The 57,671-nt window shown below is 42.7% G+C and carries 46 protein-coding genes (1 of these 46 running past the window's edge); 22 read left to right on the plus strand and 24 right to left on the minus strand.

What is annotated here, in order from left to right; genetic code table 11:
- Window positions 1-809 (minus strand): M14 family zinc carboxypeptidase (locus ACO067_RS00005; RefSeq protein ID WP_421868861.1); only part of this gene is annotated, 809 nt, incomplete at its 3' end.
- Window positions 810-1,038: 229 nt separating this feature from the next.
- On the opposite strand from ACO067_RS00005, the gene ACO067_RS00010 reads away from it, so the two are divergent.
- Window positions 1,039-2,241: a DUF763 domain-containing protein gene (locus ACO067_RS00010; protein ID WP_421868863.1), complete on the plus strand. Its 1,203-nt coding sequence runs from the start codon at window positions 1,039-1,041 to the stop codon at window positions 2,239-2,241.
- Here ACO067_RS00010 and msrA read toward each other — a convergent pair.
- On the minus strand, window positions 2,238-2,771 hold the full coding sequence (gene msrA, locus ACO067_RS00015) for a peptide-methionine (S)-S-oxide reductase MsrA (RefSeq protein WP_421868866.1): 534 nt from the start codon (window positions 2,769-2,771) through the stop codon (window positions 2,238-2,240). The two genes, ACO067_RS00010 and msrA, sit on opposite strands and share 4 nt — an antisense overlap.
- 196 nt (window positions 2,772-2,967) lie before the next feature.
- Here msrA and ACO067_RS00020 point away from each other — a divergent pair, with 196 nt between their 5' ends.
- From ACO067_RS00020 to ACO067_RS00035, 4 genes are all read left to right on the plus strand, one after another.
- Window positions 2,968-4,059, plus strand: a complete 1,092-nt coding sequence (locus ACO067_RS00020) for a BamA/TamA family outer membrane protein (RefSeq protein WP_421868869.1) — start codon at window positions 2,968-2,970, stop codon at window positions 4,057-4,059.
- Window positions 4,056-5,414, plus strand: coding sequence for an MATE family efflux transporter (locus ACO067_RS00025; RefSeq protein ID WP_421868872.1), 1,359 nt, complete (start codon window positions 4,056-4,058; stop codon window positions 5,412-5,414). The genes ACO067_RS00020 and ACO067_RS00025 overlap by 4 nt, the downstream gene beginning before the upstream one ends.
- Window positions 5,415-5,494: 80 nt before the next feature.
- Window positions 5,495-5,944, plus strand: coding sequence for an SRPBCC family protein (locus tag ACO067_RS00030; RefSeq protein ID WP_421868875.1), 450 nt, complete (start codon window positions 5,495-5,497; stop codon window positions 5,942-5,944).
- Between the two features lie 84 nt (window positions 5,945-6,028).
- Complete coding sequence (locus ACO067_RS00035) at window positions 6,029-9,199, plus strand: two-component regulator propeller domain-containing protein (RefSeq protein ID WP_421868878.1); 3,171 nt, start codon at window positions 6,029-6,031, stop codon at window positions 9,197-9,199.
- A gap of 73 nt (window positions 9,200-9,272) precedes the next feature.
- On the opposite strand, the gene ACO067_RS00040 is transcribed toward ACO067_RS00035, so the two are convergent.
- From ACO067_RS00040 to ACO067_RS00055, 4 genes are all read right to left on the minus strand, one after another.
- Entirely contained in the window at window positions 9,273-9,980 is a 708-nt protein-coding gene (locus ACO067_RS00040) for a tetratricopeptide repeat protein (protein ID WP_421868880.1), read from the minus strand.
- Window positions 9,981-10,024: 44 nt separating this feature from the next.
- Complete coding sequence (locus ACO067_RS00045; RefSeq protein ID WP_421868883.1) at window positions 10,025-11,458, minus strand: CCA tRNA nucleotidyltransferase; 1,434 nt, start codon at window positions 11,456-11,458, stop codon at window positions 10,025-10,027.
- Between the two features lie 93 nt (window positions 11,459-11,551).
- A complete protein-coding gene (locus ACO067_RS00050; protein WP_421868885.1) occupies window positions 11,552-12,577 on the minus strand; it encodes a type IX secretion system membrane protein PorP/SprF in 1,026 nt (341 codons plus the stop codon).
- On the minus strand, window positions 12,574-16,365 hold the full coding sequence (locus ACO067_RS00055) for a PKD domain-containing protein (protein ID WP_421868887.1): 3,792 nt from the start codon (window positions 16,363-16,365) through the stop codon (window positions 12,574-12,576). The genes ACO067_RS00050 and ACO067_RS00055 overlap by 4 nt, the downstream gene beginning before the upstream one ends.
- Before the next feature lie 251 nt (window positions 16,366-16,616).
- On the opposite strand from ACO067_RS00055, the gene ligA reads away from it, so the two are divergent.
- Genes ligA through dapA form a run of 3 tightly spaced genes read left to right on the plus strand, consistent with a single transcriptional unit; the run spans window position 16,617 to window position 20,051 of the window.
- Window positions 16,617-18,668, plus strand: coding sequence for an NAD-dependent DNA ligase LigA (gene ligA / locus ACO067_RS00060; RefSeq protein ID WP_421868890.1), 2,052 nt, complete (start codon window positions 16,617-16,619; stop codon window positions 18,666-18,668).
- Between the two features lie 2 nt (window positions 18,669-18,670).
- Window positions 18,671-19,192, plus strand: a complete 522-nt coding sequence (locus ACO067_RS00065) for a DUF6913 domain-containing protein (RefSeq protein ID WP_421868893.1) — start codon at window positions 18,671-18,673, stop codon at window positions 19,190-19,192.
- Complete coding sequence (gene dapA, locus ACO067_RS00070; RefSeq protein ID WP_421868896.1) at window positions 19,173-20,051, plus strand: 4-hydroxy-tetrahydrodipicolinate synthase; 879 nt, start codon at window positions 19,173-19,175, stop codon at window positions 20,049-20,051. The genes ACO067_RS00065 and dapA overlap by 20 nt, the downstream gene beginning before the upstream one ends.
- 5 nt (window positions 20,052-20,056) lie before the next feature.
- Here dapA and ACO067_RS00075 read toward each other — a convergent pair whose 3' ends face one another.
- The 3 genes from ACO067_RS00075 to ACO067_RS00085 form a co-directional block, all read right to left on the minus strand.
- On the minus strand, window positions 20,057-20,542 hold the full coding sequence (locus ACO067_RS00075) for a nuclear transport factor 2 family protein (RefSeq protein ID WP_421868899.1): 486 nt from the start codon (window positions 20,540-20,542) through the stop codon (window positions 20,057-20,059).
- Between the two features lie 77 nt (window positions 20,543-20,619).
- On the minus strand, window positions 20,620-20,796 hold the full coding sequence (locus ACO067_RS00080) for a histone H1 (RefSeq protein ID WP_421868902.1): 177 nt from the start codon (window positions 20,794-20,796) through the stop codon (window positions 20,620-20,622).
- Window positions 20,797-20,895: 99 nt separating this feature from the next.
- The gene (locus tag ACO067_RS00085; RefSeq protein WP_421868904.1) at window positions 20,896-22,149 is read right to left on the minus strand and encodes an aminotransferase class I/II-fold pyridoxal phosphate-dependent enzyme; all 1,254 of its coding nucleotides are present in this window, start codon (window positions 22,147-22,149) and stop codon (window positions 20,896-20,898) included.
- Window positions 22,150-22,440: 291 nt separating this feature from the next.
- On the opposite strand from ACO067_RS00085, the gene accC reads away from it, so the two are divergent.
- Genes accC through ACO067_RS00100 form a run of 3 tightly spaced genes read left to right on the plus strand, consistent with a single transcriptional unit; the run spans window position 22,441 to window position 25,797 of the window.
- Window positions 22,441-23,943 (plus strand): acetyl-CoA carboxylase biotin carboxylase subunit, encoded by a 1,503-nt coding sequence (gene accC, locus ACO067_RS00090; RefSeq protein WP_421868906.1) that lies wholly within the window; start codon window positions 22,441-22,443, stop codon window positions 23,941-23,943.
- A complete protein-coding gene (locus ACO067_RS00095) occupies window positions 23,943-25,247 on the plus strand; it encodes a DUF1015 domain-containing protein (RefSeq protein WP_421868910.1) in 1,305 nt (434 codons plus the stop codon). Before accC ends, ACO067_RS00095 begins: the two co-directional genes overlap by 1 nt.
- Window positions 25,210-25,797, plus strand: coding sequence for a Maf family nucleotide pyrophosphatase (locus ACO067_RS00100; RefSeq protein WP_421868912.1), 588 nt, complete (start codon window positions 25,210-25,212; stop codon window positions 25,795-25,797). Before ACO067_RS00095 ends, ACO067_RS00100 begins: the two co-directional genes overlap by 38 nt.
- Here ACO067_RS00100 and ACO067_RS00105 read toward each other — a convergent pair.
- The 6 genes from ACO067_RS00105 to thyA all read right to left on the minus strand — a co-directional run bounded on the left by ACO067_RS00105 (window position 25,779) and on the right by thyA (window position 31,831).
- Window positions 25,779-26,474: an outer membrane beta-barrel protein gene (locus tag ACO067_RS00105; protein WP_421868914.1), complete on the minus strand. Its 696-nt coding sequence runs from the start codon at window positions 26,472-26,474 to the stop codon at window positions 25,779-25,781. The genes ACO067_RS00100 and ACO067_RS00105 overlap by 19 nt on opposite strands.
- A gap of 137 nt (window positions 26,475-26,611) precedes the next feature.
- Window positions 26,612-27,256: a hypothetical protein gene (locus tag ACO067_RS00110; protein ID WP_421868917.1), complete on the minus strand. Its 645-nt coding sequence runs from the start codon at window positions 27,254-27,256 to the stop codon at window positions 26,612-26,614.
- 46 nt (window positions 27,257-27,302) lie between these two features.
- On the minus strand, window positions 27,303-28,694 hold the full coding sequence (locus tag ACO067_RS00115; RefSeq protein ID WP_421868920.1) for an efflux RND transporter periplasmic adaptor subunit: 1,392 nt from the start codon (window positions 28,692-28,694) through the stop codon (window positions 27,303-27,305).
- Between the two features lie 4 nt (window positions 28,695-28,698).
- Window positions 28,699-30,168 (minus strand): TolC family protein, encoded by a 1,470-nt coding sequence (locus ACO067_RS00120; RefSeq protein ID WP_421868923.1) that lies wholly within the window; start codon window positions 30,166-30,168, stop codon window positions 28,699-28,701.
- Window positions 30,169-30,176: 8 nt separating this feature from the next.
- Entirely contained in the window at window positions 30,177-30,857 is a 681-nt protein-coding gene (sdaAB, locus tag ACO067_RS00125; RefSeq protein WP_421868926.1) for an L-serine ammonia-lyase, iron-sulfur-dependent subunit beta, read from the minus strand.
- A 68-nt stretch (window positions 30,858-30,925) separates the two neighbouring features.
- Entirely contained in the window at window positions 30,926-31,831 is a 906-nt protein-coding gene (gene thyA, locus ACO067_RS00130) for a thymidylate synthase (protein WP_421868929.1), read from the minus strand.
- Between the two features lie 196 nt (window positions 31,832-32,027).
- Here thyA and ACO067_RS00135 point away from each other — a divergent pair, with 196 nt between their 5' ends.
- Entirely contained in the window at window positions 32,028-34,199 is a 2,172-nt protein-coding gene (locus tag ACO067_RS00135) for an efflux RND transporter permease subunit (protein WP_421868932.1), read from the plus strand.
- Between the two features lie 18 nt (window positions 34,200-34,217).
- Window positions 34,218-34,676, plus strand: a complete 459-nt coding sequence (locus tag ACO067_RS00140) for a peroxiredoxin (RefSeq protein ID WP_421868935.1) — start codon at window positions 34,218-34,220, stop codon at window positions 34,674-34,676.
- On the opposite strand, the gene ACO067_RS00145 is transcribed toward ACO067_RS00140, so the two are convergent.
- Entirely contained in the window at window positions 34,673-35,377 is a 705-nt protein-coding gene (locus ACO067_RS00145; RefSeq protein WP_421868938.1) for a lysophospholipid acyltransferase family protein, read from the minus strand. The genes ACO067_RS00140 and ACO067_RS00145 overlap by 4 nt on opposite strands.
- Window positions 35,378-35,510: 133 nt before the next feature.
- On the opposite strand from ACO067_RS00145, the gene ACO067_RS00150 reads away from it, so the two are divergent.
- A complete protein-coding gene (locus ACO067_RS00150) occupies window positions 35,511-38,816 on the plus strand; it encodes a leucine--tRNA ligase (RefSeq protein WP_421868941.1) in 3,306 nt (1,101 codons plus the stop codon).
- 151 nt (window positions 38,817-38,967) lie between these two features.
- Here the strand turns inward: ACO067_RS00150 and ACO067_RS00155 are convergent, their stop codons facing one another.
- A complete protein-coding gene (locus ACO067_RS00155; protein WP_421868944.1) occupies window positions 38,968-39,546 on the minus strand; it encodes a hypothetical protein in 579 nt (192 codons plus the stop codon).
- 243 nt (window positions 39,547-39,789) lie between these two features.
- Here ACO067_RS00155 and ACO067_RS00160 point away from each other — a divergent pair, with 243 nt between their 5' ends.
- The 3 genes from ACO067_RS00160 to ACO067_RS00170 all read left to right on the plus strand — a co-directional run bounded on the left by ACO067_RS00160 (window position 39,790) and on the right by ACO067_RS00170 (window position 41,662).
- The gene (locus ACO067_RS00160) at window positions 39,790-40,479 is read left to right on the plus strand and encodes a M24 family metallopeptidase (RefSeq protein WP_421868947.1); all 690 of its coding nucleotides are present in this window, start codon (window positions 39,790-39,792) and stop codon (window positions 40,477-40,479) included.
- Entirely contained in the window at window positions 40,479-41,144 is a 666-nt protein-coding gene (locus ACO067_RS00165; RefSeq protein ID WP_421868950.1) for a DNA alkylation repair protein, read from the plus strand. Before ACO067_RS00160 ends, ACO067_RS00165 begins: the two co-directional genes overlap by 1 nt.
- A gap of 68 nt (window positions 41,145-41,212) precedes the next feature.
- The gene (locus ACO067_RS00170; protein ID WP_421868954.1) at window positions 41,213-41,662 is read left to right on the plus strand and encodes an LEA type 2 family protein; all 450 of its coding nucleotides are present in this window, start codon (window positions 41,213-41,215) and stop codon (window positions 41,660-41,662) included.
- A 229-nt stretch (window positions 41,663-41,891) separates the two neighbouring features.
- On the opposite strand, the gene ACO067_RS00175 is transcribed toward ACO067_RS00170, so the two are convergent.
- The 6 genes from ACO067_RS00175 to ACO067_RS00200 form a co-directional block, all read right to left on the minus strand.
- On the minus strand, window positions 41,892-42,773 hold the full coding sequence (locus ACO067_RS00175) for a hypothetical protein (RefSeq protein WP_421868957.1): 882 nt from the start codon (window positions 42,771-42,773) through the stop codon (window positions 41,892-41,894).
- Window positions 42,774-42,866: 93 nt separating this feature from the next.
- A complete protein-coding gene (locus ACO067_RS00180; protein WP_421868960.1) occupies window positions 42,867-43,592 on the minus strand; it encodes an SGNH/GDSL hydrolase family protein in 726 nt (241 codons plus the stop codon).
- 2 nt (window positions 43,593-43,594) lie between these two features.
- A complete protein-coding gene (locus ACO067_RS00185) occupies window positions 43,595-43,951 on the minus strand; it encodes an MmcQ/YjbR family DNA-binding protein (RefSeq protein WP_421868963.1) in 357 nt (118 codons plus the stop codon).
- Between the two features lie 7 nt (window positions 43,952-43,958).
- Entirely contained in the window at window positions 43,959-44,168 is a 210-nt protein-coding gene (locus ACO067_RS00190) for a DUF6728 family protein (RefSeq protein ID WP_421868966.1), read from the minus strand.
- A 6-nt stretch (window positions 44,169-44,174) separates the two neighbouring features.
- Entirely contained in the window at window positions 44,175-46,166 is a 1,992-nt protein-coding gene (ispG, locus tag ACO067_RS00195) for a (E)-4-hydroxy-3-methylbut-2-enyl-diphosphate synthase (protein ID WP_421868969.1), read from the minus strand.
- A 74-nt stretch (window positions 46,167-46,240) separates the two neighbouring features.
- Window positions 46,241-46,957, minus strand: coding sequence for an SDR family oxidoreductase (locus ACO067_RS00200; protein ID WP_421868971.1), 717 nt, complete (start codon window positions 46,955-46,957; stop codon window positions 46,241-46,243).
- 146 nt (window positions 46,958-47,103) lie between these two features.
- Here ACO067_RS00200 and ACO067_RS00205 point away from each other — a divergent pair, with 146 nt between their 5' ends.
- The 5 genes from ACO067_RS00205 to ACO067_RS00225 all read left to right on the plus strand — a co-directional run bounded on the left by ACO067_RS00205 (window position 47,104) and on the right by ACO067_RS00225 (window position 54,432).
- Window positions 47,104-47,835 carry an MlaE family ABC transporter permease gene (locus ACO067_RS00205; RefSeq protein WP_421868974.1) on the plus strand — a complete coding sequence of 244 codons (732 nt, stop codon included), beginning with the start codon at window positions 47,104-47,106 and terminating at the stop codon, window positions 47,833-47,835.
- Window positions 47,832-48,575 carry an ABC transporter ATP-binding protein gene (locus tag ACO067_RS00210; RefSeq protein WP_421868978.1) on the plus strand — a complete coding sequence of 248 codons (744 nt, stop codon included), beginning with the start codon at window positions 47,832-47,834 and terminating at the stop codon, window positions 48,573-48,575. The genes ACO067_RS00205 and ACO067_RS00210 overlap by 4 nt, the downstream gene beginning before the upstream one ends.
- 193 nt (window positions 48,576-48,768) lie before the next feature.
- The gene (locus ACO067_RS00215) at window positions 48,769-49,761 is read left to right on the plus strand and encodes a TolB family protein (protein WP_421868982.1); all 993 of its coding nucleotides are present in this window, start codon (window positions 48,769-48,771) and stop codon (window positions 49,759-49,761) included.
- A gap of 150 nt (window positions 49,762-49,911) precedes the next feature.
- Complete coding sequence (locus ACO067_RS00220) at window positions 49,912-53,445, plus strand: ABC transporter permease (protein WP_421868985.1); 3,534 nt, start codon at window positions 49,912-49,914, stop codon at window positions 53,443-53,445.
- Between the two features lie 225 nt (window positions 53,446-53,670).
- A complete protein-coding gene (locus ACO067_RS00225; protein WP_421868988.1) occupies window positions 53,671-54,432 on the plus strand; it encodes a hypothetical protein in 762 nt (253 codons plus the stop codon).
- 167 nt (window positions 54,433-54,599) lie between these two features.
- Here ACO067_RS00225 and ACO067_RS00230 read toward each other — a convergent pair whose 3' ends face one another.
- On the minus strand, window positions 54,600-57,671 hold the 3' portion of the coding sequence (locus ACO067_RS00230) for a hypothetical protein (RefSeq protein WP_421868991.1). It continues 390 nt past the right edge of the window; only the last 3,072 of its 3,462 coding nucleotides appear in the window; the start codon falls outside the window, past its right edge; it ends in the stop codon at window positions 54,600-54,602.

Here is a 57,671-nt window from a genome sequence, read left to right on the forward strand (position 1 = left end):
CCGGATCCACCTTGCTCATAGGTCATCCCAATACTCCCATTGTAGGTTGGATAGGTATCTCCATAACTTGGGTAAAGAAGATCGAATCGTTGTTTGGTGAAGTAAAACCAATTATTCTCATCAAAGTACTTGGCGTGATTTTTACCAATTTGTGTTTGAAAGTCTACCTGCCAGTCGGTAATCACCTCATGCAAAGGCTCAGCAGCCGGAGCAAAATAATAAGGCGAGTTTACACCTTGCTCATGAAAATCAACATGTACATGAGGCAACCACTTATTGAACTTTGCGATACGCTGTTGGGTCTCAATCTGCGTTTGCCAGGCCCAGTCACGATTCAAATCAAACAAGTAGTGATTGGCTCTGCCTCCAGGCCAGTCTTCATGATGTTCCCAGCTATTGGGATCTGGATTGTATGGAGAGTTCTTATGCTCCCAGTAAAAATTCACGTATCGTTCTCTACCATCAGGGTTGATGCAGGGATCAATGATCACCACTGTATTTTCTAACCAATCAGCTTTACCTCCATCTCGGACCAATTCATAAATAGTAGCCATAGAAGCTTCGGTGGACACCGACTCGTTTCCGTGTACATTATAACTGAGCCAAACCACGCTTACTTTATTTGCAGGAGCTCCACTTTCCAACCCGGTTCTTTTTAAATTATCCAATCTGATATCTTCCAATTTGGCCAGGTTTGCAGGAGAAGAAATGTAAGCCAAATACAATGGCCGCATCTCATAAGTGCTACCATACTGTTCCAACTGCACCTTGTCTGACGAAGCAGCTACATGTTTGAAATAATCAACCAAACCTGATGGTGCCGGGAAAAGGCCTCACCCAGTTCATATCCCAAAAACTCCTCAGGTGATTTCAGTTGTGCAGAACTTGTACACACAATTACGTTGGTAGCGAATAATAAAAGTAGTCCTCTAAGCATATAGTAATAGGTTTCTTGAAAGCTCTAAGTTAAATCAAAGCATGGCATATATTGAAGCTAATTTATTTAGTATTTAATGCTAATTATTTTAGCTTTACTCTATGAAGCGATCCGGACATGCAGATTTGCCACTGCATAATGGCAAAGTACCCAGGTGGCTAGCTCAGCGAATGAGTAAACTTGGTAAAGCCATCATCGAAGCACTATTGATCGAATATGGAAAGCAAGAGGTGATAAAACGAATGAGTGATCCTGCTTGGTTTCAATCACTTGGCTGTGTGCTTGGTATGGACTGGCATTCGTCTGGTATTACCACCTCTGTCATGGGAGCACTCAAATCTTCATTGAATCCAGTGGCTCATGAGTTGGGGATTTATATATGTGGTGGTCGTGGCAAGCACAGCCGCAACACACCAGACGAACTTTTACATATTGCGCATAAAACTGGTTTGAACGGTAATGACCTGGTGAGATCCAGCAGACTGGCAGCCAAGGTTGACAATACTGCTATTCAGGATGGTTTTCAGATTTATCTACACTCATTCGTTTTATCTGATGAAGGAGACTGGGCAGTTATCCAGCAAGGCATGAACGGAGCAAGTGGTTATGCCAGAAGGTATCACTGGCACAGCCTGGGACTGAAGAGTTTCACTGAGGAGCCTCATCAGTTTATCTATGGTCAAAATCAAGGTGAAATACTGAACCTGACTCATCCTGATGCTGAAGTGACTAAAAAATCGATACTGGAAATAACAACCGAAGCACCAGACAAAATGCTTCAAGAAATCAAACAGATTCGTCTACCAGCCCACCACGACGTACGCCAAAAAGATGTGGACATTAAAAGATTGGGGACCATCCTGGCTCTAGCTCAAGAGCTTCCCGCTGGCAGTTTTGAAGAATTATTATTACTACAAGGTTTGGGCCCTCGTACTTTACAATCACTTACGCTGGTAAGTGAAGTAATCTATGGTACGTCATCCAGATTTGCTGATCCAGCTCGTTTTTCCTTTGCGCATGGAGGCAAAGATGGGCATCCCTTTCCTGTTCCTACCAAGGTCTATGATGAAAGCATCAGTGTATTGAACAAGGCTCTGGAGCGTGCCAAAATGGATCGATCTGACAAGATGAAAGCGTTTAAATCACTACATAATGCCGCTGTGAAAATGGAACAACACTTTCAACCCACAGGAAACCTAGATACTGTAATAGAACAAGAGCGTATGAACTCCTGGAAATATGGTGGGCGAACGGTAATGGGTTACGCCCCAAAACCTGCGCTTAGTCAACTTTCGCTGTTTTAGTCCTCCTTTAGTTTGTCAGGAAAGACTTCCTTAAACTTCTTGACTTTAGGTGCTACCACAAACTGGCAGTAAGGTTGCGAGCCATTTTCGTTGTAATAATCCTGGTGGTAATCCTCAGCTGGGTAAAACGCATCAAATTTGGTAATCTCGGTTACAATTGGATCAACCCATGCACCAGATTTGTCTAGTGCTTGCTTCAATCGTTCGGCTATTTCCTTCTGCTCTTCACTGTGATAAAATATCGCTGATCGGTATTGCGTACCCACATCGTTACCCTGTCGGTTAAGAGTGGTTGGATCGTGGGTTTTCCAAAATACCTCCAAAATCTCCTCTAGTGAAACCTGTGCTGGATCGTATGTAACCTGCACTACCTCTGCATGACCTGTTTTACCTGCCACCACTTCCCGATAAAACGGGTCTTTGGTCTTGCCTCCTGAATAACCTGACACGGCTGAATGGACTCCTTTCAATCGCTGAAAAACGGCTTCCGTGCACCAAAAACATCCAGAACCTAAAGTTATTTGCTCCATAATAGTCATTGTAAACGAAGAAAACTAAACCTTGTATCGTTTGAAAAGGTTCGCGAATTAACTAACAATTTCAGTGTAGAACAATAGTCTTGTTCACTCAGCCCGAAATTAACCACATCCAATCCAATCTCCATCTTCGAATCTATTGGGAAAGATCAAAAGTATTCCATTAACATTACGCTGCAATCACGATTTCATGAATCTATCTTCCAAGGCAATCACACTTATCATTTTGCAGATGATCATCCTCTATGCCAGTGGTCAGCAACGTGATAGCACCAAACTCAAAGAAGATAAAACCTCAGGTATTATCGTGCTACCAGCTATTTTCTTTTCACCTGAAACCAGTCTGGGATTCGGGGTAGCAGGCATGCGCTATTTCCGCACCAGCAGCGACTCCTTAGCCCGGCCCTCCAATGTGCAGGCAGTTTTTATTTACACACTTGAGAATCAAGTCTTGGCCACCATGCCTTTTAATGTGTTTCTTAATAAAGACAAACACTGGCTCAAAGGTGAATGGGCTTATTATATCTACCCTTATCAGTTCTACGGTGTGGGCTCAGAAGTAGACCTGGATACCTATGAAGTCTATACTGCAGATTTTCTGAGAATGGAGACCAACTGGCTATTCAAATTACACAGTGATTTTTATCTGGGTCCTACCATCTTTTTTGATAATTATTTCAACATTGAAGTTGATGCCAATGGTGAACTGGCAACTGGCGATATTCTTGGCATTGAACCACAGCAAGTCTTTGGAATCGGTGGTTCATTTATACTGGACAAGCGAAACAATCTTTTCTCCCCAAGTGACGGCTACTATCTTGAAGGCCGAGTCTTACAATATGAAAACCGAGCAATTGGAGATTATAGTTTTACCGACATGTACATCGATGCGCGCAAGTATTTTTCACCAATTGATCGCACAGAAGTGGGACTGCAGTTTTACCATCAATCGATACTTGGAGACGCCCCATTTTACAACCTGGCGTTGCTTGGCGGTGGCCGGAGAATGCGTGGTTACTACCAGGGGGCTTATAGAGATCACCACCAAACCATCCTTCAAACGGAGACGAGAAGATACCTAACCAAACGCATCATTTTCAGTGCCTTTGGTGGGCTAGGAAGTATAGCCGAAGAATTTGGTAGCTATGAGAAACTTTTGGGCAGCTATGGAGTTGGACTGAGATACGAAATCAATTCTAAGGAGAAAATCCGGATAAGGGTGGATTACGCCAGGGGAGCGAATACCTCAGGATTCTATATCAACATCAACGAAGCATTTTGAAAAACCAAAAAAGAGATCTGACCACCGGTCCTATCCACAAAAAGCTCATCAATCTTACGCTACCAATGATGATTGGGATCATGAGTATGGTAGCTTTCAATCTGATAGACACCTATTTTGTGGGGCAGCTTGGTAGTTTGCAACTAGCAGCACTCAGCTTTACATTCCCCGTTATACTGGTGCTTTTCAGCATTGTTCAGGGGTTGGGTATTGGTGCTACAGCCTTGATCTCTAGATCAATCGGTAAAGGTGATCGAAACAAAGCCGCCCGTGAAACCACAGACAGCCTGGTGCTAGCCGTAGTTATTGCGGGTGTTTTTATTGTCATTGGGTTATTGACTGTTGAACCCACCTTCAGACTGCTTGGTGCAAGCGATGAAATCCTCCCCTATGTGACTGAGTACATGACTATTTGGTACTTTACTTTGTTTTTCGTGATCATTCCTTTTGTTGGCAATAGTGCCATACGTTCCACAGGTGATGCGCGCACTCCGAGTATGATCATGGTTTTCGCAGTGATCATCAATGCCATTTTGGATCCGTTATTGATTTTTGGTTACGGTCCTTTTCCTGAACTTGGCCTTCAAGGTGCGGCTATTGCCACCGCCATTTCAAGAGCCATGACCATGGTGCTTTCACTTTGGGTGCTATATCACCGAGAAAAACTGATTGTAACCAAAATACCTTCCTGGGATGTTTTGAGTGGTTGCTGGAAGGCCATTTTATACATTGGCATTCCTTCTGGATTGAGCAAGATGATTGTACCAATTACTACTGGCGTGGTTACTGCCCTTCTGGCAGAGCACGGCGAGTTTGTGGTAGCCGGATATGGGGTGGCAACACGAGTGGAGTTTCTAGCTATGAGTATACTCTTTGCGCTTTCCGCCTCCATTGGGCCATTTACAGGACAAAACTACGGTGCTGGAGAGGTAGGCAGAATCACCAAAGGCGTTAATTATAGCAACGTGTTTTCAGTATGCTGGGGTCTTCTACTGGCAGCAATACTCTTCCTGCTAAACGAACCAATTGCCTCGATATTTACCAAGGACCCAGAGGTCATTTCAGCGACCGGCTTGTACTTGAAAATCGTTTCATTTTCATTTGGATTTCAGGGGATCGTTCAGATTGTAAACAGCAACATCAACACGCTCAACAAGCCTTTGGTAGCTTCATTGATTGTATTCATACAAATGATAGTCATTGGATTGCCTACTCTTTACCTACTGAATGATCTGAAAGGAGTCAATGGGATTTACCTGGGTATAGCTGTAATGTACCTCTGCGGTGGCCTCCTATCCGTCTGGTTCAATCAACGAATCATGAAAAATATCCATTTAAAACCTTCATTGGTTTAGTTCATCGAGAATACTGGCTTTTCCTTTCCGACTAATAGTCATTATTGTATTTTTACTAAGACACACACCTCTACATAATTATGAAAGTATTAGGTCCATTAGCTAAGGAAGGAAAGATCAATCAGGATGCTAGTGTAAGAGACAGCCAGTCGATTATCATCAATGCTCCCGTAGATAAGGTATGGTCCCTGATGATTCAAATGAAGGAGTGGTCGGAATGGAATGAACATATCAAATCTGTAGAAATAGATGAGGTACGGGTTGGTGCAGATTTCAAATGGCAGATTGATGGATCCAAAGTGCGATCAACCATACAGCAGATCAAAGAGAAAGAATTGATAAGTTGGACGGGAACGGCGATGGGAATCAAGGCAATACACATCTGGAAATTTGAAGCTGATGGTGATCAAACGATTGTTACTACTGAGGAGTCTATGCAGGGATTTCTAACGCTCTTTTTTAGTCATCAAAGGCTTCATAGTTCGTTGGTCAATTGGCTGGATCAACTACGACAAAAAGCTGAAGAATAGTAGCGAGCTACTTTCTGCCAAGCAAACTAAAAAACAACCACGCATTAGCAATAAGGGAATTGAAAAGTTGTAACAGAACGACATATGTGGCTACATCTCAGTCCAAAAAATATTCTTCCCCTGGTTGCTGCCAATAGTAAGGTGGTAAAGCACGTCTTCTTTCTGAGTCTATTGGTACTACTCCCCTTCACTGTTTTGAGCCAGGACATTCGGCTCGATATCAACAAAAACCCGAGTCAATATGTACTAAGAAGCTGGAGTACAGAACAGGGGATGGCTTCAGAATCTACCAACGAAATCATGCAGTCGGATGACGGCTACATTTGGATAGCGACTTATGCTGGGCTTCATCGTTTTGATGGCAAAGAGTTTACCATATTCAATGGATCAAACAGCAACATTCCTTCTCCTACAGTACTCAGAGTAAAACAAGGTATAAATGGTGAAATCTGGGTTGGGTCTCAGCATGGGGTTTCCATCTATAATTCGGGTGAGTTTATCATCCCTCCAAAACTAGAATCAACACTAGACATGAGCATTGAGCAGATGCTGGTAGCAAGCAATGGAGACCTGTGGTTTAGTACCAGAACGAATGATTTGTTTAGATACAGAAACCAAGAGCTAAAAGAGTTTACAACAGATTTTGATCTATCAGAAAGCACCGTTCTCTCCATGGTCGAATCCGATGATGGATCCATTTATTTTGGAACAGATGACTCAAGGCTATTCTACTATACCATAGACGATGAGCTTAAATTTATCCCAATTGAGACCAATGTAAACGGAATAAACACACTTTATGCCCAGAACAATACGATCTATGTGGGCACAGGAAGAGGACTATATGTTTGGAATGGCGAAAAGATCATACAACATCTTCCCATATCAGATAGGGCCATTCGCGCAGTACACGTAGATCAAAGCGATGTTATATGGCTTGGTACTATGAGTGGATTGTTTAGATGGAATCCTGAAAAAGCCAAACTGGATTCGCTTACGGAGACATCTGGTATGCCTAACAACAATGTGCGCGACATGCTGGTAGACCAAACGGGAAATTTGTGGGTGGCCACTTACCGTAATGGCTTGTTCTTTTTATCCGACGGGTCAATTGTATCTTATTCGAAAGAGGAAGGTACCAGCACCAGCATCATTGCCAATATCACTCAGATAGGTGATGACGCCTACTTGCTAGGTAATGAAAATAGCTCGCTCGATCTTCTGAAAGATGGGGTCATCTCCCCTTACAAGCCACCGATACCTATGCCGACAGCACGCCTCAAACATCTGTTTACAGACAGCCAGGGACGTGTTTGGGTCAGTACCTACGGTGGGCTATATGTACTAGATGGAAAGAATAGTCGGAAATATGCCGTAAGCAATGGATTTCCGGACAATTTTATACGAGTAAGCTTCGAAGACAGTAAGGGAAATGTTTGGGTTGGAACCAAAAATGCCGGTTTGATACGGTTCACAAACCCAGATGACTGGCAGCAAATATCCAATGAAAATGGATTAAGCTCTAATTACATCATGTCCATAGAGGAAAACAGCAAAGGACAGATCATTGTAGGAACGATCGGAGGCCTCAATATCATTGATGAGAATGACCAGATTCGGTACTTCACGGTTGACGATGGGCTTCCAGCAAGCTTCATGTTTTCCACCTATAGCACGGATAAATACATCTGGATTACTTCCAATGACGGATTGACGGGCTACAGTCCAGAAAAGGTGGTCAACTTCAATCGCGAAAATGGTCTGGGTGTTAACATTGTCTATGATATCCTCAAGGACGATGACGGTAATTTTTGGTTGCCCTCTGATAATTCTATTCTGAGTGTAAATATTGCAGAACTAGAGGCTGCAGCTGAGGATCCAAATAAGTCATTCAAAGTACGCCAATTTGATAAAAGCTATGGAATGAAAAACAGTCATTGTCTTGGGGCTGCTTTGTCGCTACGTGACTCTAACGGCACCTTGTGGATACCAACCCTGGATGGAATCGTGAACCTAGACCCTCAGACCATTAACACTCCCATTTTCGAACCAAACCTGATTATTGAAAATGTCATAGCAGACAACATCAAGTTGGATCCTGAGTCGCAAATAATCGTGCCATCAGGTACCGACCGATTGCTCATCGATTTTACAGCCATTAGTTATTTGCATACGGACAGACTTCAATTTCGATACCGGCTAGATCCATTCGATCAGGAGTGGATTGTGGCGTCAAACGAGCGAAACGCCGTTTATACCAACTTACCACCGGGATCTTACACATTTCAGTTGCAGACAGGAATAGACGGGGCATTTACTAGCGAAATCTTAAAGAAGAAACTGACACTGGAAGCTGCCTGGTGGCAGACATTTTGGGCCAAGATATTGTTCGGGTTGGCCATAGTAGTGACAGCAGTACTTGTCTATTGGATCAGGCTACGAACCTTAACCTCTCGAAATATTTGGCTGGAAAAAACAGTATCCGAACGAACCAAAGCACTTGAGCTACAAAAACAAGAGCTCAATGAAGTGATCAAGCAGCTCAAAAATGCACAAGAACAAATGATCCAATCGGATAAAATGGCCTCATTAGGTATACTATCGGCAGGTGTAGCACATGAAATCAACAACCCGCTCAACTTTATTCAAGGCGGTGTAGAAGGTCTGGAACAGATGCTCAAAAACAGCAGCACCAAAACCGAGGAAGAATATTCGTTGCTCATAGGAGTGATTAAAGAAGGTGTGAGCAGAGCGTCCAAAATAGTCTCTAGCTTAAATGAGTTCAGTCACTCTGTGGATGAGAAAGATGTACCCTGCAACGTCCATCACATCATTAAAAACTGCTTGGTAATGATCCAGTTTCAGCTTAAAGAAGGCATTGAATTAATAGAGGATTTTACCGAGGAGGAGCTTATGGTTATCGGAAATAGCGGTAAAATACATCAGGCGTTTCTCAACATTCTTACCAACTCTGTGCAAGCCATCAAAAAGGATGGTTTCATCAAGATCAAAACCTGGACCAGAAAGAACAAAGTAATTATAGAGATCACTGACTCTGGGCAAGGAATCCCCGCAGAGGATCTACCAAAGATCACCGAGCCCTTTTTCAGCACCAAAGATCCAGGAAAAGGTACCGGACTTGGACTGTCCATCACTTACTCCATCATCACCAATCACAAAGGCCAGCTTAATTATTCGTCCACTGTAGGTAAAGGCACTACGGCTCGGATTACATTACCGCTGATGAAGGCATGATTAAGAAGTCTCTTTACCCACAAAAAAAGCATGCTTTTCAGCATGCTTTAGTACCTTTCTAGTCTAGATTTTATTACTTATCAAGATCTGCCATTTGCTGCTTCAGCACAACAAAGTCCGGCTGCATGTCCAGTGCTTTTTGATATAGGTCTTTGGCAAGTGAGGTATTGCCTCTATCCTCTTCTACCATTCCTTTTAATCGAATGGCAGCCACTTTCAGTGATACATTCTGGGTGTTGTTCTTATCATCTATCGGGAACACCAATTGCTCTGAATCAGATTTTGCCGATCCGATAATGACATCCGCATTATTGATTGCTTCACCGTATCGTTTTAAATCCAACTGAAGAAATGCAATCTTGTAGAGCATTCCGATATCGTTATTAGCAAGATACAACTTCTCGTAGTTGGATACTGCCTTATTCTTTACACCAAGCTGCTCGAATGATATCGCCGCTACTTCAGCCGCAAACAAATCATCGGGATTCAATTTCATGGCATCCTGAGCCACCAACGCCGCAGACGCCAGTTGATTGTATTCATAATACCATAGAGCAAGCGTATCATAGATAGCAGGATTCTGTGGAGTTTCTGCCAGCAGGTTATAAAGAGCCATCCGCGCTACGGACGGATCGTTGTATTGCTTGGCCATACTGTAGATAAACGCATTCTTACGCAGTTCCCAGGGAATACTATCCTTTCTGGTTTGTGTCGTTGCTTTCTCCTGGGCATTTGCCAACAGGCCGATAAATACAATCAATAGCGATAGTAAATACTTCATATTTGAGTCTGTGTTTCTTTCTATTAAGTCTGCAAAAATAGGAATTACTTTGAATTGGCAGTTAACCCCATTGATTTTCCTGTTTCGAGCATCAATTGCCACGCTTCTGTACGATCATTCCGGATAGTTCCTTCCAATATGGCCTCTTTGATCACATTTTTAATATCACCGACTTCCCTTGATGGTTCAATACCAAATGCCTGCATGATTTCCTCGCCAGATATTGGTGGTTGAAAATTACGAACATGGTCACGCTCCTCTACCTCTTTGATCTTCTTTTCCACCTTTTTGAAGTTGGCCAGGTACTTGCGCACTTTGTCCATGTTTTTGGAAGTAATGTCCGCCCTGCATAGTGTCATGAGGTCATCTATGTCATCTCCAGCTTCATAGAGCAGTCTACGTATGGCCGAGTCAGTGACCTTTTCATTGACCAGAGCAATAGGCCTCAGATGCAGTTTGACGAGCTTCTGCACGTATTTCATCTTTTCATTCAGCGGCAGCTTTAACTTTTTGAAAATCTTTGGTGTCCATCGGGCTCCCATATCTTCATGACCATGGAACGTCCACCCGGCACTTTCGTGAAATCGCTGCGTGGCTGGCTTAGCGATATCATGTAAGATGGCCGCCCATCGCAACCATAAGTCATTCGTATCCTCACAGATATTATCCAGGACCTGTAGTGTATGATAAAAGTTGTCCTTGTGACCCTTACCGTTTACCTTTTTCACTCCTTGCAGTTTGGCCATTTCTGGAAAAATGATCTTGAGCAACCCTGAACTATACAACAACTTGAAACCATACGAAGGGACAGGCGACAGGATGATCTTATTCAGCTCATCTGTGATCCGCTCCTGCGAAATAATCCGAATGCGCTCCTTTTGAGCAACAATCGCATTAAAAGTATCAGGAGCAATATCAAAATTGAGTTGGGAAGCAAAACGAATGGCTCTCATGATGCGGAGTGGATCGTCCGAAAAAGTGATCTCTGGGTCCAATGGAGTCATGATTTGCTTCTCTTCCAGATGTTTTACTCCACCGAATGGGTCAATGAGCACTCCAAAGTTGCTTTGGTTGAGACTGATAGCCAGTGCATTGATGGTAAAGTCACGTCTATTCTGGTCATCTTCCAGCGTACCATCCTCCACAATTGGCTTTCTGGAATCGGACCGATAGCTCTCTCGGCGTGCTCCTACAAACTCCAGTTCAAAACCGGAAAAGGCAATAGCAGCAGTGCCAAAATTTTTATAGACAGACAGTTTGGCTTGGTTTCCTAAGTGCTTTTTCACCGCACTGGCCAGCTCAATTCCAGAGCCTACGCATACAAAATCAATGTCTTTTGAAGGCCTCTGTAAGATCAAATCACGAACATACCCCCCGACAATATAGGTCTCCAATCCCGCTTTTTGAGCTACTTCACCCACCTGTTCAATTATCGGAGCTAAATCTATCTTCCTATCTAAAACCTCTATTTCCGCCATTGCTTCAAAATTATAACAATAGGCCGAATGGGTTCTAAACCTCCGCCAAAAAGTATGCAAATGGACTCCACTTACACAACTGTCCCTTTGGGTTCAATTGCCCAATTTGTCCACAAATGCCGGACAAGGAAGAAAGCGCTTACTTCTACTTGGCTTGCCATTATTGCGCTGTATGTCAAAAAGATAAATCAATGAGATTTCATGAGCACCTCCAGATTCGGTACTTAGATTGGAAACATTGGAGTCAAAACTGTATCCGAACTGAATGTTCTGAAACTCCACCCCAAACATTAAGATCACAGCGTCATGGTTCACCTGTCCCGTTACTGTTTGCTCCCAAGGTATTCCTCGATAGTATAACCCAAGCATAATAGGACTATAATGAAATGAGGCCCCAACGTCCAACTGATGAAAATCGCCTTGAATTTTGTAAATAAAACTCGGAGCAACGCTGGCCTTTTTAATGTCTTTGAAATCAGGATTACCCAGAGCAAAACGAACTCCTCCATGCACAGCGAGTTTCATCGGCAGTCTACTTGTCCCTTCTATGAGTGAATTATTGGGTTCATTTAAGTGAAAACCGGATACTCCTCCCCAAAAATTCTTATTGTAAATCAATACGCCACTCCCGATATCTATAAATTGATTGGGACGGATGGCTGTAATACCCGGGTCCTGAGATGGAGCACCATCCACCCCAAAGTCAATCTGATCACCGAAGATCAGTTTGGTATAATCAAGTGTTCTATTGACATAACCAAAACTCACTGCTGGTTTGATGATAAACTCATCCCGGAAGCTGATGGTATAGCTGTAATTGAATGCAGCGGAAGTGTTACTCAAATTTCCAGAGCCAGCACGGTCTACATTGACCAGTAACCCGAATCCACTATTCAAATTTGGGGCATTGAAATCGTAAGAGGCACTGTAGTTGGCAAAAGCCTTCGGCAAATTGGGCCATTGCAGTCTGTGATTGACAGCCACTCGATGGTTGCCGATAGCTCCAGTGAAAGCAGGATTTAAGTACAAGGGATTGGCATAATATTGTGAGTACTGGATGTCTTGTGAATACCCCGATAACCCCAAAAGCATAAGCACTACAAGTAAAGTTCCTCTCATCTCACCAGCGTTACATCCCCTACTTTGACTTGCTCGCGTCCATCGCTATACCTCAGTTCCAGTCGATAAACATATACATCTGCAGGTTGCAATTGCCCACGGTAATAGCCATTCCATCCTACTGTCTGATCCTTACTTTCAAATAACAACTCACCCCATTTATTATAAATCAGCATTCTAAACTGGGAAACTCCCTCCACATTGGGAATGAACACATCATTGATCGTTTCACTACTGCCTTCACTGCCACCACTTGGTGTGAAGGCGTTAGGGGTCTTTTCTCTCCCGCCTTCTACAGCTTCCACTGCAGAAAATAGTGTTAGCGTATCTACACATCCATCGTCATTAGACGCGATGAGTGTAATGTCATAAACGCCCAAATCTGCATATCTATGTACTGGATTGAACGCGGAAGAAGTATCTCCATCTCCAAAATCCCATTGATACGCTGAAGCTTCGGTGGACGCATTTCTAAAAAACACCTCTTGATCAGGCACGTAGACGGTGGTAGGTTTTAAAGTGAAATCAGCTATGGGTTGTGCAAACACTGTGATGTAATCCTCTCGAATCATATCGGCACCATTACCCAATACGTTCTCACCATATAGTCTAACAGTGTAAACGCCTTCTTCTTTGTAAGTATGCACTGGGTTTTCTAGTGTAGAAGAGTTCCCATCCCCAAACTCCCAATAATAGGTGTCGGAAACGGCATAGCTGCTCTCATTGATAAATCGGACTGTAAATGGACTACAACCACTGGTGGTGTCTGCTGTAAATGAAATAATTGGGTCCGGTGGCAAAACCACCAGATTTCGGGCTATTGACTCTTCACAGTAATTATTGGATACTGTAAGAAAGATTCTATAGATACCTGGTGTATCATAACCATGTTGCCCCGGATCGTATAGGCTGGAACTGTCTCCATCATCAAAACCCCACAGGTAATTCAGTCCTGTAGAGCTGTTGTTAGTGAATGCAGCAACACTATCAGGAAGTATCAGCGTGTCAGGCATCAAAACAAAATCAGCTGTAATCGGTGGTTCAAGCTTCTCTACAACGCTGGTTGCTCCGATGGTGTCGCTCACACATCCTGCCAGGTTCTGAGTGACTAACGTAAAACTCGTGTTGATATCTGAATCTGACGGATCGTTTCGCAAATAAACAAGCGTTTGTTCGTCATCTTCATTAAGCCAATCATTGGGAATCGGAGAAATATTCCAGTTGTAGGTAGGCAGCCCTTTTTGTGATGCGCTCAGACGAATAGTGGCAAAACCACATGAGTCCACCTGATCAAGTGAAAAATCACTGGAAGGCTGAGGATTGATGACGTAATCGCGTTGGCTCGATGTGATGCAAGCATCTGTTTTCACCACATCTAATCTTATAGTTAAGAGTTGATTGGTATTACTGCTATTCTCGTAACTGTAATTCAATAAATGAAAATCAGCATCACCAGTATTCTTAGTCACTGGATAACCTGCAATCGTACCGCTACCATCCGAAATCGTCCAGGTATAACTATCAGGATTCAATGCCTGTGTAGCAGAGTTTACCTGAAGCGTACTTTCCCAAAAGGAACAATTTCCAGAGGTTACACTGTAATTGACATCCCGAAAATCAGACTCAAAAGAGGGCAAAACCTCCACCTCAATAAACGGACTGTACGCTTCACATCCATTGGAAGTAGCAGCCAATAACCTGACATAGTATGTCTTGATAGAATCCAAACCATTATCAAATCCATAAGACAAACCGACCTGATTAAAATCCAGTGTATCATAATAGGAAATACTATCCGTTATTGCCAATAGGAAATCTGCACTGCTGAGGATTGACTGATTGTCAAAAACAACCGAATCCTCGGGACACAGAGGAGATACATAATCAGAACCTAGCTGTGGGTCCGGTAATGAAAACACCTCAACTTCAGTACTATAAATCTCGGAGCAACCACCCAACTGGGTGGTCATTCTAAGTGCAATCGTGTAAGTGCCAGCAACAGAAGTGCTTGGCTCGGAGCCAGTATAGTTTCCATCCAGATAGAATTCAAAATCTTTGTTGTTATTAAGACTTAAATCCGAATTGAAACTTGAACCATCATAACTCAAATCCCATTCGTACTGTGATACATAATCCTGGTTTATTCGTGGGTCTATACTTGATAGCGAGTCTGCTATATTGTAAAGTAAGCTACGCTCACCTTCGCAGACATTGATGGCCTCAAAAAAAGGCTCCGGCTTTTCATAGAGAATAATACTGTCCACTGCCTCCGAAATACACGAGCTCACATTGTTGCGAGCAATCAACCGAACCTCATACACACCTGCTCCGGAGTAGCTTCTCGTGAAGTCAGTTACCTGAGCTCCATAAGTACCTACTCCTCCAGGAATACTCTCTCGGAGAGAACCATCAGCATTGTATAGCTCCCATCGCCATTCAGTATCAGGTTCTATGTCTGTAGTTGCATCCCTAAAGCCAACCTGTACTGTTTCGGCATCCTGGACACAAAAGTGTCCATCTATGCTATTAGCGAATCCAGCATCATACAGTTCTATGGCCGCCATTGCTGCTGGGGACATGGTGATGGTGGATTCATACATCTCAGTGCAGTTGCCTTGGGCTGTGGGATTGCTAGCATAGAGCCTGATTAGCTTTTGACCAGCAGTGGTGTAAGAGTAAACCGGGTTTGCCTGATTGGAGGTGTTTAGTAGAGTAGATCCGGTATTGTCATCATAAAACTCCCAGGTGTAGGACCCAGCATTGGTAGACAGATTTTCAAAATAGATATCCGCACCTAAACAGAAAGTTGTTTGAACCGGACCAGAAGCATCATTTAATCTGGTTTGATAATCAGCCACAGGAGGATCAACTATTCGTATATAAGCCGTCGTGGAGACCGCTTCATCATAGTTCGGATTGTTCTCATCTCCATTGTAGGGATTACAGATGTTCCAATTGTAGAGCGTAATCTCGAATTCATTGCCTACCAAATTATTCACATCAGCTGGAGCACTGATCGGAAAAGAACTCATATTAGGCCCATCAGCAGGAAATGGAATCTGCTCTATTGGCCCAAAGTACACCCCTGTGACACCTGATCGTGTAGTAGTGGAACTCAGGTTTGCGGTACCATCGGTAAGGTTGACAGTAGTGCCTCCATCATCGACTAGCGATAAGTTGCGAATAGAATTGGCGGCATTGTGATTGGTACCGTAAACAAACTGCGTATATCTGTCCAGTCGGTTCGGATTGTCTGGCTCCTGATTGATGTTACAGTTGAACGTGGAGTTGTCATCAAATACCGCATCAACAATAGCGTTGTTGAAACAAACATCATATTCAGCTGGTGAGATGGCTATATCCCCTCCAAAGTCATTATCTCTTGACCAGGAAGTGACAACCTGCACTTGTTCGGAAGTTTCGCACAAACCACCATTGAAAATAACACTGGAAACGGGCTCAAAAACACAATCATCGTTTTCTGGATAAGTGAAAGTCCCTGTTGCTGTAAATTCTGTATTGGTACCACCTACTGAAAAAGATGCATCTCCTAACCCATAGACATCCACATTACTACCGGGATCATTCCATTCAAACTGTATCTGAACCTGTGTGGGGTCCTGTGGAGTATTGAAAAAATAGGTGATAGTGAAATCCGTAACTGTGACGGGTGCACAATCCTTGTCGGTATTGAAAGTGATATTACGCTGCTGACGTAAGCTGGCGCATTGGCTATAGGCCTCAATCACTACCAATAAACTCAAAACGATTAAAGCTGGCTGTTTCAATTATTGGTACAGTTATCGTGAAATAATCATATACCAGTCAATGAAAAGTCAACTCGGATTCGGTTAGTCTGGTATACCAATAATCAAGGTGGGAATGCTAAGATAACGACCGTGATCAGACATTGTTATACAGCTATTGAATTTTTATTAGATTTTTTATTCACATTCTACTTTTCCATAGGAATAAACCCCAACCACCATCATGCTTGATTACGTTAGATTACTAGATTTGTATGTTCTATACCTAACGAATGAGTGCTGAATTAAAAACCCAGATTGATAAGCTCACCGACGAGCTCAACTACCATACTTACATCTACTATCAGGAAAGTAGAACGGAGATTTCTGACTATGAATTTGATCAGAAATTGAAGGAGCTCGAAAAACTCGAAAACGAGCACCCTGAATACAAAAGAGAGGACTCTCCCACACATCGTGTAGGCGGCACCATTACCAAATCCTTCAACACCGTAGCTCATCGGTATCCAATGCTTTCGCTCGGCAATACCTACTCCAAAGAGGATCTGGCTGATTTTGACAAAAGAGTCGAAAAGGGGCTCGGCACCACCGATTATGAGTATTTCTGTGAGCTAAAGTTTGATGGAGTGGCCATCAGTTTGATTTATGAACATGGAGTGCTAAAGCAAGCAGTTACTCGAGGCGATGGTGTGAAAGGCGATGAAGTCACCACCAATGTAAAAACGATCAGAACAATCCCCCTAAAGTTATCTGGTGATTTTCCAGAGTCCTTTGAGGTGCGAGGTGAAGTATTTATGCCCAAGAAGGTGTTTAAGCATCTCAACGAGGAGCGGCAAAAGAATGGAGAAGCATTGCTTGCCAACCCCAGAAACACAGCCTCTGGGACCCTAAAGATGCAGGATTCAGCCGTGGTGGCTGGTCGTAAACTCGACTGCTATCTGTATTCATTGCTGGGCGAGGGATTGGAACCGCAAACACACGAAGACTCCATCCACTTACTGGAGCAAATGAAATTTAATGTCTCCCCCACTTACCAAAAATGCCAAACCATCGACGAGGTATTTGACTATATCAACAAGTGGGAACAAAAGAGACATGAACTCCCAGTAGAGACGGACGGCATTGTGATCAAGGTTAATAGCTCTGATCAGCAAAAGGAGCTGGGCTTTACCGCTAAAAGCCCGCGCTGGGCCATCTCTTACAAGTACAAAGCTGAAGCTGCTGAAACCAAACTACAAGGTATCACCTACCAGGTAGGACGTACGGGAGCAATCACTCCAGTTGCAGAACTTGAACCCGTTTTATTGGCCGGCACTACGGTAAAGCGGGCTTCTTTACACAACGCCAATGAAATCGAACGCCTGGACATTCGGGTGGGTGACATGGTCTATGTAGAAAAAGGTGGTGAGATCATCCCTAAAATCACAGGAATCAATCTGGTAAAAAGACCCAAAGATTCCACTCCTACACAATACATCACTGAATGTCCGGAATGTGGGACCGAACTGATCAGAAAGGAAGGCGAAGCTGTCCACTACTGCCCCAACCATGACGCTTGTCCACCACAAGTGCAAGGTCGTGTGGAGCATTTCATTTCCCGCAATGCCATGGATATCGCCAATCTCGGACCCAATACCATCAAAGGACTTTTCGATAGACACCTGATTCGAGGAATTGCTGATCTCTATGAATTGACTTATGATAACCTAAACGGACTCAAGTTTGAGATCACCGATCTGGTAACTGGCGAGGTGAAATCACGATCTATCAAAGACAAGTCCGCTCAGAATATTGTAGAGAGCCTCAACAAGTCCAAGGAAACGCCTTTTCAAAGTGTCTTATTCGGGTTGGGCATTCGATATGTCGGGAAGACTGTCGCAGAAAAACTGGCAGAACATTTTAAATCAATCGACAACCTCATGTCGGCTTCTTTCGAAGAGATATTGGACGTGCATGAAATCGGCGAGCGAATAGCAGAAAGCGTGGTTGACTTTTTTCAGTCTCAGGATAATAGAGAGCTGGTAGAGCGTTTAAAGTCCAAAGGCTTACAAATGCAAGTGATAGAACAAGAGACTGATCAGAACCTGGATCAGGTCTTCGAAGGTAAAACATTGGTTGTTTCTGGCGTGTTCAGCCAATTTGACCGGGAAGAACTCAAAGGGTTGATCAAAGCTATGGGCGGAAAAGTGGCCAGTTCTATTACCGGTAATACCGATTATCTGGTGGCAGGAGATAAAATGGGTCCGGCTAAACTAGAAAAAGCCGAGAAGCTTGGCACCACCATTCTGAGTGAGGAAGAATTCAAACAGATGAGTAATATTTAGCGATGTTGAAAAAAACGATTATCACGTATAAAACGGGGAAAAACATAAAGCATCATCTCCCTCAGGAGATGATTGATTTTAAATCAAGCAATCGGTTTGCAATCATTTACTCAGATCAGTTTGAAAAGGAAGACAACCTCAAAGAGATGATTAAAGATTTGGAGGGCCTTGGCAAGGAGGTAAATGTGATGGTTTATTGCCATCAACCCAAAAAGAAAATCACTGATCTCCCCTTTTATACCAGCCTTGACATTAACTACAGCGGCCAGATCAACAGCAGTGAACTGCAATCCTTCGTAGACCAATCATATGATTTTGCACTATGTCTGGATGAATCAAGGCATTTCTTAATCGATTATGTATTTTCGCTGATTAAGAGCAAATGCCGCGTGGGGACAAACGGCCAGGAACAAGCGAATCGATTTGATTTAATGATCCATTCGTCCAAAGAAAACATACCTCTTTGTAGTGAGGTAATTAGGTATTTAAAGATGATCCAAAACAATGAATATCAACCAGTTTAAAGGTACAGGAGTAGCATTAGTAACGCCTTTCAAAAGCGATCTTAGCATTGATTTTGATGCATTGAAACAGCATATCGAGCATGTAAGTAACGGAGGAGTGGAATACCTGGTGGTTTTGGGAACAACCGGTGAGGCTCCTACAATCTCTGCTGAAGAAAAAAATCAGGTCATTGAGTTTGTATTTGCTAATAATCCCAGGAACCTTCCTGTAGTTTATGGACTAGGTGGTAACAGTACGAAGTGGGTCGTGGATCAATTGGATCTGGTAAAGAACTATGATTTGGCCGCTATCCTCAGCTTGAGCCCTTATTATAACAAGCCCAGCCAAATCGGTATACAAAAGCATTACGAGGCAATAGCAGATGCCAGTCCATTTCCAGTGATTCTTTACAATGTGCCTGCCAGAACAAGTTCTAATGTAACTGCCGAAACGACCATTGCTCTATCCAAACATCCTAATATAATAGGTACTAAAGAGGCCTCAGGAAATCTGTCCCAGTGCATGACGATTGAGCAGAATACGCCTGATGATTTTATTCTGATCTCCGGAGATGATGAACTGACCTTACCGATGATGTCATTTGGATGTGTGGGAGCGATATCTGTTATTGCTAATATTCAGCCAAAGACCTTCAGCGACATGATCCGATTTGGCTTGGAAGGCAACTTCAAAGAAGCCAACAAACTGCACATGGCGATGATGAAAGGCTATGATCTGGTGGGTCGTGAAGGAAACCCTGTTTCCGTGAAAACAGGACTGGAAGCACTCGATTTGATGAAAAGAGATGTACGCTTACCGCTTTTCGAAGGGTCTAAAGAGCTATTGAGACATTTCAAAATGTATTTAGGGGATAAATAATTCCCCTATTTATACTTTTCTTGAATCTCCGCAGGCACCTCACAGTTTTCCTTTCTGCGGGTATCGGTTAACCCAAAGATCTTCCATCCGCCCTCTGTTTGGATCAACTGAAACACGTCCACTCCACAGTGGCTAAATTCATCACCCAGGTAGAAGGCATAATCTACCCACACCACCGCATAATCTCCATCCTGATGTATTTGTTCATTCCAAATTGGCTCTGAATAGGTTTTCTCTTTAGGTTTAGCAAAGGCCTCCACTAGCTTACTAGCAGGTATGGTGGATAAAGTGGCTTCACCTTTTGCATTTTTAGAAACGGTCTGCAGCGAGGCATTGTCTACAAATAAAGAAGCAGCGAGCTCACCATCATTCATTTCCATGGCCACAAAAAGCTGCCTAACTGGCTCCATGATGGCTTTTGTATCTTGATTTGATTGGGCGATTAAACAAGTAGTCACTATCAACCCTAGGATATACAATGTCAATTTCATGCTGGAAGATCAATAAAAAGCACAAAAAAAGGGGCTTAAAAAGCCCCTTTCTTTGAATATTCTTCTAATTAGTAGAATCAAGCTTTGTTCTTGATATCCTGAACTTCGATTCTGATTTCTTGAGCAAGGTTCTTAAGATCTTGCATTCCTTTTCTTACTCTAGTTCCAGCAGCAGAATTGTCTTTGTCATAGAACTTTGCGAAATCTGCTTCTAGTCCGTCTACTAATTCTTTAAGTTGTTCGAATCTTTTCATATTGATAGATCTTTAATTAAGGTTACTGATAATTATTCGATTCAGCAATTTATATAAATTGTTCAAAAATCAAGCATATTGGGCAAAAAAAGCAGAAAATTAAATTTTTGCGTATGCTCCTTCTACTCCTGCCTTCTTGTATTCACCACTATCCAGCTTTCCTTTCACAGCTTCAAAAGCTGTGATAGTTTGCTCCACATCTTCCAAAGAGTGAACGGCTGTAGGGATGATTCTCAAGATGATCGTTCCCTTTGGTACCACAGGATAAACCACCACAGAACAGAAGATCTTGTGGTTGTCTCTCAGGTCTTTAACTAGATTGACAGCTTCCATGGTATCTCCATTCATAATTACCGGAGTTACAGGTGATTGGGTGGTACCAATTCGATATCCTTTCTCTACGAATCCAGATTGGATGGCATTTACAATCTTCCACAGGTTTTCCTTAAGCTCAGGTTTGCTTTTCAACAGTTCCAGGCGCTTCAGCAATCCAATGACCAATGCTATCGGTAGTGATTTTGCGAAGATCTGTGATCTCACATTGTACTTTAATACGTCGATAATCTTATCATCACCCGCTATAAACGCACCAATACAAGCCATTGATTTAGCGAAAGTAGAGAAGTAGATATCAATCTGATCCTGTACGCCTTGCTCTTCACCCGCTCCTGCACCGGTTTTACCCATGGTACCGAATCCATGCGCATCGTCTACCAGCAATCTGAAGTTGAATTTCTCTTTCAATTTTACAATTGACTTGAGATCACCCATATTTCCAGACATACCGAATACACCTTCCGTGATCACGAGAATACCACCACCAGTTTCATTGGTGATTTTTTCAGCTCGCTTCAGCTGTCTTTCCAGGTTTTCAATGTCGTTATGAGGGAAAACGAAACGCTTACCCATATGCAATCTCACTCCGTCTATAATACAGGCATGTGACTCTGCATCATATACAATTACATCTTTTCTATCTACCAGGGCGTCAATCACTGACATTACTCCCTGGTAACCGAAGTTTAACAGCATAGCAGAATCTTTGGATACAAACTCTGCCAGCTCTCTTTCAAGCTGCTCATGATAAACGGTATTCCCTGTCATCATTCTAGCGCCCATTGGGTAAGCTAGCCCCCACTCTGCAGCAGCTTCTGCATCTGCTTTTCTTACTTCAGGATGGTTACCCAAACCCAGGTAGTTATTCAAACTCCATGTTAACACTTCCTGACCTCTAAACTTCATGCGAGGAGCAATCTCCCCTTCCAACTTTGGAAACATGTAGTAGTTGTCATCGAAGTAGGAATGCTGGCCCAGAGGCCCACGATCCTGTAGTAATTTTTCAAATAAATCCATCTATCGTGTGTTAAATAAACCTTACCAAAACGAGCTACAAAACTAACATTAAATCCACATTGCGCAAACTGATAATTCTCATTTGATTTAGCTAAATATTTGAAAATTAGTTTTACCTGTATTACAAATGTTCAATCTTCGACCAACAAAACAGCAGTTTTATTGTAATCTGTAAAATTTTATACCTGCTATAAGCTCATAAGAAAACGAACATTTGGAGTGCATTTCCTACCCGGTATCTAAGGGTCAAAATCCTCCCTATTTAAAGCAGGAATCACTATTTTAGCGTATATGAAAAAGATCCAGAAAATACTGATTGCCAATAGAGGTGAAATCGCAATTCGTGTGATGAGATCAGCAAAAGAAATGGGTATAAAAACGGTAGCTGTATACAGTGAAGCTGATAAAACTGCCGCTCATGTCCAGTTTGCTGATGAAGCCGTCTTAATTGGCCCACCCCCTTCGTCAGAGTCTTATCTGGTAATGGACAAGATTATAGATGCCTGTAAACAGACTGGTGCTGATGCAATTCACCCTGGTTATGGATTTCTATCTGAAAACGCTGCCTTTGCCAAAAAAGTAGAGGATGCAGGTCTGATATTTATCGGACCATCTGCCAGTGCCATCAAGGTCATGGGAGACAAACTCGCATCCAAACAGGCAGTAAAAGACTTTGATGTCCCATTAGTCCCAGGTATGGATGAGCCCATCTCTGATGTACCGGCAGCAAAGAAGATTGCCGAAGAAATCGGATATCCCGTGATGATCAAAGCAAGTGCTGGTGGTGGCGGTAAAGGTATGAGGATCGTAAATGACCCCAAAGACTTTGAGGAGCAAATGACTCGGGCTGTGAGTGAAGCCAAAAACTCATTTGGTGATGATTCAGTGTTCATAGAAAAATTCATTACTTCCCCCAAACACATTGAAGTACAGATACTTGGTGATCAGCATGGTAATGTAATCTATGTTTTTGAACGAGAATGCAGTATCCAACGCAGAAATCAAAAAGTCATAGAAGAAGCCCCATCACCTGTAGTTAATGAGGAGCAACGCAAGCGATTCGGTGAAGCCGCAGTGAATGTGGCCAAATCCTGCAACTACTATGGTGCCGGTACGGTGGAATTCATCGCTGATGCTAATCTGGATTTTTACTTTTTAGAAATGAATACACGCTTACAGGTGGAGCACCCTGTTTCAGAATTGATTTCAGGGCTTGATCTGGTGAAAGAACAAATCAAAATAGCTGAAGGTCAGGCACTCTCTTTCAAACAGGAGGATTTGAAAATTCACGGGCATAGTATTGAGGTTAGAGTTTATGCAGAAGATCCTGAGAACAATTTCCTACCAGACACAGGAAAGTTGGAGGTCTATCGTAGGCCTCAGGGTGCAGGTGTACGTGTTGATGATGGCTATGAAGAAGGCATGGACATTCCGATATTCTATGACCCCATGATCGCCAAACTGATCACTTATGGAAAAGATCGGACAGAAGCTATTGCAAGAATGCAAAGAGCCATTGAGGAGTACCAAATCGTTGGAATCAAGACCACTCTCCCATTTTGTCAGTATGTGCTCGGTCATGAAGAGTTTACCAGCGGTCGTTTCACCACCAAGTTCGTGGAACAACACTTCCAGCCAGAAGTGTTGAAAAAAGAAGTACCTGAAGACATTCAGAAAGTAGCCGCTTTGTTTGCTTTTGACCAATATCAAGATGAGAAAAAGGGAGCGTCCTTCAGCACAAATGGTCATACTTCTGGTCGAAGCGGCTGGAAAAGTCGATTGAAGGCTGAATAATGGCAGAAATAAGACCGTTTGCCGGATGGAGGTATAACCAACAGCTGGTTCAGGAGATTGATCAATTGACTTCTCCTCTTTTTGATGTAGTATCTACCAAACAGCGTGCTGCTCTCTATCAAAGGACGTTCAACAGCATCCACCTTTCAGTGCCACAGGAGCATAATCCAGCGCATGCAGCAAAAGAGCGTCTAGCTCAATGGAAGTCAAACAAAATACTTGTCCAGGACAAACTGCCTGCGATATACGTTTATTATCAATACTTCTCGCTGCCTGGATCTGATAGAAATTACTGTAGGAAAGGGTTCATATGTAACATCCGCATTCATGACTATAACGAAAAAGTCATCTTGCGCCATGAAAGCACCATGCCCTTTTCAGTAAAGGATCGGCTTGACTTGCTGCACGAGACACAACTCAACGTATCTCCAACTCATGGACTGTATACAGATCCTTCCATGGAAATAGAGCAATACTTAGATGATAGCATGAAAGCCCCACTTTATGAGTCTGAAGACTATCAGGGTGTTCGCGATGTGTTTGCTGTGATTCATGATGTCAATATCATCAGAAGAATCCAGGAAATCATCCGAGACAAGCAGATCATCCTGGCTGATGGACATCATCGATATGGAGGTTCTCTAGAATATATGTATCAATGTAAGAAAAACAACCTCAATCACTCTGGTGAAGAACCTTACAATTTTCATATGATGTTTTTGACGAATACGGAAGCAGATGATCTGAGAATTTTACCAACTCATCGGGTAGTTGATGATCTGGAAGGGTTCTCCGAGGAGTGGCTGCTTCACCAGCTGGAACCATACTTCTACATCAAACCAGTAGAAAATGCGCCAGATGTTAATGAGATTATCCTGGGCAAAATGTGGGCGTTTGGACTGCTGGTGGGTGACAATGCTTACAAAATACGACTCAAACCAGAGAGGATAAGTGACATCACATGGAACTTCCCAGATCAGATCAAAGAGCTTGACCTTACAGTAATGCATTACTTTATTTTTGAAAAAATCCTAGGAATACCCGGCCCTAAGCAAGTAAATGCGCGAAACATTACCTTCCAAAGGAACTTTACGGAGTGTTTGCAAGCGGTAACCAAAGGAGAAGCCCAGTTTGCCCTGATCACTAAAGACATCTCTATAGAAACGGTGAAAAAAGTATGTTACAGTGGCTATACCATGCCTCAGAAGTCCACCTATTTTTACCCTAAAGTAATTAGCGGTTTCGTATTTAGTTCAATAGATAAAAATGAGTTCTATACCAACTTTGATTCTAGCTTCCAATAGCCCTAGAAGGCAACAATTACTGAAAGATCTCGGCTTTGATTTTGAGGTATTTACAAGAGACTTTGACGAAAGCTTTCCTGATGAGCTTCCCGCAATGGAAGTAGCCGAATACCTGGCTATCAAAAAGAACAAGAACTATCGTGAACTGAGACCACAAGATCTGATCATTACGTCAGATACCACGGTGATTTGCGAAAACCATGTTCTCAATAAAGCCGCCGATAAGACGGAAGCTCGAAATATGCTATCCATGCTTTCAGGGAAAACGCACCAAGTAGTTTCTGGTGTATGTGTTTCTTCCCCGGAAAAGAACATTAGTTTTTCGGATAGTACAGCTGTGACATTTGATATCATAACTGAGCAAGAAATGAATTATTACATTGATCATTTCAAGCCGTTTGATAAAGCGGGCGCTTATGGTATTCAAGAATGGATAGGAATGGCAAAGATTTCAGCTATTAGCGGATCCTATTTTACCGTGATGGGGCTTCCTACACACAGGCTATTCAAAGTTTTAACTGAGGACTTTGGTTACCAACTCAATACTTGATAGCTCAGTAAGAAGTAAGTTCGTCTAACTTTAGAACTGACCGCCAATAAATTGGACATACCCTGTGTGCCTTCGTATCTGAACTCCATACCTAGTTGTTTGTATTTAAATCCTAAAGAGAGTTCAAAACCATCCTCCATAGTTATGGGATCTTCAAATATCGGATTTGATTCAACTCGCGGATTCGACGGGTCACTCGAGTTATAATAATAAGTGGTCTTAAAGGTCTGATCTTTCAGAAGGTGGCTGAACCCATACCCGATTCCTACAAAAGGTTTAAAAGAACCCAAGGGGATGTGATACCTAACCACTGGCAATATCCTTAAATGTGAAGCGGAAATTGATGCTGAATGAGTCGTCTGATTAAAATCAGTATACTGGTCCCTCATGCGATATTCGTGGTAGTTTAGCTCGAGATACAGTGACCAACTTTGATTTCTGGAAGCAAAAAAGAATTCACTGTTCAACCCAAAAGAAGGTGAATAACTACTCTCGAAATTCATCACATTCAAATAGTCATAGGTATAACTACTGGTACCAAAATCAAGAGTGGTGGAAGATACGCCTGCCACTACACCGATACTGGATTCAATTTTGGTTGCTTGATCGTCTCTTGTAAATTGAGCTTCTGAAGCTAGTACGCACAATAGACTTAAACCGGCGATTAAGTATTTCATTAGAAGTTAGGTTTGACACATAATCACTATGGCCAGTGGGTTGAGTTTTATCCTAACAAATACTATACCATTACACTGACCCAAATAGAAATAACCAGCAACTAAGGGTTCGATCAGATGATGCTTGAATCAAACAATCAGCTCTCATAAGGAACTCTCCCAATCTTCCTGTGTCGATTGATATCCAATGGAACTAATACAATAAAAGGAAGGGTGAGAAATATATAGAATATCAGGCACCGATATTGGTCGAAAGGCAATTCCATAAGTGCCATTAGGATTGGGATAAATAGATATCCAGAAACCAAGACACCCACAACTACTTTTACTGGTGTATTATCCATTGGGCTTTTAGACGGTATCTGTAATTCATTGAGCCTGCTTCGAAGTATATTTTCTAGCTGCACCCATTCTATTGAGTGATCTTTGATATGTCTGTGTAGAGAAATACGCCTTTTACCATCTGCAATGACCCAATGAAATGACGGGGCATTGGTCATTTCTAATCGGTACCAGCAGATATCTTTCCATTTGATTTCCGTTTTTCCAAGAGCAATAGCGTCATTTTCGAGCTTAACCACCTGAATCTTATAAAATTCCAACAAACGTGTAAAAAACACCACCCAAAAGCCAACTAGTAAAATGAAACCGGAGAGCACATAACCTGCCACCTCTCCATTCAAAGAAATAACTACTATAGCAAGTACTAAAAGACCAATGACTGCTAAAAGCTTAACTAATGCTGTTTGTACAGACTGAAAAAGGTTAATATTGAGGTTCATAAAAAAAGGGGCCGCTAGCCCCTTTCAACAGTTGAATAATCAAATTTTAATCTTCGTCAGATGATTCAGCAGGCTGAGCTTCCTCTTTTTTCTCTCCACCCTGCACTTCCACATCGTCTCCATCTTTTAATCTTTTGGAAACTGCCAGGAATGGACCGGAAATAATCACATCACCTTCAGCTACTCCATCGGTTACTTCAATTCGCTCAAAGTCACTTATACCCGTTTTCACGATCGTTTTAACAGCTTTTCCATCTACTAATTTGAAAACGACCTCATCTAGTTCGTCACTAGCAAGGGTCTGCTCAGAGTCATCATCATTAGCAGGACCAGCTTGCTCACCGCCTTGTGGCTTGGCATCTTTCTTTGGTCTGGTAGTCACCGCCGATAGTGGTACGGTCAAAATATTTGATTTTGTTTCTGTAAGGATGTCAACACTGGCCGTCATACCCGGTCTGAATGGATATTTTAGTCCTTTTTCTTTGATCAGGTCCTGATAAGAAGAATTAAGAATTTTAATACGCACCTCAAATTCAGTAACCGCATCTGAAGAAGCCTTGTCGTTTGCCGTATTGGCAATCTGTGTTACCACACCTTTGAACGTCTTATCCATGTAAGAATAAGAATCCACGTCTATAATCGCGGTATCTCCATTACTTATCCGAATGATGTCATTCTCATTCACATCCACACGTACTTCCATATTGGACAGATCAGCGATTCGAAGCATCTCAGTTCCTTGCATCTGAGAAGTACCTACTACAGTCTCGCCCTCTTCTACATCCAGCTTAGAAACAATACCTGTCATGGGTGCGGTGATCTCCGTAAGTCGTAAGTTTTCGCGTGCTTCATCTACTGAGGCCTTGGCACTTTCAACAACAAATTGAGCCGCCTGTACATTCTGCTGAGCCGACTTTAAGTCCTGCTTGGCTATATTGTAGTTGGCTTCTACTTGTTGAAAATCAGCATCAGAAATCACTTTTTCTTCATAAAGCTTCTTTTGTCTTTCATAATCCAATTCACTCCTTTTGAAAGTAGCTTGTGCTCTGGCCTCTCTGGCTTTAGCATCCTCATAATTAGCTCGCTGCTGATTATAGTTCGCTTCTACACGCTGCAGGGCGGACTCGAAATTATCTGGACGGATTTTTAACAAAAAGTCTCCTTTAGAAACCGAATCACCTTCCTCGATTTCCATGCGAATGATTTCACCTGGAACCTCCGGGCTTATTTTCACTTCCACCACAGGCTGTACAGCCCCTGAAGCCGATACCTTTTCAACGATCGTAGCTTTTTCGGCTTTAGCACTTTCTACCTGGATGGCACGCTTCTGGCCCACCCATCCTTGGGACTTACCGATGATTGCGAATAGTATAAGAGCCACTACGACCCCACCTAGAATATATAATATCTTGTTTGACGATTTTTTCTTTTTGGCCATTAGGTTAGAATGTTAGGTTTTTGCCTTGGTAAAAATCAAGAACTTTGGTTTTAAAAATGAAATCATACTTGGCACGTACCAAATCAGATTTTGCTCTGAACAAATTGTTCGAAGCAACCTGGTAGTCAGTGAAATTGGCAGCACCAAGATTGTATTGATTTTCAATGGATCTAAATGTTTCTTCCAATGCTTCTACTTGTCGCTGAGAAGCTGCATAGGTTTTAGAAGCTGCAAACGCATCATTGTAGGCTTGCTCAATGATTTGTCTCAAGGTGTTTTTCTGTTCTAAAACAGCTATTTCGGCTTGCTGAAGGTTGATTTTGGCATTTTGAACGCCTGCATTTGCACGAAGGTTATTGAATATCGGAATATTCAGGTTCAAACTAAGTGACCGGCTCAGGTTTTGGTCTAGCTGATCGCTGAAACTCACCGTCTCTCGGGTACCATTTGCGGTAACAGATATTTCTTCAACTGCCGTGCCACCTGATGTCACGTAAAGTGTAGGGTTGGTGATGATATCGCCATTTGAATCTCTGTTGATGGTGTAAGGATTCTCTTCATTGAGATTGAACGTTTTGAAAGCATCAGAGTAGTTAGTTCTAAAACTACCATTCAGTGACAATGTAGGTGCGTATCCAGCTTCAGCCACCTTTACCCCCATGGCAGCTTGCTCCACCTGAAGTTCGGCACTTCTGATCTCAGGCATAGCTTCCAGAGCAGACTGAAATACCTCTTCAGATGTGGTGAGCATGTCTGGGCCCCCAGTCAGTTCTAAATCAGGCACCACCAACTCAATTTCTTCAGCAACTGGCAGCAGCATGGCTTGCTTCAAATTGAGCAATGCCAGGTTTAGGTTGTTTTCAGCATTGACAAGATTCACTTCATTGGTCGCTACCTGAGACATAAGCTCTAGCTCATTGGTTCTAGGCAAGGCTCCTCCAGCAACCAGTTTCTTGGTTCTGGATAACTGTTCCTGACTAGACTCCAATTGATAGCGGGCATTTTCTACCAGCTCTCTATTTAGTATGACATTGAGGTAGAAGGTTACAATATTGATGGAAATATCGTTGACTGCTTTGTCTACGTCATATTCAGCAGACTCTAACCCAAGTCGGTTTTGCTTTACTGTATTGGTGATTCTAAACCAGTTGAATAACGTGACATTAGCATTACCGTTGATTCCAGAAAAATTGATCTGCTGGGTAATGAAATCGTTGGAAGTCGGGTCGATTGATCGCCCCCAGTTGTAACCATAGTTACCACCTACATTCAAGCTTGGAAGCATCTCTGCTCTCGATTGATTGTAAGTAACACGAGCGCGTTCCTTTTGTAAATTGCTTCTACGTACTGACAGGTTATTCTCAATGGCGATATCAATACATTGCTGCAGGTCCAATACATTCAATGAATCCTGAGCGTAAGTTTGAAATCCCATGAAAACAGCCAACAGCAAGGTTAGGATTAGCTTTTTCATAATTTAAGTTATTGATCAATATCTGGGATATATAGTACGTTCTTTACCCAGTTTAGTTCCTTAATATATTCTAAAGTGATTGGTTTGATCCCTGAATCCATCTCGAACACAAGGCATGCCAGATCGTTTTTCCCTTTTCTAGACACGGTCATCGTTGCAATGTTACAATCATCATGAGATAAAACATCAGAAATGAATGCAATACTACCTTTTTGGTCATTTGCATAGACAATGAGTGTATGTGAACTGGCGGTAAAATTACAATCAAAACCGTTGACTTCTCTAATTCGAATCACCCCTCCACCTCTGCTCTCTCCAATTACTACCGCCTGAGTATCATCAGGAGCTGTCAGTTCTAGTCTCACTGTGTTCGGATGCAGTGTGTTGGCATTTCCAACTGATCTAAATTTGTACTCCAAACCAGCTTTTTCGGCTTGTTGGAGGGAATCTTTTATCCGGTCATCATCAGTGTGATAATCCAACAGCCCACCAAGAATAGCCCGGTTGCTGCCATGACCTTCATAGGTTTGCGCAAAGGAATTGTAAAAAGTGATGACTGCTTTTTTGGGAGTGCCTTTCAGGATTTTTCGAGCTACGCGACCAATACGCACCACTCCGGCGGTATGAGAGCTCGAGGGACCGATCATCACTGGACCGATCATATCAAAAACACTACTTCTTTCTGACATTACTGGGGTATTAACGGATTTTGGGTGAATGCGATACAAAAAATGACGAATATCATTCTAATATTCGCTTAAACGGCTACAACAGCTTTAATTCCCGGATGAGGATCATAATTTTCCAGGGTGAAGTCCTCAAAACGGAAGGCAAAAATGTCCTTAACTTCAGGATTGATTTTCATGTCCGGCAATGTTCTTGGCTCACGTGAGAGCTGTAAATGAGCTTGCTCAAAATGATTGCTGTAGATATGCGCATCTCCAAATGTATGTACAAAATCTCCCAGTCCAAGATCACAAACCTGAGCTACCATCATCGTCAACAACGCGTAAGAAGCGATATTGAAAGGAACGCCCAGAAAAACATCTGCACTACGCTGATACAGCTGACAAGATAGCTTGCCATCAGCCACATAAAACTGGAACAATGAGTGACATGGAGGCAAACCTGACTTGGCCATTACTGGAATGTCTTTAGGATTCCAGGCTGACACAATTAGTCTTCTGGAGTCGGGCTTGTTTTTAATATCCGCTATCAAACCAGAAATCTGATCTACACCTTCAAAATTCCTCCACTGGTGGCCATATACCGGACCTAACTCTCCATATTGTTTGGCAAATGTATCATCAGCCTTTACGCGCTCCACAAACTCTTTCATGTGAGCTTTCCATTCCTCGCTGTATTTTGGATACTGCTCTTCTAACCCATTTTGCTTTAAGTAGCTTTGATAAGGCCAGTCGTTCCAGATATTCACACCATTTTTTACAAGGTACTGAATATTGGTATCTCCCTGAACAAACCATAATAACTCATGAATGATGGACTTAAGATGTACTTTTTTGGTTGTAACTAATGGAAACCCCTCCGCCAGATCAAACCTCATCTGATATCCAAAAACACTTCGAGTTCCTGTGCCTGTTCTGTCAGACTTATCGACACCATGGTCAAGGATATGTTGCATCAAATCGAGGTATTGCTTCATTGCTTTAGGTTCTATGTTTTGGGTTCTATAGTTTTAGAGTTTCAAGGTCTCAACCACTTTGTACAGCAACTTAAAACCCGTACTGTTCGAGTGGCTAAATTAACGAGTTAACAACAGAAAGCTGAAAACAATACTCAATAAGTACTATGAAAAGTTAACACAGGGTTCTTTCAAAGCTCTGGTTATTGGCATTTGGGTGATCATCACCTCATTTTTCGGCTATCAGTTATCATTTCTCCGAGCTGATTTCGAGTTTGAACGGTTCTTCCCAACTCAAGATCCAGATATTGAATTTTACGAACAACATCTGACGGAATTCAACTATGACAATGATTACTTGATTGCTGTCATCACCTCAGAATCAAGCATTTTCGATAAGCCTTTTCTATCTGAAGTCATAGCATTCGAGAACTCAGTATCAAGCCTTAACAACATCACTCAGGTATTTTCTATTGCTACTGCCCAATTACCCGTAAAGGGCCCGATGGGTGTGACTCCCCTTCCACTCATACATGTGTCCAATCCATCTAGATATGAGGCAGACAGCATTCAAATTAATCAACATCCGTTCTTTAAAAACTTCATCAGTCAAGATGGCAAATCGCTATTGATCCAAATCAATCATGAGCACCTAACCAACCCGGCAGATTCCAGATCTCTGCAGTTACAATTGAATGAACTTCTCCATTCCTTTACTTTTAGCGACTATCACTTGGTGGGAAAGGTAATTGCTCAAGAGGCTTTTGTCGGTTATATTCAAAACGATTTTGTCCTATTTCTGGCTGCAGCGCTGATTCTAAGCTTTGTCTTATTGGTGTTTATATTCAAATCAGTCAAGATCGCTCTCATGCCCTATCTGGTCAGTATTACCAGCTTGGTTTGGTTGCTTGGGCTGATGTCCTGGATGGGATTTTCTATTTCTGTCTTGGGGTCCTTAATACCGCCTGTCATTCTGTTCGTTTCTACCTCCGACAGTATCCACCTCATCAATGCATACAGGAACATCACCAGTGAAAACCATGTTGCGAGACTACAACAAGCCATACATAAGGTACTCATCCCCACATTATTAACTTCTTTGACTACCGCCATAGGTTTCTTCAGTTTGTGGAGTATTGACACCTTACCTATCCGAGAACTTGGCCTTTTCGCCGGCATTGGTATTTGTATTGCGTTTTTTGTGACTTTCTTATTTGGACCTTTATTGATCCGACGCACTTATCCTCCAGAGACACAACAGATACTTATGAAAAAGCTGGCGATCTGGAACCTGCGAAACCACAAGCCTATTCTAATCTGCTGGATTGTGTCAATCATAATTGCTGCTTATGGGATATCTCTTGTAAAAACAGATGCATACTTACTGAAAGACCTCCCAGAAGACTCAGAAGTAAGAAATGCCTTCACCCTGGTAGACAACCAACTTGGCGGATCCAAACCATGGGAAATGGCTCTATGGCCGACTGATAGCACCAAGGGAATCTTCGATTATCAGGTGATAAGAGAAATAAACAAAATAGAAACCTATCTGAAGGATCAATATGGTATGAATCGAGTGATCTCTCCCGTTACCCTGGTTCGGTTTACCAACCAAATGAATAATGGAGGATTGACGAGTCATTTCACTCTACCGGAGAAGGCTCAACATCACAGAATCATTAAATCACTGACCCGACTACTCAAAAGAGAGGAATTACCAAAAGTTTCGGCCAATAACAGCTATGGTCGCATTGCAGCATTTATTCCTGAATACGGTTCTCACGAGACCATCAAGAGGAATCAACTACTGTTAGAGTTTATTGAAAAGGAAATAGATACACAGGTTCTTTCAACAAGGCTTACGGGGACTACATACCTCATTGACAAAAGCCATGAGGTGCTATCCTACAACCTGATCAAAGGGCTCATTATCGGTATCTTGATCATTTCGGTTTTACTCGGCCTTTATTTCAGATCCATTAAGATTTTGTTAATCAGCCTGATACCTAACATCATCCCATTAATAGCTGTGGCCGGATACATGGGACTATCTGGAGCTCCACTAAAACTAACCACTTCAGTGATCTTTGCGGTGACCTTTGGCATTGCAGTAGATGATACAATCCATTTTCTAGCGGTGTATCGAAAAAGTACCTGTAAATCCACAGTCTTTAAGCTCATAAACACCTATGCATCAGCAGGTAAGGCAATACTACTCACAACGGTGATCATTGTAAGCGGTTTTTTCCTATTCATCCTGTCATCATTCGGCGCCACGTACTATTTAGGCCTGTTTATGACAATTTCTTTACTAATCGCGTTGTTAACTGATCTGACACTCCTACCTTTGCTGCTTCATTTGTTTAAAACCAAGGAAACACAGAGATAACACAGCGGTTAACTTGTTATGGGCAAAACACTTCAAAAAGGAGATCTGATCCCCGACGTTTCGTTGAAAGACCAAGAAGGAAACCTGATCGATCTTCCCTCACTAGTTGGAGAAAAAGCTTTAGTAGTTTATTTCTATCCAAAAGATGACACACCAGGCTGCACAGCAGAAGCATGTGGTTTTAGGGACCGGTACGAGGAATTTGCAGATATGGGTGCTGACATTGTCGGGATATCTTCCGACACAGTAGGTTCACATAAGAAATTTGCAGATAAGTATGGACTAAATTTCACATTGCTAAGCGATTGTAACGGACAGGCAGAAAAGGAATTTGGGGTTCCCAGAAACCTGCTTGGTTTACTGCCAGGCCGAGTCACTTATGTCTTTGACAGGGCCGGCAAACTCGTCTACTCCTTCAGCTCAGCCATGAAAGCCACCAGGCACATTGAAGAAGCCATGGAAGCATTGAAAGTCTAAAGCTTTATTGATTTGGTGCGATCTGAAAGGATAGCTACCTGATCATGAGCTCGATGGATTAATTCTACCACAGGCATTTCATTCGATGGAATCGGTTCACCTATGTTCAATTCAATGGTCAACCTCCTAAAAACACCTGGTCGAAAGTGGCCTTCTGGTTCTGATATACCTACAGGCAACACTTCTACATCAGCCTGTCTGGCCAGCATGAAAGGACCTTTCTTGAAATCTGCAAGGTACCCATCTTTGCTTCGGGTTCCTTCAGGAAACATGATGACGCTTTTCCCATTATGAATCAGCTTAGCTGCACGCTGTAAGCTGGCAATAGACTTGTTACGATTACTTCGATCGATGAAAATCATCCCGGTCGCCATCATATACCAACCTAAAAATGGAATCTTCTTTAGCTCCTTCTTGGCGACAAAGTACAGGTTGGTAGTAACTCCTCTAAACAGCACCGGTATGTCCATGTAAGACTGGTGATTACAAACGAGTACGTAGGATTTGCTGCGATCCACGTTTTCCAACCCTTTGACTCTGGTTCGTACTCCACAAGTCCACAATACGCCTGGAGCCCACATGGTTCTGGCCATTTGCACCGAATATTTCGGATTCCAGGTAAATAGCAACACCACCAGTGAGGAAGTAATCATCAGAATACTCCAAACTACAACACCAAGAACCCTGAAAACTGCGATCACAACTTAAGAATTGATTGAAGGCACGAAACTAATGACAAAATGTCCAAAGACCCGACTAATTCCTCGCCAATTCACTCCGCTTTTTGAGGGCATCTTATAACTTTGCCACCCTTATAAAACGGCAATTACATCGATGGCAGAATATAAACATCAGGAAGTAGAGAAAAAGTGGCAACAATACTGGGAAGAAAACCAGACATACAAAGTCAGCAATGATTCTTCCAAACCAAAATACTATGTACTGGACATGTTCCCCTACCCATCTGGAGCAGGTTTACATGTCGGGCATCCGCTAGGCTACATTGCTTCTGATATTGTCTCTCGATTCAAGCGATTGAAAGGATTTAATGTCCTTCACCCTATGGGCTTTGACTCTTTCGGGTTGCCGGCCGAGCAATATGCCATCCAGACAGGTCAGCATCCTGCGATCACCACAGAGACCAACATTGCACGATACAAAGAGCAGCTAACCAATCTTGGATTCAGCTACGACTGGTCCAGAGAAGTGCGTACTTCAGACCCTTCTTATTATAAATGGACCCAGTGGATCTTCAAGCAGTTGTTCAATAGCTGGTACAACAAAGAAGCTGACAAAGCTGAACACATCGACACCTTGATTGCGGTTTTCGCCAAAGATGGCAATGCTACTGTCAATGCGGTTTGTGATGAAGATACTCCTGCTTTCTCTGCTGAGGACTGGAACAGCTGGTCTGAAGAAGAGCAGCAAAAGATGCTATTGAAATACCGTTTGACATTCATTGCAGAGACAACCGTGAACTGGTGTCCTGCTTTGGGTACGGTTTTGTCGAACGATGAAGTAAAAGACGGATTCTCTGAGCGTGGTGGTCACCCGGTAATCAAGAAAACCATGCCACAATGGAGCATGCGAATCACTGCGTATGCTGATCGCTTGTCTGAAGATTTGGATAAAGTAGATTGGCCAGAGCCGATCAAAGACATGCAGCGCAACTGGATTGGTAAGTCCTTTGGAGCTGAGGTGGATTTCAAGGTCCTCTCCCCAAACCCCTCTCCTGAGGAGAGGGGCTTAGCAGAGGCTTGGAAAACGGGCAACCCGAAAATGGCTAAAACCTTAATAGAATATGCCCGAAACAACAGGAAGAACCCAACCGATCAGGAAGATGCATTGTGGCAAAAACTTCGTAATAAGCAATTAGGGTATAAAGTCAGAAGGCAGCATCCCATTGATGATTTTATAGTTGATTTCGTATTCCTTCGGGAAAAATTAATTATTGAGGTAGATGGCGGATATCATGACACTGAAGAGCAAAAAGAATTTGATGCGGCAAGGAAAGAGTTGCTTGAGTATTTAGGCTTTGAGGTGATGGTGATAAGAAATGAAGAGGTAGACGAGAATATTGAAAAGGTTATCCATAGAATTAAAGATCGTCTAATAAAAATAGATTCGACCTCCCCTTCTCTTGAGGAGAAGGGGTCGGGGGATGAGGTCAAGAAAATCACCGTATTCACCACGCGTATTGATACTATTTACGGAGTGACGTTCATGGTATTGGCACCTGAAGCGGATATCGTTAAAGAAATCACTACCGATGAGCAGAGAGCTGAAGTGGAAGCTTATGTGGAAGTAGCTAAAAACAGATCGGAACGTGAGCGTATGAGCGACGTGAAGACCGTTTCTGGCGTATTCACAGGAAGCTATGTATTGAATCCTTTCTCAGGTGAGAAAGTACCGGTTTATATCGCTGATTATGTATTGGCAGGATACGGTACGGGTGCGGTAATGGCTGTACCAAGCGGTGACCAGAGAGACTTTGACTTTGCCAAGCATTTTGACTTGCCGATCGTTCAGGTCATTGATCAACAAAATATAACCGATACCGAAGCTGACCCAACCAAAGAAGGTAAAATGGTCAACTCGGGTATTTTGGATGGATTATCTCCTTTGGATGCGATCCAAAAAGCCAACGAATACATTGTAGAAAAAGGCTTAGGAACTCCTAAGGTCAACTACAGAATGCGTGATGCGATCTTTGGTCGTCAGCGCTATTGGGGTGAGCCGATTCCGGTGTACTTCAAAAATGGTGTTCCATACTTGTTGGAAGACGATGAGTTGCCATTGGAGCTTCCAGAAGTAGACAAATACTTGCCTACAGAAGATGGTGAGCCGCCACTAGGACGTGCTGAGGATTGGAAAACAGCTGATGGTGCTCCTTACGAGTTGACCACCATGCCTGGCTGGGCTGGATCTAGCTGGTATTTCTTCCGCTACATGGATCCGAACAATGATCGCGAGTTTGCTTCTAAAGAGGCTTTAGACTACTGGCAGCAAGTCGACTTCTACCTGGGAGGTAGTGAGCATGCAACCGGTCACCTACTCTACTCACGTTTCTGGACCAAGTTCTTGTATGACCTTGGCTTCATCAAAGTAGATGAATATGCGAAGAAACTGGTCAACCAGGGAATGATCACAGGAACATCAATGTTTATCTGTGAGACGATTTATAGCACAACAGAAGGAACTAAAAAGTTTATTTCATCAGAAAAGGATTATAAGAATAGAGACTCAGAAGCTAAAATACTTGCGAAATATGATCAAGGTGATTTGGCTAATGTATTCCGACAGAGTAGAATAGACATTAGTGCAGTCAATGAAGTGAAAGTTGGTGATAATAAATTTGAATATCACTTAGATTTTGACAAACTCAAAAAGTTGATGCCTCACTTTGCAGAGTATGAAGTTCTTGATGAAATCGTGCTTTGTAAACCGGAGTCTGAGAAAATGTCTAAGTCCAAGTACAACGTAGTGAATCCAGATGATCTGGTAGAGAAGTACGGTGCGGACACATTGAGAATGTACGAGATGTTCCTTGGACCAATCGAACAGAGCAAGCCGTGGAATACAAACGGTATTGAAGGAGTTTACAAGTTCTTACGCAAGTTCTGGGGATTGTTTCATGACAAGTCTGATAACTTCGATGTAAGTGATGAGAAGGCCACAAAAGACGAAATGAAAGTACTTCATGGCTTGATTAAGAAGATTGAAGAAGATGTTGATAGACTTTCACTCAACACTTCGGTGAGTAACTTCATGATTGCGGTGAATGAACTTCAGGCACTAAAATGCAATAAGAAAGAAGTATTAGAACCAATGACGATTGCCTTAGCACCTTATGCGCCTCACCTGGCGGAAGAGCTGTGGCATGCGTTGGGTAATGAGAGTACAGTATGTGACGCTACTTTCCCTGCCTTTGATGCAAATTACTTGGTGGAAGACACCATTGAGTATCCTATCATGGTCAATGGCAAGATGCGAGCAAAACTTCAGCTTGGAGCTGACCTGAATCCGAAGGAAATCGAAGAGCAAGCGCTGGCACATGAGAATGTCCAGAAATGGACGGAAGGCAAGGCTCCGAAGAAAGTAATTGTGGTGCCGAAGAAGATTGTGAATGTGGTGGTTTAATTGAACCTTTCGCTTTTACCCTGCCCTTGATCGGGCATCCCTAAAGGGAAGCGAAATAGAGAGTCACTCATTTCGTTTACCACTCCTTATAGGGAGCTAAATGAATGTATTAAGACGCAAAACCACTTCTCAAATGGGAAGTGGTTTTTTATTAACCCTCCTTAGAAGAATCAATTTGCAACACCCCTTCAAACGGGTTAGTATAAGTGAAATTGGGATATGTATAGCGTTGCCCATCTCCATCTATTATATCAATGACCAGAACAATAGATTCACCGCTCATGGAAAGTTCCGATCTTGGTATAGTCATTTCAAAAACGACATGCGGTTCTTCATTTGATTTGGTCGCCTTAAATGATTTGGAACACGACGCTCCAAAATAGAATTTACAGGGCGTCATGACATGACCACCATCCAACATGAGTGATTTACAAACGGTATAAGCAGCACCAGCCGTATGTGGGCTAAAAGACCTGTCAATCAATGAATCCGCTTGACCATTGTGATTATAGTCAACCCAAATGGTATAAAAATCCATTTTTGGCCATTGACCATCCAGATTGTTTGTCTCATCACCAATCATATCAAGCTTTAGTAGCAAATTACTATCAGTCAGCTGATAGCTGATGAGGTGATTCTCATTACTTATCAATTCAAGATAATCTGTCTTTGACTGACAAGATATGAGCATCAGTGAAATACAGAATAACTTTAGCAAGTTCTTTAACATAGCGGTATTGGTTAATCTTTGTGCTACAATAATAATGACAAGATCCTCTGAATTGCAACAATGACCTCTGTAACACCATTCGTTATCGAATTAACACCCTATTAAACCCGCAGGTTAGCTGTTTAGAATAGTAGTGCTTTTGGTTTCAGCGAACCCTTCTACCACTTAGTCTGAAATAATGAATGGTTAATCTAGAAATACCTCCACCTAATCATCTTTTGACTTATCTTCATCTCCAGATTTATGTCACAAGAATATACGTCCGACGTGAAAGCCAGACTGGAAGCGGCAGAGCAGAGAGCACTGCAACTTTTTACCGCCATAGAAGAACAGCAGATCATTGCTCCAGGTAAGACAGAGAGCACCATCAACACCGAAATCTATAACCTTGCGAAAGAGCTCTTCGGTATTGATAAGTATTGGCACAAACGCATCGTTCGTGCTGGCGAAAACACACTTCTTCCCTATGCAGAAAACCCGCCCAATCTGACTGTTAAGGATGATGATATCTTATTCCTTGATTTTGGGCCAATATTCGATGATTATGAAGCTGATTTTGGACGTACTTATGTCCTCGGTGATGATCCTTCCAAACTGTCATTGCAGCAAGACATTGAAGATGCGTGGTATGAAGCTCAGGAATGGTACCTTCAGCACACCTACATCACGGGTGCTGAATTCTACAAATACCTCAAGATCTTAGCCGAGCGACTTGGTTGGGAGTTTGGAGGAGAAATAGGCGGTCATCTGATTGGTAAGTTCCCGCATGAGCGGATAGAAGCAGCCAATTTTCCATTGTATGTGCATCCGGAGAACCACAATGATATGATGGCCAAGGATGCAGCAGGCAACAAACGTCACTGGATTCTTGAAATTCATTTTGTGGACAGAGAAAAGAATATTGGAGGATTCTTCGAGCAGTTAATGGTTTAATGAACGATTTAGCTGAACTAAGGAAGGTTTTCACTGAGAATGCCAATGCTTCGGTGGCATCACAACAGCAGGCTTACCTAAAAAACAAGTTCGAACACTTTGGCATCAAATCACCCATCAGGCGAGAAATAACCAAACCATTCCTAACAAAGGATAATCTATCTGAGCAATCTGAGTTAACAGAAATCATCCAGTCACTTTGGAATCAACCAGAACGTGAGTTTCAGGCATTTGGATTGGATCTTAGTTCCAAGTATGTGCGACGATTAGACGCTAGCTGCATCAACCTTTTCGAGTACATGACCGTGCACAAATCGTGGTGGGATACGGTAGACTTCATCGCTACTAACTTGATGGGACCTTACTTTAAAAAGTACCCGGACCAACTACCTGTCCGGACAGAAAAGTGGCTTCAATCTGAGAATATCTGGCTCCAACGCTGTGCCATTTTATACCAATTGAAATGGAGGAATGATTTAGACACGGAAAGACTTACCAAAACCATCCAACGACTAAAAGACACCAAAGAATTCTTCCTCAATAAAGCAATTGGGTGGATACTAAGGGAATACAGCAAGACCAATCCTGAATGGGTTCTACACTTCGTAAATACAACAGAACTTAACAGTCTAAGCAAGAGAGAAGCGCTACGACTAATTAAATAGCTGCCAAAGATCAACTTGGCACAATAGCTGCTATCGTATGCGTTATAAGTTTATCTAGATTCGCACCTATGAAGCTATTCATTCCTTCCCTTTTGATTGTTGTACTTCTATTCTCTCAATGTGGAAAACCGGAGCAGGAACCGGAGTTCATTGGAATGCAACACATAGAAGTTTCCAAAGTCACCAGCAAAGAAGCCATTTTAAGTGCTGGAGCTAAGTTTTACAACCCCAACGACCAAAGCATCAAACTCAAACAAGTGGTAGTGGATATCGAGGTAGATGACCGGATTGTTGGAGTGATCGACCAGGACATGAAACTGAAGATTGCTGGTAACGACTACTTTACTGTGCCTATTGAAGCTTCATTCAACATCCGGGATATTGGGTTGCTCAATGGACTCATCAGTATGCTTGGTGGAAAAGAGATCAAGGTTCACTATAAAGGTTACATTAAAGTGGCGGTATATGGATACACCACTAAGGTGCCAATAGATGTAGAAGAGAGCATCCGAATGTGATCGTGTCGGATAATTACCACCCTCAACTATTGATGTTTTCTTAACTAAAATCCCAAAAAATGGGTATTGCACGCGATTTCAGGCTGTACTAGTTTTACACAAACATTTCACCACCGATGAAAAAACTGATTACCGCCGTAATGATTCTCTTGATCTCAGGACTCCTCCTAAGCTTTGGACTGACTACCAAAAAGACCATTAAGAAAAGATCACGAAAAGAACTCTTCGTTTAGAAGCCATCCTCCTCTGTATCAGGATCTTCCTCCACGGGAGGCTCTTCTTCAACTATTGGAGGTTCCTTGGTTTTTAGACTATCGGGTTGGGCTTTCTTCTTGCTAAAAAGGTTTTTAAAGAAACTGCCCTTTTCCTCTTGCTGCGTGGTATCTACTGGCACAGGGTTTTCCACTACTTTCACATAGAGCTGCTGCCCGAAATACTTATTGTAATACTGCTGTTCTACATTGAGCAATTCATCCTTCGGATCATAGCGGTACAGATAACGTGTTTCAGGCTTGACCTTTTCAGGAGCCATCTGTGCAATAGGTGGGAATGATGGAATATCAAAGGAATCCTCCTCAGCGAGGGATGTGCTATCTACGCTCACTTCCAGTTCGGCCACAATTCCCATTGAGTCCATCGCTAATGAGTCATTGAAATCACTGGCAACGAACTCTCCCATATCAATAGCCGAGGTATCTTCCATCAAAGGTGGAGGCTCTGGCTTCAGCACATTTTCCATTGGTGCGGTACGCTGACGATAATTCTTTAACCAGTAAGGCTCGTATTTCACTACTCCAAACTTGCTCTTTCGGAGATCTCGTTCTGGCACTTTGTACTGGGCCACGTAAGCAAAGTAATCAACCTCAGATGCTGAGGCTATCACAGGCCCACCAAGAGCGGCAGAGTCCGTTTCTGAGACTTCAGGCTGGGATTTGCTTTTTGCCAAATAAGTGAGTCGCTCCTCTTCTTCTAACTTCCACAGGTACGAGTAATAAACGGACCTTACAGAGTCATCCAGGATGTAGGTACTTTGAAAGGCAGGACATATCACCTTATCTCGGCATGCCGAAAAGCATAACACAATGGCAACAAATACAATGATTAGCCTCATAATAAGGTGGAAACGGCCTGTTTGACAGCCTTAAAAATAGGATTATTTTAACAATCGTGAAAGGATAACGACAATTATGGTGAATTCAGCATATCACTGAGCTAAGATTTCTTTTGTCCAGGGTTGGATTAATTCAACCCATTGTGAATACATTTTTCCTGATGGATGCAATCCATCGCCAGCGATTAGTGAAAGGTCATTCTTTGCTTCTCGTGAAATCGGGGTGATGTTAAAATACTGAACGTTGTAGGTCTGACAGATTTCATAATTGATCAAATTATACGCATCAATCTGCTCAGCGATCAGTTCCCGATCTCGCCCTTCCGCAAAAGGTGTCACACCCCAATCTGGAATGCTTACCACAAAAACCCTGGAGGTATCACCACCGGCAAAATCAATAGCCTGCAGAAGTAGCTGTTCAAACTCTCTTTTTTGTTGATCCATCGGATAACCCCGATATTGATTGTTCACTCCTATTAGCAAAGAAACCAAATCATAGGTATCATCCAAATCAGCGGTGGCAATAGCCGCTATTAGCTCATCGGTAGTCCAACCTGTCCGAGCTATTATTTTGGGGGATTTAATTGCTTCACCGGTTTTATTTAACTGATCCACCAGTTGAACTGGCCATCTCTTAGATTCATCCACACTTTCGCCAATGGTGTACGAATCCCCTAATGCTAAATATGTTAAACTATCCATACTAGATCCATTACTATCAGGCACCTCCTCTTCATTGTCATTCGTATTGGGTAAAAACTCGGGTTCCTCTTGCCCAATACAGGCAACAACCAACAACAAACTAAACAGGTACATCATTTTCATAAACGCTTTAGTTCTTCCTGCAATTTCTTTGGTAAACTCAGCACGATCAGTTCATACGAATGATCGATCCATTTCTTCAATTCAATATCAGACAGCACACCATCCATCATGATCGTATTCCAGTGACTCTTATTCATATGATACCCCGGAAGGACTGTGCCATCGTACCGTTCCCTCAGCTCTACGGCCACCTCTGGATCACATTTCAAATTAATACTTGAAAAAGTATCTACATCTGTAAGAGCAAACATCTTGTTCATGACTTTAAAGACTAACACTTTCTCATCAAATGGAAAGTGCTCTGTGACGCCCGGCTTAGCCAAACAGTAGTCTCGATAATCTTCAATGTTCATGCTCTTACTAGGATCGCATTATAAATCTGGTAATGATCACAATCACACATATTAAAAACATGATCATGGAAATCTTATTGATCCCATGCATCATTTTAATATTCGTATTGGTTGGTCTGTTTGGATCTTTTTTTCGAAAGAAATAAGTCAAGACTTCCTTGAAATCAAAGTAGTAACCCAGATCCTTTTGTTCCTTTTTATCTTTTTGCTCTTCCATAATGTTCTATTCTTCAGCCACAGCCTTCGGTTCTATCCATTTACCATCAGCTCTTATGAGCTCAATCAATTCATCCAATGCACGCTCTGAAGGCACTCCACGCTTCATTACTTCCTGTCCTTTGTAGAGGGTGATTTTTCCTTTTCCAGATCCTACATAGCCATAGTCAGCGTCGGCCATTTCGCCCGGCCCATTTACTATGCATCCCATAATACCAATCTTCACTCCTTTCAGGTGATCGGTTCGCTTTCTGATCATGGCGGTGGTTTCCTGTAGATCAAAGAGCGTTCTGCCGCAGGATGGGCAAGAAATATATTCTGTTTTGGTTATTCGAGTTCTAGCCGCCTGTAAGATCCCGAATAGAATATTATTGTAAAATTTCGCTTTCTCCAGATACCCGTCATGGTCAGCTTTAATGTGATCCATTCCTAGCATCACTCCATCTCCGAAACCATCGATCAGTAGGCCTCCCATATCAGTAGCAGGATACATCATCATGGCATCCTCTCCCAGATCCGGATAAGTTCTTTTGATAATCACTGGTATATCCACTTCATGATTCATTAGGTAGATCATAGCCCTACGTAAATCAGCAAAAGCATGTGTGTTGGCAGTAGAAAGTATTAGGACAATCTGGTCTAATCCCTTGATACGATGTAGCAACTCTTCAGTCAACTCCTTGGTAGTGACCGACAGAAAGTTTAACTGTGCGTGAAGCTCTTTATCTAATTGATTGACAGTGAGTAATGGTGATTTATTCTTTCTATCAGAATGCTTGATCCAAGCGTCATAATCAAGTATTTCTCTCAGTCCATTAGGCAACATGAAGTCAATCGGTTTACCGCCAGAGTAGAGGTAGTCACATCCCAGATCATTCATGGTCCACTTATCCAATTCAGGTAAATAAAAGTGTCCAATGGCTTTCAAATCCTTAATGGAAACATCGGATAGATGAGAGAAATCCGCAATCACCCGTGGCACATTATCTCCTCCAAAATTGAGCACTTCCGTAGTTGCCCGTTTCTGATATTCGTATGGATTGTATTTACCAAAATCCGTAGACTCGATAGAAGGATGCTGTTCACGGTTCTTCAATCGATCAACTAGCACGCGGCCTACAGGAGCTTCCACTTCTGGCTCTTCGGTCAATGACACCCTCACGGTATCACCCAGTCCATCTTCCAGTAATGTTCCGATTCCTACAGCGCTCTTGATGCGACCATCTTCAGCCTCTCCTGCCTCTGTTACTCCCAGGTGTAGCGGATAAGGCTTCAATCCTTCTTCCTCCAGCATTTTCACCAGTAAGCGATACGCCTGCACCATCACTTGTGGGTTAGAGGACTTCATAGATATGACAATGTCATAAAACTCAAGATCTTCACAAATTCGAATGAACTCCAATGCCGACTCTACCATTCCAAGGGGGGTATCCCCATAACGGCTCATGATTCGGTCAGACAAGGAACCGTGATTGGTCCCAATCCGCATCGCAGTACCGTTTGCTTTACAGATTTCCACCAGTGGAGTGAATTTGTCACGTATCCGATCTAACTCTGCCTGATAGGATTCATCGGTGTATTCAATCTCCTCAAATTTCTTTTTGTCTGCGTAGTTGCCGGGGTTGACCCTTACCTTTTCTACGATTTTTGCCGCCAGCTCTGCTGCATTAGGAGTAAAGTGAATGTCAGCAACCAGAGGCACCTCACAGCCACGTGCTCTGAGTCCATCGCGTATCGCCCTAAGGTTTTCAGCTTCTTTGATGCTTGGAGCAGTGATTCGCACGTATTCGCACCCACTCGCTACCATCCGCAGAGTCTGTTCGATAGACCCTTCGGTATCCATAGTATCCACAGTGGTCATCGACTGGACCCGGATCGGGTTATCTCCACCCAAGGGGGTATTGCCGATAGTTACTTCAAGCGTTTTTCTGCGCTGATACGAGGTAAGACTGGTACAGAAATCAACTTCTTTTTGATCGAGGCGCTGCTCAGCATTCATAGACCTTTTGATTTATCTTCCTAAACACAAATTAACGATAAAAGTTGCCCGCAAATCGGATTCACTTCAAGTATTTATAAGTCTCCTAACTGTGGTCTGATCACCAAATCTTCCACGACCGTCCGATCGCTTAAGGTAAAAGTGGTATAGACCATATCAGCTACGTCCTCTGGCTTCATGAATCGCTCTGGGGGCAGGTCCACTCCTTCCCAACTGGCTGTAAGTGTAGCGCCAGGCATTACAGAAGTAACCCGAATGCCATGCTCTTTGAGCTCTTCGCGAAGCACTTTGCTCATACCATACATAGCAAACTTGGAGATGCAGTAAGAACCACCATTACTGTAGGCCATGATACTGGCCGTAGAACACATGTTAAATATATGGCCAGATTTGCTCTTCTTCATGTCAGGTATCAACCCACGGCTTACCCGATAGGCCGAGTACAAATTGGTCTCGATTTGGCTTTCCAAAACGCCATCTTCTTCATCATGTATGGTACCCGGCACAAACTTCCCGGTGTTGTTAACCAAAACAGCTACTGGCTTACCCGTCAGACGGACAAACTCGATGAAGCTTTTGACATCTTCTTTCTTTGAAAGGTCCGCTACATTAACCATCACCTTATTGCCGTGGGTTTCTTCCACTGCTGCCTTCAACGCATCCAGATCATCTTCATTGCGAGCACACGTAGCAACTGTATAGCCCTGAGCCGAAAATTTTTCGACTATCGCCCGACCTATTCCTTTAGTGCCACCCGTAACAACTATTAGTTTTTCCTGATTATTTGACATGTTGATACATCTAACTGTGAGGAATATTGTTAGAAATACTTCAAACAATTATTCGTTTTAATTCTTTAATCTCTTTGAACATGTCGGTTTGCCATGTTCTTATTAATTTCGGCAAAGCTAACATTTCTGAAGCAAGCGAATACTGAATGAAGTCACTCGGAAAATTTTTGATTTTTGCCGGACAGCTCTTTGTCCGTAGAGAAAGCTTCAAAACATATGTTTCACTGGTCATAGACGAATGCATTAAGGTGGGGTTCAACTCCCTATTTATTGTGACCATTGTCTCTGTGTTTATGGGAGCTGTAGTGACTGTGCAAACAGCCTACAACCTGGTAAGTCCATTTATTCCGGATTATGTGATTTCTCTAGTAGTCCGTGACATGACTGTGCTGGAGTTGTCCCCTACCATTATAGCCATAGTTTACGCTGGAAAGGTAGGATCGAACATTGCTGGAGAGTTAGGTACCATGCGGATCACCGAGCAAATAGATGCGCTTGAAGTTATGGGAATCAACTCCACCTCTTACCTGGTGTTACCCAAAATCATTGCATCACTTTTAATGTATCCGATGTTGGTGGTAATGTCAGGGTTTTTATGCATCTATGGTGGATACCTTACGAGCCTGGCCACCGGAATCATTTCAGGTCATGACTATATCTATGGCATCCGGTATGAATTCATTGAGTTCAACATCACCTTTGCCTTGATCAAAGCTTTTGTTTTCGCCCTGCTGGTAGCTTCCATTTCTGCTTACAAAGGATATTTCACTACTGGTGGAGCTCTGGAGGTTGGTAGATCATCGACTGCAGCTGTTACTAATAGTTGTATTGCTATTCTATTAGCTGATTATTTACTTGCTCAACTTCTACTGGGATGATCGAGATCAAAGAAATCAAAAAGTCGTTTAAAGACAAAGACGTCCTCAAAGGCATCAGTGGAACTTTTGATGCCGGTAAATGCAACCTCATCATTGGATCGAGTGGTACTGGTAAATCGGTATTGCTCAAATGCATCGTCGGATTGATCAAACCCGACTCAGGTCAGGTGCTGTATGATAACCGGGACTTCACTTCTGGTGACAAGCATTCGCAAACGGAAATAAGAAGAGAAATTGGGATGCTGTTTCAGGGCTCTGCCCTATTTGACAGCAAAAATGTGGAGCAAAATATCATGTTTCCATTGGATGTGCTCACCGACATGAGTAAGGAGGAAAAAATAGAGCGTGTTAATTTCTGTCTGGATCGTGTAGGCCTGGCCAATGTGAATGACAAGATGCCATCTGAGATCTCAGGAGGAATGAAAAAGCGCGTCGGTATAGCTCGTGCGATTGTCAACAAACCCAATTACCTGTTTTGTGATGAACCCAACTCCGGTCTTGATCCACAAACCAGTATGGTCATCGATGAGCTGATCAAAGAAATTACTGACGAATATGGTATCACTACGGTGGTAGTGACACATGACATGAACTCGGTGATTGAGATCGGGCAGAAAGTAATGTTCCTCTACAAAGGGGATAAACTCTGGGAAGGATCCAATACAGATATCACTAATTCGGGTGTGAAAGAACTGGATGATTTTGTATTTGCCAACCGCATGATGAAGGAGTTTCGGTAGACCTCTTGAACCTCTCCGAATTGATTGAATTCATATCAAATAGATCAATCAATATTTAAAATCCAACGATCAGTGCTATCGAAGTGTCATTCACGATGTACTAATTAATAACGGAGCACTACCCAGTTCCAGTCTGATAAAAGCACCTATGATTCACTTTTTGAACTCCAGCAAATCATCATCATATTTATTAATGCTGACTCTTTTGACGGCATGTCTGTCACCTTTTGGATATAAGTACAACAGTGGCACTCTACCTGATAAACCCACAAATCTGGCAGCAGTAAACTCAGCTTATGATGACTATAACTCTACCGCGCCCACACTTGGAGAAACATTTCCATTGTGTTTTTCTTCCAATAGAGGATCGGAAGGTGGCCAATATGACATTGTCTACAAACTTGTTAGCATCACGTTTGACAAAGATGATGGTACGCTAGAGGTAACCGAAGAAACCAATGGTAATCTGGATGTAACCATAGTCAACAGGCAAATCAAAAATGGGTTGAACAAGACAAAGACCGATGCAAACGAATTTGGGCCCTACTTGATACCTCTTGGCCACAAACAAGAAGAAAACGTGAATTGGAATGGATACTATGAGATGTACGTTCTGGTTTATTCCAATGATCAAAATGGCAACCACGACTTCTATTTTACTGAAAATACGGAAAGCTCAGCTTATACCGAACCAAAGCCAATTAGCTTTCTGAATTCGGAGCATAACGATGCTTATTTCACTCTTAATGAAGAGCAATCATCCATATATTTCACCTCTGATCGTGATGGGTCATTTGATATCTATGAAACTCAAAAAGATAAGGACAGAGACCTCATAACAGTACTATCTGAGGATAACGATGGAGTATCCATAAACAAGGTCGAAATCCTCAGCTCTGCATACGATGACAAGTGCCCATTTATATTGGGAAATAGAATGGTTTTTGCATCCAACAGACCGGGTGGTGAAGGTGGTTATGATTTGTATTATTCTGACCAGATTAACGGTGAGTGGACTGAGCCTTCCAATTTTGGATCTGAAATCAACACGGAGTATGACGAGTATCGCCCCATAGTTCGCTATCAAGAAAGTTTCAATTCTGATTTCATGCTATTTTCTTCAAACCGACCGGATGGACTAGGCGGATTTGACTTATACTATGTGGGGATTGACAAAACTGACTGACAATTTAATGAACAGTCTATGTATTGTCAGAAACCACAACTTATGGTTGATCCAATAGGCAACTTATTTTATGATTGATAGCCCAATCATGGAAGAGTTTTGAGAATCTTGGCCTGATTCATTTCAATAGAATTCCCTTATTTTGTTGTGATGAATGAGTTGGCCCTATCCTACTGGCAAGAGATCCTGGCACTTAGCACCCTACTACAGGGAGTTCTTCTCATTTTACTTTTAGCCTTCAACAAGTATCCCTCCAGCCGTGCTCTGAGTTTTGTGCTGGCTAGTCAATGCAGCTTCTTGTGTCTTTTTTTATTGGGAAATGAATTATCTGAAGCCATAACAGGTACCCTTCTCCTAGCATCGATCATCGCCATTTGGAGATACATTAAAGTCTTCTTTACTCAAAATACCAGAACTTCTTTCCTGCCATTCCTGACACTGTTAATCACTATTCCTTTGTTTGTATTTAGTGAAGCTATTGGTCGTGCAGGTGTAGCCATTATTCTATCAATAACCATCATCACCTTTCTGGTCATCTCAAATAAGCTGTTCGTTCAGGAAGGCAAATCAAGAGGTATCTCATGGTCGATCAATCCCGGTGCACGGCTCTCCTGGCTCAAGTGGTTTTATAGATACCAGGTGCTGACCGTTGGATCAGGACTGTTGACTTTGGCTGGTTTGTTACCAGTCTGGTCCTTCACATTGACTTTGCTTCTAGAGATCTATGTGATACTCTTTCAGCTAGTCAAAGAATCAGACTTCATGGCTCCCCTTCCGGCAGGGACTAAGTACCAAAAGTCTACCTTGACTTCTGCACAGAAAGCACATATACTTAACCGGCTAGATGCTCTGGTACAGGACAAATTCTATCTGGAAAGCACGATATCCCTTTCCACTCTTGCTGAATCTTTGCAATCCACTACTCATCATTTATCCCAGGTGCTCAATGAGTCCAGAAGGCAGAGCTTTCAAGAGTTGATAACTACCTATCGTGTAAGAGAAGCTAAGCAACTTCTCAAAAGTGAGCAGCATCAACACACCAAGATCGAGTCGATCGCCAATATGGTGGGCTACAACTCTAAATCGGCATTTAATACAGCATTTAAAAAGCAAACCGGACTTACTCCCAGCGAATTCAGGGAGTCCAAAGACGTACTGACTTATCGGGACGAACGTCTGCCCGATCGGAAACGGCGAAGTTCAAGATCATTATTGCGTGATTTGATACATGGTTTCAACACAACATCAAGTATCATGATCTCTAACTTCATCAAAGTCTTTATCAGAAGATTCAACAGAAACAAACTTTTCTCATTGATCAATCTATTTGGGCTTACTGTGGGCTTTACCTGCAGCATCCTGATTTATCTCTTTATCCAAGAGCATAGCTCTTACGACACAGAACTACCCGATAGTCAGGATATCTACCGAATCGCCTGGATGAATGACAACCCGCAGACGCGCACTCCGCACCCGATGGCTCCGGCACTGAAAAATGATTTTCCAGAAGTGGTGGCTGCTACTTCCATATCACCTATGTATGGACCGGGGCTTACCAGACAAGCCGTTCGAGTAGAAAACCTTGAGGAAAACATCCATTTTCTAGAGCGCGATTTCTTCTATGTAGACTCTACGTTTCTGGATGTATTTCAGCTAGAGGTAATACTCGGAGATGAAGATGCACTGTCGCAACCTTTCAATTTGATTATTTCAGAATCTACTGCCCAACGATACTTCGGAGATACCAATCCTATTGGCAAAGAATTGACCATGGATGACTGGTCCATTGCGGTGGCGGCAGTAGTGAAGGACATGCCAAAAAAATCTCATTTTCACTTCACAGGACTCATATCCTATGTTACCCTAAAAGCAATTGGACCTGACAATCCGTGGTTTACCTGGAAGGATTTTGGACACTTCAATTACATAAGAACACGTAAGGATGTTGATTATAAAGTGTTCGAATCCAAAATTCCCAAATGGATTGTAGAATACCTCCCCTGGAGTGAGACTCAAAAAGAATGGCTGCTATCTGGCGATGCAAAGTTTGAGCTGCAACCAATCCAAGACATCCACCTGCAGTCGCATTTGAGGTGGGAACTGGAAAACAATGCGAATATCCTTTACATCTACATACTTACTGGTGCGATGAGCTTCATCCTGTTGATTGTTTGCATCAATTACATCAACCTAACAACAGCCAAATCCATTGAGAGAGCTCGAGAAGTGGGAGTTCGAAAAACCCTGGGTGCGCTTTCCTCTAGTTTGACTCGTCAGTTTTACCTGGAATCTCTGGTTTTTTGCCTGATCGCTGCCGTTTTGGCGTTTGGGCTATCGATCATCTTGTTGCCATTCTTCAATCATCTAACACAACTGGAGTTTACCATTAAATCTTTGTTTGAGGCAGACTTTCTTCTGCACACCTGTTTGGCTGTAATGGTCATTTCACTGCTATCAGGGCTGTACCCTGCTCTGGTCATGGATAAGTTCAAACCTGTGGACGTGCTCAAGGGCAAACTAACTGCTTCATTTCATGGCAGAAGATTGCGCAATGCCCTGGTGATCTTCCAGTTCTTTGTCTCAGCCATTCTGATCATTGCGTCGCTCATTATCATGAAGCAATTGGACTATATGAAAACCAAGGAGTTGGGTTTTGACCAGGATGCTCTGATATCCATACGGATCTTTCCAAGTGTGGAGATAGGTGGAATCAATGTAGATCAGGTCCGTTCGTTGGGAACCACTTTGAAGAATATCCCTGGTGTAAAGGAGGTTTCTGGAGTATCCAATTTACCTGGTGGTCAATTTAATCAACTAACCTTATTCCAAACCAATCAGCCAGAGGAACGAATTGATGCTTCTCAACTAGGAGTTGATTATGGTGGTTTGGAAGTGCTTGGCTTGTCTATGGACCAGGGAAGGACTTTCAATAGGTCCATGGATAGCGATACATTAGATAACCACTTCATTATCAACCAAAAAGCAGCGGATCAATTAAACCTCGATGAGCCCATTGGGACATCCATCACCTGGGAACAAGGCGGCAGAACAGGCCAGGGAATCATTGTTGGGGTGACCAGGGATTTTCATTTCCAGTCGCTTCACTCCTCCATCCAACCTTTGATCATGTACCTGGACCCTTATGATGTCAACCATATGTTGGTCAGACTGGAAGGAAATCAATTTCAGCAAACGCTGAATCAAATCAATAAGGTCTATACAGAACGTATAGCTGCCGCTCCTTTTGCCTATGAATTCCTGGATAGTCAACTAGAGGAGCTGTATAAGGATGAAGTTCGCACACTGAACATCTTTACCATCTTCACCTCTATTGCTCTCATTCTGGCATGCATCGGGCTGCTCGGTCTGGCCATTGCATTACTCAATCAAAGTGTAAAAGAAATCGGTATTCGCAAAATCATGGGTGCCAGATCCCGAGATATCTTTGTGATGGTCTTGGGACAGTTTTTAAAGCTAATTGGGATTGCACTGGTCTTTGGTCTACCTGCGGGTTATTTCATCATGCAGCGTTGGATTCAGGAGTTTTCCTACCAAACATCGATAGGTGTACTTCCCTTCCTCTTGTCTGCGGCCTGTTTAAGTATTATAGCCATCCTGAGTGTGAGTGTGATCATCATGAAAATTGCGCGCACCAACCCTGCGGAGACACTGAGGCATGAGTGATATAGTTGCGTGACAATATTTATATGTCTAATCTCAACTTGTCAGAGCACCCGCTGGTGCGAGCTTCTGGCTCGTACCAGAGAACATAAATACCACGAGCAGAATACTCGCGGTGGCAGGGGTTGACATACCATGCCTATACGATTAAATTTCCTGCTAGTGTGAATACGCAGCTCATCTTACTTAATTTGCCAAGACTCAGATGATTACTTATTTTAGAAGTTAATGAATAACCGTTCCAAACCATTTCGTTTCAAAGTCCAGTCAAAACTTTCATTAAAACTAATATTAGCTTGCACGCTCATATCAGTACTGGCAAGATGCAAGGAAGCTCCAACCACCTCTGACCAATGGATAAGAAACAGAAATAGAGAAGTACTTCGGGCAGCCAGCTTGCTAATTGAAGAAACAGGTAATAAAGAAGCTGACGTGAAAGTCCTGCAAAATATGAGAGATTTCAAGGGCAAAATTGATACACTTATAGCTTATGTTTCGGAAAACGATAAAAAGAGAACCTTAAAAGCAGTCAACATTCATCTCGACTCACTTAAGAGGATGTATTATTTCCCCTCACCTTCGTTTGAACAATACCTAACACTTGATGAACATTCAACTACAAATGAGTTTAAAATTCAGCTGGCATTGTTAGAATCCGAAACTTTCAATCTCTTAACATCGAAGGTCGGGGCTAATGATTTCAAATTTGATAAACTCGAATTGTACTTTATTCCAGATAAATATCATGATTACAAATCTCAGCAAATCAAAGGCAAAGTTCTATTTGCATTAACCAGTACCATGATTGACAAGCATGCAAAAATGTTTGTTAATGAAAAGGAAATTGAATTAAAAGATGGTTTTGGAATAATTGATCTCACTAGAAGTGAACTCAGTGAAACCAACAGTATAGAAGTGACTTTTAAATCTGATATTCCAAACACTACCATCACCAGAGAATTACAAATAATTCCACGTAGATACGAATAGTGAGAGCTTGATTCTTAGATCTCTCATCACGGAAAAACCCACCCCTCGCTGGTGGGAGCTTGTAGCTCGTACCATCTGAACACCATCTGAACCCCCGCTGGTGCGAGCTTCTAGCTCGTACCATCTAAACACAAGTACCACGAACAAAACGCTGGCGGTAGTAACCCCTAAAAAAACGCTGTAACCGCCACCGACCCGGTATGAACCGCACTGCTTTCTTCTGACTTTCTACCAAAGTACTGCAATGTTAGCTGCAAGCCACGTCCCACCGACTGCTGCCAGTTCACACTCCATTTTTGATTGCTCCCGGGCTGTAGGGCCTCCAGCAGTTCATACCCCAGATACGAATTGCGCTCGCCTTGAAAATCGATTTCTAACCAGCTGAAAGTAGCATTGAGGTTCCCCTTCCCACTCCGTATCCAGGTGAGGTCTACTTGATAATCGGTGATGTGAGAAAACTCTTCTGACTCTGCAGTTTTGTTTCGTTGAGACGTCCCTCCGATCATTCGGAATTTATTCGTCGGTTGCCAAACCAGTTGCCCTCCAAAATCACGTCTGATCAGGTTATAGTTTCGCGAACTCAAAAAATCGGACCTGTTCTGTGTTGCTCCCAGTGTCACGTTACCTCTTACAATGAACACCTGATCAAAACCGATACGCACATTTGTTTCCCAGTCCTCGCGATCCTTCAACTCAAAGCCACCGCTGAGTAGCGATTTCACCTTAAGACTCGTATGCGTTACATCCAGCCCAAACCCGGGAGCATTACGATTGAAAAATAAGGTGTTGCGCACGAGGTTCATGGCGGATATCACTGAGGTATCATTCAAATTAGTACCGAATGGATTGATGCGCCTGGTTAGTGCTTCTTCTGTTGTTTTGAAATTGTACTTGAGGTTAGCATTAAACGAAACTTTTGATAACTGCCTGAGCAATCCGTCGTTATTTTTCCATTCTCTTGGCAGCCGGGCATCTACGGAGTGAATGTAGGTGGTCTGAAAGGCCTCGAGGTATTGATCCGTAGGTGTGAATAGCTTGATATAGTTGCGTTCATCAGGATTTACTGCCTCATAAAACTCATTCAAATCTTGAACTCCATCTTCATTTTCATCACGCCAAGTATGCGTACCATCTCCCGTAGCTACTTGCACGAATACAAATTCGCGTCTAAGCTCTCGGGTATTGGCGGTCGTAAACTGAAGATTGCTTCTTAAGTGATCCTTCCAAAATCCTGCATCCCAGCTAAACTTACCTAATAGATTTCGCTGTACCTGATTCGATGAATCAACTGGAGTTACTCTCCTGTAGTTAATAGAAAGTGCTACCTCGTGGTTTTCGAATTGATTGGAAGCCACCCCCAACCGAAGTTCCTCAGCATCGGTAAACCGGTCCAGATCGCCAGCCGATGGTTTGAAATCCGTTCGCCGGATATAGTCCAACCTTCCGATCAACCTGCTGGAGTCCCCTGTCTCGACAAACCAGTCGTGTGATTGATAATTCATCAATGTAGCCACAGTACTGTCATTTGCCGCTACCTGGGTTTGGTGCTGATCCAGTTCAAAGCGATAACCCGGACGGAGCACCCAAGCAACGAGCTGTAACTGATCGTAAGACCTCAGCCATCTCGATTGATAAATCCCCTGTTCACTTTGCATCCAGTATTGATTGCTCAGCAATTGGAACATTCCCAGGTGTTGATTCACCTCCACTTCCACCTTGGTGCCATCTACTACATCGGTGCGTTTGCGATGTACTACTTCAGCACCAAATAAATTGAATGGATTCTTTTGCAGGTTCACATTGGCCGTTGTAATCAGATCTTGCCGACTTAACAAGGTGTCAGAGAAATAATCATACGACCAGTCTCGATCAAAATCGACGGATCTAAAGCGATCAATAAAGGTGAACTGATCACTGTTGTATTCAAAACTCAAATCAGCTTCCAATTGATAGTCTGCATATACTGTTCTTCCTTTAGACCGTACGCCGGCTCTGGTTGCAAAACCTTGATTATCGCCATCGTCCAGATCAGCATATAGGTTTTGGTCTCTATCCGAAAAGGCAAGCTCTGTGTAGACAGTCTCAAAATCAGAAACAGGTAATTCCGTACCTGCGACAATTAGCTGGCGTTTGTTTGGAGTGGGTACTGTTTGTACTGGTTCATAGGCTCCATTTCCATCTCCTACCCACTCATAGGTGCGGCCATTGCTGGTATTGCTTAGCAGCACATAACTCCCATTGCCCGGACCCACCTCTGAAAAGCTAAGCTGATACAGTGCAACTTCCGGATCATCACTGACACGGTAAATAGTCACCCCCAAACTATCTCGTCGCTCGTATAAAATTGCATTATCAATAAACCCGGTCGAATCGATTCCTGATATAGAAGCCAGTCCATTGGTATCTCCTATTCCGGATAGTTCCAACTTATCAGCCGTCGTTAAATCAAAGGCCAAGGTATTGTTAGGATTGTCCTTCTCTCGGTAGTAGTTGAGATATACTTTGGCGTCCCCTTTGGTAAACTGCTGACTTGCAGAAATATTGGATCTGCTGTAGTACTGATTCGCATATTCATAATCCACCCTTATACGAGAAAACTGAGTGATAACTACCGTGTTGCTAAACGTAATCTCACCTAGATTGTAATCAATGACGTAATCACGATCAAATCCTCTTTCCAGCAATTTACCATCCAGATAGACCTTTTCAGAGTTAGCCATCACTATGATAAAGCGCTCACCATTTTGCCCACGTAGTTTGTAAGGGCCCTGTACTCCCTCCTGCGGATTGATAACAGTGGAAGTGAATTGGCCTTTCGCTATAGACCCCACAACTAAAGATTTGCTTTTCCAACCTGAATTTAATTCAGTTTGATAGCCAAGCGATAATCCTTGCACATTTTTATAATACTGTAAGAAGTAACCATCTTCCACAGGATTCTCTAAGACTATATCACCGGCAGTAACTTGAAACTGGGCATTGTACAACTTGATGTAGACATTGTCAAAGTCACGGATCTGTTGTGTATTGCCCTCGGGTTCATACGGAATGTTTTGATCCGTAATGACTGCAGACACTTTCAAGTCATCAGATAACTGTCCGTCCATTTGCAGGTTCAGCGCTGAGTTCACGAACACATTCTGTCTGTTGCCGAAAGTCACACCTCGTGTGATAGCTCCAGCGGTAGTTAACTCCCCAAACTCAAATAAGGCGGCCTTGTCTATAGCTCTGGATGTTCT

It is taken from the genome of Marinoscillum sp. (assembly GCF_965229915.1).
Taxonomy (GTDB): Bacteria; Bacteroidota; Bacteroidia; order Cytophagales; family Cyclobacteriaceae; genus Marinoscillum.

Coding starts and splice junctions, on each gene's coding strand:
- ACO067_RS00010 (WP_421868863.1), top strand. CDS start 1,039: ATGAAGCGATCCGGACATGCAGATTTGCCACTGCATAATGGCAAAGTA.
- msrA (WP_421868866.1), bottom strand. CDS start 2,771: ATGGAGCAAATAACTTTAGGTTCTGGATGTTTTTGGTGCACGGAAGCC.
- ACO067_RS00020 (WP_421868869.1), top strand. CDS start 2,968: ATGAATCTATCTTCCAAGGCAATCACACTTATCATTTTGCAGATGATC.
- ACO067_RS00030 (WP_421868875.1), top strand. CDS start 5,495: ATGAAAGTATTAGGTCCATTAGCTAAGGAAGGAAAGATCAATCAGGAT.
- ACO067_RS00035 (WP_421868878.1), top strand. CDS start 6,029: ATGTGGCTACATCTCAGTCCAAAAAATATTCTTCCCCTGGTTGCTGCC.
- ACO067_RS00040 (WP_421868880.1), bottom strand. CDS start 9,980: ATGAAGTATTTACTATCGCTATTGATTGTATTTATCGGCCTGTTGGCA.
- ACO067_RS00045 (WP_421868883.1), bottom strand. CDS start 11,458: ATGGCGGAAATAGAGGTTTTAGATAGGAAGATAGATTTAGCTCCGATA.
- ACO067_RS00050 (WP_421868885.1), bottom strand. CDS start 12,577: ATGAGAGGAACTTTACTTGTAGTGCTTATGCTTTTGGGGTTATCGGGG.
- ligA (WP_421868890.1), top strand. CDS start 16,617: ATGAGTGCTGAATTAAAAACCCAGATTGATAAGCTCACCGACGAGCTC.
- ACO067_RS00065 (WP_421868893.1), top strand. CDS start 18,671: ATGTTGAAAAAAACGATTATCACGTATAAAACGGGGAAAAACATAAAG.
- dapA (WP_421868896.1), top strand. CDS start 19,173: ATGAATATCAACCAGTTTAAAGGTACAGGAGTAGCATTAGTAACGCCT.
- ACO067_RS00075 (WP_421868899.1), bottom strand. CDS start 20,542: ATGAAATTGACATTGTATATCCTAGGGTTGATAGTGACTACTTGTTTA.
- ACO067_RS00080 (WP_421868902.1), bottom strand. CDS start 20,796: ATGAAAAGATTCGAACAACTTAAAGAATTAGTAGACGGACTAGAAGCA.
- ACO067_RS00085 (WP_421868904.1), bottom strand. CDS start 22,149: ATGGATTTATTTGAAAAATTACTACAGGATCGTGGGCCTCTGGGCCAG.
- accC (WP_421868906.1), top strand. CDS start 22,441: ATGAAAAAGATCCAGAAAATACTGATTGCCAATAGAGGTGAAATCGCA.
- ACO067_RS00095 (WP_421868910.1), top strand. CDS start 23,943: ATGGCAGAAATAAGACCGTTTGCCGGATGGAGGTATAACCAACAGCTG.
- ACO067_RS00100 (WP_421868912.1), top strand. CDS start 25,210: ATGAGTTCTATACCAACTTTGATTCTAGCTTCCAATAGCCCTAGAAGG.
- ACO067_RS00105 (WP_421868914.1), bottom strand. CDS start 26,474: ATGAAATACTTAATCGCCGGTTTAAGTCTATTGTGCGTACTAGCTTCA.
- ACO067_RS00110 (WP_421868917.1), bottom strand. CDS start 27,256: ATGAACCTCAATATTAACCTTTTTCAGTCTGTACAAACAGCATTAGTT.
- ACO067_RS00115 (WP_421868920.1), bottom strand. CDS start 28,694: ATGGCCAAAAAGAAAAAATCGTCAAACAAGATATTATATATTCTAGGT.
- ACO067_RS00120 (WP_421868923.1), bottom strand. CDS start 30,168: ATGAAAAAGCTAATCCTAACCTTGCTGTTGGCTGTTTTCATGGGATTT.
- sdaAB (WP_421868926.1), bottom strand. CDS start 30,857: ATGTCAGAAAGAAGTAGTGTTTTTGATATGATCGGTCCAGTGATGATC.
- thyA (WP_421868929.1), bottom strand. CDS start 31,831: ATGAAGCAATACCTCGATTTGATGCAACATATCCTTGACCATGGTGTC.
- ACO067_RS00140 (WP_421868935.1), top strand. CDS start 34,218: ATGGGCAAAACACTTCAAAAAGGAGATCTGATCCCCGACGTTTCGTTG.
- ACO067_RS00150 (WP_421868941.1), top strand. CDS start 35,511: ATGGCAGAATATAAACATCAGGAAGTAGAGAAAAAGTGGCAACAATAC.
- ACO067_RS00155 (WP_421868944.1), bottom strand. CDS start 39,546: ATGTTAAAGAACTTGCTAAAGTTATTCTGTATTTCACTGATGCTCATA.
- ACO067_RS00160 (WP_421868947.1), top strand. CDS start 39,790: ATGTCACAAGAATATACGTCCGACGTGAAAGCCAGACTGGAAGCGGCA.
- ACO067_RS00165 (WP_421868950.1), top strand. CDS start 40,479: ATGAACGATTTAGCTGAACTAAGGAAGGTTTTCACTGAGAATGCCAAT.
- ACO067_RS00170 (WP_421868954.1), top strand. CDS start 41,213: ATGAAGCTATTCATTCCTTCCCTTTTGATTGTTGTACTTCTATTCTCT.
- ACO067_RS00175 (WP_421868957.1), bottom strand. CDS start 42,773: ATGAGGCTAATCATTGTATTTGTTGCCATTGTGTTATGCTTTTCGGCA.
- ACO067_RS00180 (WP_421868960.1), bottom strand. CDS start 43,592: ATGATGTACCTGTTTAGTTTGTTGTTGGTTGTTGCCTGTATTGGGCAA.
- ACO067_RS00185 (WP_421868963.1), bottom strand. CDS start 43,951: ATGAACATTGAAGATTATCGAGACTACTGTTTGGCTAAGCCGGGCGTC.
- ACO067_RS00190 (WP_421868966.1), bottom strand. CDS start 44,168: ATGGAAGAGCAAAAAGATAAAAAGGAACAAAAGGATCTGGGTTACTAC.
- ispG (WP_421868969.1), bottom strand. CDS start 46,166: ATGAATGCTGAGCAGCGCCTCGATCAAAAAGAAGTTGATTTCTGTACC.
- ACO067_RS00200 (WP_421868971.1), bottom strand. CDS start 46,957: ATGTCAAATAATCAGGAAAAACTAATAGTTGTTACGGGTGGCACTAAA.
- ACO067_RS00205 (WP_421868974.1), top strand. CDS start 47,104: ATGAAGTCACTCGGAAAATTTTTGATTTTTGCCGGACAGCTCTTTGTC.
- ACO067_RS00210 (WP_421868978.1), top strand. CDS start 47,832: ATGATCGAGATCAAAGAAATCAAAAAGTCGTTTAAAGACAAAGACGTC.
- ACO067_RS00215 (WP_421868982.1), top strand. CDS start 48,769: ATGCTGACTCTTTTGACGGCATGTCTGTCACCTTTTGGATATAAGTAC.
- ACO067_RS00220 (WP_421868985.1), top strand. CDS start 49,912: ATGAATGAGTTGGCCCTATCCTACTGGCAAGAGATCCTGGCACTTAGC.
- ACO067_RS00225 (WP_421868988.1), top strand. CDS start 53,671: ATGAATAACCGTTCCAAACCATTTCGTTTCAAAGTCCAGTCAAAACTT.